Here is a 57,671-nt window from a genome sequence, read left to right as displayed (position 1 = left end):
AGGGCGCAATCGCTTCTGATGCTGGCCGATCGGTATGGATTGGCGTCGCTCGCCGATGGCGTATCAACGCCGCGCCAGCATGGACTTCTTGCGCAGCTTGGATGCAGCGTCGTGCAGGGCGACGCAATCGCGCCCCTGCTCGACGCCGACGCGACGACCTACTATCTGCGCAACCTGACCGCGATAGACATGCATCCGGTTGCGGTGCCGCGCTCGGCTGCCTGATAAACCGGGCAAGTGCCGATGCGGGTATCACCAGACGCAATCCCGTAATTGCTGTTGATGTCGCTCAAGCGAACGCAATCTGCTTTGCAGCAGCCGCGCCGGTAATGATTTGAACGCCGCCGCACCGCTTTACCGCCGCTCAGCAGCGTTCACAGCAAGATCGACACCCCGGAATGCCCCGGTGAGCAGTGCCAGTCGGGCCAACGACGCACAGAAGACAAGACAGACATTTCCTTGCTCAGCGGGCCGATAGCCTGCCTGCGCACGTGAATCGCCTTGACCTTTGCCCGCCCCTTCTGTTGAACCCAGCACTGACAACAGAAGGCTCATACGCGCATGGAAGACAATAACCGCAATCTGATCCTGGCCATGGTTCTGTCCATGCTGGTGGTTCTGGTCTGGTTCACCTTCTTCGCACCAGAGCCGCCCCCGCCCCCGCCAGAAACGGATGCCGTCACGCAGGCCCAGCCTGCCGCGCCATCTGCCACCGGTACGGATGCACAGGCCCCGGCAGGCGCGGTTCCCGCGACAACCAGCGCATCACAGGACCCGACGGCTTCTGCGCCGCGCATAAAAATTGCCAGCCCCTCCCTTTCAGGTTCGATCTCGCTGGCGGGTGGCCGTCTTGATGATCTTCTGCTGACGAAATATCACGAGACGCTGGCCGAAAACTCGCCCTATGTGCGCCTTCTTTCACCGACTGATACGAAATTCCTTGAAACGGTCGAAACCGGGACGCCAATCGCGTCGGGCGGTGACCTGGAAACGGTCGTCAAGAAGCCTTACTACGCCGTCTATGGCTGGACACCGGGTGCGGGCACGGATCCGGCTGCTGTCCCTGACGCCAGCACTGTCTGGCAGCTTGAATCCGGTGAAACGCTGACCCCGGACTCGCCCGTGACGCTCCGCTGGGACAACGGTCAGGGCCAGATCTTCCGCCGCATGTTCGCGCTGGATGACAACTATCTGTTCACTGTCACCCAATCTGTCGAAAACACCGCCGTCACCCCCTTCTCGGCCGCGCCCTACGGGATCATCGCACGCGTCGGCCAGCCCGACACGCAGAACTATTTCGTGCTGCACGAGGGCGCGGTCGCGATGACCGATGGCGAGCTGAACGAAATCAAATACAAGAACCTGACCAAGCTGGACCCGATCGCACGCGAGGGCCGCGCCGAGATCACCGACGTGGCTGAGAACGGCTGGATCGGTTTCACCGACAAGTACTGGATGACCACGCTCGCCCCCAAGCCAGGGCAGGCTTTCACCGCTGTTTCGAAATACACCGAAGGCGCCGACATCTATCAAACCGAGACGCGCTTCCCGGTGGTCAGTGTCGCCCCCGGCGCGACCGCATCAAGCGAATCCTACCTGTTCGCAGGTGCCAAGGAATGGGAAACCATTCGCAATTACGAAGAGAACCCCGGCATCCAGCGCTTTGTCGATTCCATCGACTGGGGTTGGTTCTACTTCCTGACCAAGCCGATTTTCCGCGTGCTGCACTGGCTGCACAGCTTCATCGGCAACATGGGCTGGTCGATCATCGCGCTGACTTTCATCCTGAAGCTGCTGGTCTTCCCGCTGGCGCGCAAATCCTATGTCTCGATGGCGCGGATGCGCGAATTGCAGCCCGAGATGGAGGCGATCAAGGAACGTACGGGCGAGGACCGGCAGAAATATCAGCAGGAAGTCATGGCGCTGTATAAGCGCGAGAAGGTGAACCCCGCCGCTGGCTGTCTGCCGATGCTGATCCAGATTCCGATCTTCTTCAGTCTCTACAAAGTGATCTTTGTCACGCTGGAACTGCGTCAGGCCCCTTGGCTCGGTTGGATTCGCGACCTGTCTGCGCCTGATCCGTCCTCGATCCTGAACCTGTTCGGGTTACTGCCCTATGCCGCTCCCGCCAAGGACAGCATCTTCGGCATCGTCTCGCTGTCTCTCATGGCGATTGTGCTGGGGATTTCGATGTGGATGCAGCAGAAGCTGAACCCCGCGCCCACGGACCCGACCCAGAAGATGATTTTTGCGTGGATGCCATGGGTGTTCATGTTCATGCTCGGCGGGTTCGCCTCGGGTCTGGTGCTGTACTGGATCACGAACAACATCATCACCATGGCGCAGCAATACACGATCATGTCGATGCACGGGCACCCGCCGAACCTGTTCGGCAATATCCGTGACAGCGTCAAACCGCGCAAAAGCAAGTGAGCGGGCTGCTTGAGCAGATCTGGCGCTATCCGCTGAAGTCGATCGGGCGCCAGCGCATCGACAGCGTGCGCCTGACCGAGGGAGAGCGGCTTCCGTGGGATCGTCATTGGGCGGTCCTGCACGAAGGCACGGAGACGCGGCTTGACGATTCAGGCCGTCTGCCGGGCTGGCTGCCGAAATCGGCCTTTCTGCGCGGTGTCGCAGGGCCATCGCTTCAGGCCGTCACCGGCGGGCTGGTGAATGGAAGTCTCATGCTCAGCCATCCCGTCGCCGGCGACATCACCGTCGATCCCGGAAACGAAGCCGAAGAGGCCGCGCTGATTGATTGGCTGATGCCGCTTTGGCCGGAAAACAAACCCGCCCCGGCAGGTCTGGTCAGCGGGCCGTCCGCGCTGACCGACAGCAAGAAGCCATATGTCTCGGTCAATTCCATGGACAGCCTGCACGAACTTGAAACGCAGGTCGGCCGACGCCTCGGGACAGAGCGCTGGCGCGGCAATCTCTGGGTCGAGGGCTTTTCGGCTTTCGAGGAACTCGACTGGATCGGTCGCACCCTCAGCATCGGGCAGTCCGTCCTGCGCGTGATCGAGCCGATCGGGCGTTGCGCCGCCACGTCGGTCGATACCGAGACGGGCGAACCGGATATCGACATGGTCCGTATCCTGACCGAGCGCTTCGGCCACAATGATTTCGGTGTCTATGCCGAGGTTCTGACCGGCGGACATATTGCCGAACTGAACGAGGTCATTCTGGGCGATGCGGGAGAGGTGGCTGAATGAAGGTCGCCTTCCCCGTCGCGCCAGAACCTGACCCCGGCACCGCCGAGGCCGCGCGACAGCTTTTCGCCGGCCCCGTCGATTTCGTTAAGGGCGTCGTGGCGATGGATGGCCTGCCACCTGCCGATCGACCGGAAGTCTGCTTCGCCGGCCGATCGAACGTTGGAAAATCAAGCCTGATCAATGCACTGACCGGCCGCAAAGGCATCGCGCGCGCATCGAACACGCCGGGCCGCACGCAAGAGATCAACTATTTCGCGCTTGGCGATCACGGCTATCTTGTGGATCTGCCCGGATATGGCTTTGCCAAGGCCCCGGTCGCCGTCGTGCAGAAGTGGCAGGCACTGCTGAAGAACTATCTTGCCGGTCGCCCGACGCTGCGCCGCGCGTTTTGCCTGATCGACGCGCGCCACGGCGTGAAGCCCGTCGATCATGAAATCATGAAATTGCTCGACAAATCGGCCGTGCCGTTTCAGGTCGTGTTGACCAAAGCCGACAAACTTGGCCCGAATGCATTGAAGCCGGTGATTGCGCAGGTCGAGGAAGAACTGCAAAAGCATCCCGCAGCGTTCCCGGAGCTGGTCGTTACCTCGTCTGAAAAGGCTCAGGGCATCGCGACGCTTCGCGCGATCATCGCAGGGCTAACCTGAGCGCATGCGTCCGGCACCGCGGGGCCGGATTATTGTTCCAGAACCTGGAGCACGCCCGGCACGACGCGCAGGCGCTGTCGCGCGCCGGGGCTGACGGGCGCGCGGTCTGAAACCTCGACATCGTAAACTTCATCGCCCTCGTGGATGCGCAGGATCAGCTTGCCGCGCCGCCCACGATCCTTGTCAAGCCGTGTAAGCGTCTGCTTGAGGTCGCCGAAATCAAGGCTGCTTACCACTTCCAGCACCAGTTCCGCGGGGCCGACATTGGCGATCGCAGCGTCCAGAGGCTGGACCGAACGTGCCAGCATCTTGATCTCGTCGCCCTGCGGTTCGACCTGCACCTGCATAACCACGTTGCTGCCGGGTTCCAGATGGTCACGGCAGGCTTCCAGAACGTCGGAAAACACCACTGCCTCATAAAGCCCCGTCGGGTCAGATGCCCCGATGAAGGCGAAACGGTTGCCCTTGGCCGATTTCTTTTCCTGCCGCGAGGAGACGGTGCCGGCGATATACGTGACCAGCGGCCCCGAGGCTGCGGCTGCGCGTATCTCGGCCAGGGTGCTGACTTCGATCCGGCGCAGGGCGGGCAGATAGTCGTCGATGGGGTGGCCGGAAAGGTAGAAGCCTATCGCCTGATGCTCCTGCCCCAGCTTTTCCATCGGCAGCCAGACCGGCGCCAGAACAGGACGCGGCGGCGGCAGATCCTCGCCCCCGCCGAACAGCGAGGACTGGTTCGACGCCGCCTGATCGTGACTCGCGCCCGAAAATGCGACCAGACCGTCGAGGCTTGCCATCACGCGGGATCGGCTGTCATCAAGCAGATCGAAGGCCCCGGCGCGCGCCATCATCTCCAACGCTCGCTTGCCCACGCGGCGCAGATCCACGCGCCGCGCGAAATCCACCAGATCCTTGAAGGGCTTGTCGCCGCGCGCGTTCACGATGGTCTGCATAGCGTCAACGCCCACGCCTTTCAGCGCACCCAGCGCATAATGGATGCGCCCCTCGCTGACAGTGAAGGTTGCGCCGGATCTGTTGACGCAGGGTGGCACGACCTCAATTTCCATCCGGTCGAGTTCGCGCTTATAGACTGAAAGCTTCTCGGTCAGGTGAATATCGCAATTCATCACGCCCGCCATGAATTCGACCGGATGGTTCGCTTTCAGCCACGCGGTCTGATAACTGACCACCGCGTAAGCCGCCGCGTGCGACTTGTTGAAGCCGTAATTGGCGAATTTTTCCAGCAGATCGAAGACTTCACCGGCCTTCTTGGCATCGACCCCGTTCGCGACCGATCCGTCAACGAATTTCGGCCGTTCCTTGGCCATTTCCTCGGCGATTTTCTTGCCCATCGCGCGGCGCAGCAGGTCAGCGCCGCCAAGGCTATAGCCCGCCATGACCTGCGCAATCTGCATCACCTGTTCCTGATAGACGATGATGCCCTGCGTTTCGGCCAGAATGTGGTCGATACTGGGGTGAATCGATTCCAGCTCTCGCTGTCCGTTCTTGACCTCGCAATAGGTCGGGATGTTTTCCATCGGACCGGGACGATAGAGCGCAACGAGCGCAACGATATCCTCGATGCATGTCGGCTTCATGCGCCTCAGCGCATCCATCATGCCCGAGCTTTCAACCTGAAAAACAGCGACTGTGCGCGCCGAGGCGAACAGGTCATAGCTCGGCTTGTCATCCAGAGGGATCGCGTTGATCTGGTTTTCCGCGCCTGCTGGCGGCTCGTAAAGCTGGCGACCGTCGGCCGCGACATGCAGGGGCCGACCGCCGCCATTAATCAGGTCGACAGCGTTTTGAATGACCGTCAGGGTCTTGAGGCCCAGAAAGTCGAATTTCACCAGACCGGCCTGTTCGACCCATTTCATATTGAATTGCGTCGCCGGCATGTCCGAAGCCGGATCACGGTAAAGCGGCACCAGCCGATCCAGCGGCCGATCACCAATCACCACACCTGCCGCGTGCGTCGAGGCGTTGCGATACAGCCCCTCGACCTTGGCGGCATAGTCGAGAAGACGCGCGACCACCTCCTCCTTGTCGCGGATCTCGCGCAGGCGGGGTTCGTCGGCGATGGCCTTGGTCACGCTTACAGGCTTCACGCCCTCGACGGGTATCATCTTCGACAACCGGTCGACCTGCCCGAAGGGAAGCTGCAATACCCTGCCGACATCCCGCACGGCGGCCTTCGACAGCAGCGCGCCGAAGGTGATGATCTGGCCAACTTTCTCGTGACCATATTTCTCCTGCACATAGCGGATCACCTCTTCGCGGCGATCCATGCAGAAGTCGATGTCGAAGTCGGGCATGCTGACCCGTTCAGGGTTCAGGAAGCGTTCGAACAGCAGCGAGTAACGCAGCGGGTCAAGATCGGTGATCGTCAGCGCATAGGCCACCAGCGAGCCCGCACCAGATCCCCTGCCCGGCCCCACCGGAATATCGTGGTCCTTGGCCCATTTGATGAAGTCCGCAACGATCAGGAAATAGCCGGGAAAGCCCATCTGTTCGATGATGCCCAGCTCAAAATCCAGACGCTTGTTGTAATCCTCGACGCTGACAGCATGGGGGATGACCTTCAGCCGCTCGGCAAGCCCGTGCTTCGCCTGACGGCGCAGTTCCTCGACCTCGTCATCGGCGAATCGCGGCAGGATCGGCTTGTGTCTTGATACCGCGAAGGCGCACCGCCGCGCGATTTCGACAGTATTCTCGACCGCTTCGGGCAGATCAGCGAACAGAACCGCCATTTCTTCCGCTGACTTGAAATCGTGGTTGGGCGTCAGGCGGCGGCGCGGCTGCGACTGATCGACATATGCACGCTCGGAAATGCAGATCAGCGCGTCATGCGCCTCGTACATTTCCGGCTTCGGGAAATAAACGTCGTTCGTCGCGACAAGCGGCAGTTCCAGCGCGTAGGCGAGGCGGATCATCTCGTCCTCGGTCGCGGCCTCTGCTTCCATCAGACGGCCCGATTCGTTCTTGTGGCGGGTCAGCTCCACATAAAGCCTGTCGCCGAACGCCTTTGAAAGCCCGCGCAGATGCGCCTCTGCCCCCGCCAGATCACCGGCGCGTATAAGCTTGCCCATCGGGCCTTCTGCAGCACCAGTCAGCAGGATCAGCCCGTCGGCACGGGCTGTAAGTTCATCCTCGGTGACATGGACCGGCTGGCCGTCCCTGCGCAGATACATGCAGCTCGACAAGGCCATGAGGTTCAGCCAGCCTGCCTGATTTTGCGCCAGTGCAACGACAGGCCCTTTATGGGTGCCAACCTCCAGCGTCAGTTGACAGCCGACGATGGGCTGCACGCCTTCATCCAGCGCTTTCACGCTGAATTCCAGCGCCGCGAACATGGCATTGCTGTCGGTCAGCGCCACCGCCGGCATGCCAGCATCCTTCGCGAGCCCAATCAGTTTCTTGACGGGAACAGCCCCTTCCAGCAGCGAATGCTCGGAATGGGTGCGAAGATGGATGAATCGTGGCTGATTTTCCGGCATGAGGCGGAAGCTATGCGCGCCTGACCGAAAGCGCAATTGCCGTGCGCGAAGTTATCTGTCTAAATCGCAGGCAAGAACAACAGGGACCAAGACTTGAGCGATAATGCCATTTTCCGCGCCGAAGGTCTGAGCAAGACCTATCCGGGCGTCAAGGCCAATGATGCCATTTCGTTCGAAGTTCGGTCGGGCGACATCCACGCACTTCTGGGCGAAAACGGGGCCGGCAAATCGACGCTGGTCAAGACGATTTACGGGTTGGTGCGCCCCGATGAAGGGCAGATGTGGCTGGACGGTCAGCCCTTCGCCCCCGCCGATCCCCATGCCGCACGTGCGGCGGGCGTGGGCATGGTCTTTCAGCATTTCAGCCTGTTCGACGCGATGACCGTGGCCGAAAATATCGCGCTTGGTCTGGACCATCCCCCGCCCCGGCGCGAACTGGCCAGCCGCATCGCAACCCTTTCGGAAGAATATGGCCTGCCGCTGAACCCCGCCCGCCGCATTGCCGATCTGTCTGCCGGCGAGCGGCAGCGGGTGGAAATCATCCGCGCCCTTCTGGGCAATCCGCGCCTGCTTATCATGGACGAACCGACCAGCGTGCTGACGCCGCAGGAAGCTGAAATCCTGTTCGCGACGCTGAAGAAGCTGGCCGCGAACGGCACCTCGATCCTGTATATCAGCCACAAGCTGGAAGAAATCCGCGCGAATTGCGACCGCGCGACGATCCTGCGCGGCGGACGCGTGATCGACAGCGCCGATCCGCGCGCGCATTCAGCACGGGAACTGGCCGCGATGATGGTCGGCGGGGAAATGCGCGAAATCGACCGATCGGGCCGCAGTCCCGGCGCGGAACTGCTCGCGGTCCGCGACCTGACCCTGGCCGCACAGTCGGTTGATGGCACATCGTTGAAATCCGTCTCGCTTCAGGTCCACACGGGCGAGGTGCTGGCCATCGGCGGCGTCGCGGGCAACGGGCAAGAGGAACTGCTGTCCGCGCTGTCGGGCGAAATCCCGTCGCCTGTTGGCACCGTCACGCTGGAAGGCGCGGATCTGTCGCGCATGGGTCCGACACAGCGCCGCCGCGCAGGCCTTCTGGCCGCGCCCGAGGACCGGCTGGGCCATGCCGCCGTCCCCGGCTTTTCGCTGACCGACAATGCACTGCTGACGGCCACGGTGCGGCAGGATTTGGCCCCCGGCGGGATGATCCGGCACGGTGCGGCGCGGGACTTCACGCAGAAGGTCATCGCCGAATTCGACGTGCGCACGCCGGGGCCGGACACGGCGGCGCGCGCCCTGTCGGGCGGCAACCTGCAAAAATTCGTCATCGGCCGCGAAGTCCTGCAGGCCCCCCGCGTGCTGGTCGTGAACCAGCCAACATGGGGGGTCGATGCGGGTGCCGCGGCCTCCATCCGTCAGGCGCTGCTGAACCTTGCGGCTGGCGGGGCGGGCGTCATCGTCATCAGTCAGGATCTGGACGAACTGCTGGAACTTGGCGACCGTTTCTGCGCACTGAACGGGGGGCAGCTTTCCGATCCGCGCCCGGTCGAGGGGCTGAGCCTTGACGAGATCGGCCTGATGCTGGGCGGCGCCCACGGGACGGAGGTCGCCCATGTGGACGCTTGAACCCCGCAGCGATGCGCCCCTGATCTGGCAAATCGCGACGCCGATCATGGCGGTCATCGCCACGATGCTGACCGGCGCGCTTCTGTTCGGCCTGATGGGCTATGACCCCGTTGCCGCCATCCGCACCATCTTCTGGGACCCGCTGTTCGGCGCATCTGCGGGTTATTCCCGCCCGCAACTGCTGGTGAAGGCCGGCCCGCTGATCCTGATCGCCTGCGGTCTGGCTGTAGGTTTCCGTGCCGGCATCTGGAACATCGGGGCCGAGGGGCAATACATCATGGGCGGCATCGCCGGTGCCGCCGTGGCCCTTGCCGCCTATCCGGCCGAGGGCTGGTGGATATTTCCCGCCATGGTCATCGCGGGCGCATTCGGCGGCTGGGTCTGGGGCATGATCCCTGCGATGCTGCGCAACTGGTTCGGGGCGTCAGAAATCCTCGTCTCGCTGATGCTGGTCTATGTGGCGCAGAAGATCGCCGCATGGATGGCTTTCGGGCCGATGCGCAACCCGGAAGGCTTCGGGATGCCCGGATCGCGCAACCTGTCGCAATACGCGTCGGCCTCGAACCCGGAAATGTTCCCCGGCACCGGCATCCATTGGGGCGTGATCGCCGCCGCATTCGCCGTTTTCGGCGTCTGGGTGCTGATGTCGCGCCATATCCGCGGGTTGCAGATCCGCGCCGCGGGCGAGGCCCCGCGTGCCGCCCGCTTCGCCGGTGTAAAGCCGTCCGCCCTTGTCGCGTTCTGCCTTGGCCTGTCGGGCGCATTGGCCGGCATGGCCGGGTTGTTCGAGGCCGCAGGCCCCGCAGGCCAGATCACCGACGGGTTCGGATCGGGCTATGGCTTTACCGCCATCATCGTCGCGTTTCTGGGCCGGTTGCACCCGGTTGGCATCGTGCTGGCCGGGCTGCTGATGGCGCTGACCTATATCGGCGGAGACATTGCGCAGCTGATGCTGCAAATGCCCGCCGCGACGGTGCAGGTCTTTCAGGGCATGCTGCTGTTCTATCTGCTGGGCTTCGATCTTCTGACCCGCTACCGCATCCGCAGAAGGGTCACGGCATGAGCGATGCGCCGCAAAAGCCGGAACTGCCCTCGCCCCTGCATTTTCTAGGCGAAGTTCTTTTTGGCGCAATGATGGGCCTTTTGCCGGCATTCCTGATTTTTCTGACCTTCAATGCCGGTTTCACCAATGCCATTGGTATCATGGCCATCATCCTTGTCTTTGGCGGGCTTTATCACTTCGCGGGCTGGGTCATCGTCATGGCACCACTCCACATTCTGCGGTGGAGCTGGCGTAAGCTGACAGGGCAACCGTCCCCCGCGCCCATACCGCCAGCACCCCCTGCCGCGCCCCGCCACTGGGTCGAGAGGGCTGGCTTTTGGTCCGGTTTCGCGCTGATCAATCTGCTGATGCTGCGGGCCGGCCTGAACATCTCCGAGGGGCTATCATGATCGACCTGACCACCCTGATCGTGATGATCCTGTCCGCAGCCACGCCGATTCTGTTCGCTGCTTTGGGAGAGCTGATCGCCGAACGCGCGGGCGTGCTGAACCTCGGCGTCGAGGGGATGATGATCGCGGGCGCGCTGGCGGGTTTTGCCGCAGCCCACGCTACGGGCAGCCCTGCCATAGGCTTCGCCGTCGCCGCCATCGCGGGCGCTGCACTGTCGATGATCTTCGGGGTGCTGACCCAGTATCTGCTGACCAATCAGGTCGCGACGGGGCTTGCGCTGACGCTGTTCGGCCTGGGGCTGACGGCGCTGTTCGGCAAGCCATATGAAGGGGTCAAGGCGCCCTCGATGGCGCAGGGGCCGCTGGGGCTGAACTGGATCATCTGGCTGGGGCTGCTGGCGGTGCCGCTGATCTGGTGGTTCCTGAACCGGTCGCGCCCCGGCCTGATCCTGCGCGGGATCGGCGAAAACCACCACGCCGCCCATGCGCTTGGCCACAAGGTCCGCCCCGTGCGTCTTGCGGCGATTGCCTTTGGCGGGGCCATGGCCGGGATCGGCGGGGCCTACATTTCCATCGCCACCGTCCTGCAATGGACCGAGGGCATGACCGCAGGCGCGGGCTGGATCGCGCTTGCGCTGGTGGTATTTTCGGGCTGGCGCGCTGTCGGCGTGCTGGCAGGCGCGTGGCTGTTCGGCGGGGTCACGGTCCTGCAGTTGCGGCTGCAGGCGGCGGGCGTCAACGTGCCGGTGCAACTGCTGGCGATGGCGCCCTATCTGGTGACAATCCTCGCGCTCGTCCTCATCTCGGCCCGGCGTGGTTCGGCATCGCCCGGATCACTGGGCCAGATCTTTCATACAACAAGCTGACATAAACAGGGAGAATATCCATGCAGCGCAGAACGTTCCTTATCACTACCGCGGCGGTCGCTGCGCTGACCGGCGTCCCGGCGCTGGCGCAGGATGGCGAGAAGCTGAAAGTCGGCTTCATCTATGTCGGCCCGGTTGGCGACGGCGGCTGGACCTATCAGCACGATCTGGGCCGCAAGGCGGTCGAGGCCGAATACGGCGACCGGATCGAAACCACGTTCATCGAAAGCGTTCCCGAAGGTGCGGACGCCGAACGGGCCATCACCCAGCTTGCGCTGGCAGGCAACAAGCTGATCTTCACCACCAGCTTCGGCTTCATGGATGCCACCATCAACGTCGCGCAGAAATTCCCGGATGTGAAATTCGAACACGCCACCGGCTACAAGCGCGCCGACAACGTGTCGACCTATGATGCGCGGTTCTATGAAGGCCGGGCCGTCATGGGCACCATCGCGGGGCGTATGACAAAATCGAACAAGATCGGCTATATCGGGTCCTTCCCGATCCCCGAGGTCATTCAGGGCATCAACTCGTCCTTCATCCACGCCAGGAAGGTGAACCCGGATGTAGAGATGAAGGTGGTCTGGGCGTATAGCTGGTTCGATCCCGCGAAAGAAGCTGACGCCGCCGCCGCCCTGATCGCTGAAGGTGTGGACGTGATCCTGCAGCACACCGATTCAACCGCCCCGCTTGCCAAAGCGCAGGAAGCAGGTGCCATCGGGTTCGGCCAGGCATCTGACATGGCTGCGTTCAAGCCCTCGCCCCGCGTGTCCGCGATCATCGACAACTGGGCGCCCTATTACATCAATCGGGTCGGTGCCGTTCTGGACGGCACATGGGAATCGCAGGGGGTCTGGCTGGGCATTGGCGACGGCGAAGTCGAAATCGGCGAGATCACCGAAGCTGTCCCCGCCGAAGTAAAGGCCGAGGCCGAAGCACTGAAGGAACAGATCGCTTCCGGGGCCTACCACCCCTTCACCGGCCCGCTGAAGAAGCAGGACGGCAGCGACTGGCTGGCCGAAGGCCAGACCGCCACGGATGAGGATTTGTCGCAGATGAACTTCTATGTCGAAGGCATCACGGCAGAAATTCCGAAGTAAACCTGCGATCAGGTCTGAAAGCCGGGGCCTGCATGGTCCCGGCTTTTCCATGCGCAGAGGTTCGTTCAGTCGGCCTTGGGCAGTTGCGATAACAGGTAAGCGCGCGGCAACGCCAACACGTCCAGCGGCGCATCGACTTCCAGCGCCTTGCGCAGGTAGACACCGTCGATCAGCGCGCCAAGCGTTTCAGCCACCGGCTTCGCGCGATCTGTCAGAAGGAGTCGCAATTCTGCCAGCAGGTTCGAACGCAGCCTGCGGTGATAGATACGCAGCAGACGCGCCGCACTTTCGTCCTGTTGTGCCAGCACATAGAAATTCAGCCACGCCGCGACCGTCGCCGCGTCGAAATGTTCCGGCCCCAGACTCGCATCCAGCAGCGCCAGCAGCCTGCCCCTTGGCCCGGTCGCGCCTGCCAGCGCCTCGCTGACGGCGACGCCGTAGCGGCGCAGAATCTCGCGCATGGCAGACAGAAACATCTGATCTTTCGACCCGAAATAGTGATGCGCCAGCGCGGGTGACATGCCTGCTTCGCGGGCAATATCCGCCACGGTGACATCAAGCGTGCCTGATCGCGCAATCGTTTGGATTGCGGCGTTGATCAAATCGGTCTTTCTGGTAGTCTGCCGGGCACGCTTACGCATCCGCGCACCTCGCGGTCGGTTTTGCGAACAGATAACCCTTATTGATTGACCCGTCAATCAATAATTTCCGAGGAGAGACCATGACCCGTATCGCCGCCCTGCTGCTGAGTGCCGCTTTCGCCCTGCCCGCATCCGCGCAGGAACCCGCCGCGTGCAAGGAGGTCAGCTTCTCTGATGTCGGTTGGACCGACATTACCGCGACGACCGCCGTCGCGACCACCATTCTGGATGCGCTTGGCTACGACACCGACATTCAGGTCATGTCGCTGCCGGTCACGTTCACGGCCATGTCGACCAACGATGTCGATGTTTTCCTTGGCCTTTGGATGCCGTCGATGAGTGCGGACGTAACGCCCTATACCGATGCTGGCACCATAGATATCGTGCGCACCAATCTTACCGGGGCGAAATACACGCTTGCCACCAACAAGGCAGGTGCGGATCTGGGCATCACCGATTTCGCGAAGATAGCCGAACACAAGGACGATCTGGACGGCAAGATCTATGGGATCGAGGCCGGGAATGACGGCAACCGCCTGCTGCTGGAGATGATCGCCGAGGATAAATTCGGCCTTGGCACATTCGAACTCGTCGAATCGTCCGAACAGGGGATGCTCGCACAGGTGAAGCGCGAGACCCGCGGCGAAAAGCCGGTCGTCTTTCTGGGCTGGGAGCCGCATCCGATGAACTCTGAATTCCAGATGACCTATCTGACCGGCGGCGACGATATTTTCGGACCCAACCTTGGCGGGGCAGAGGTTCAGACGACGACCCGCGCGGGCTTCGTCGCGGAATGCCCGAATATCGGGAAGTTCCTGCAGAACCTCGAATTCACGCTGTCGATGGAGAATGAGATCATGGGCGCGATCCTGAACGATCGCGCGCGCCCAGCCGATGCCGCGACAGACTGGCTGAAGGCCAACCCCGATGCCGCGACGGTGTGGCTTGACGGCGTCACCGCTCAGGACGGTCGCGACGCTGTCGAGGTGCTGACCGCCGCGCTTGAAGGCTGAGCGGGCCTTGGCACGCTTGACCACGCGGCTCGCGGACTGGTTCGCGGGCGAAAAAATCCCGGTCGGCGACACCGCCGACCGGGTTTTCGACTGGCTGACGGTAAATGCATCAGGCCTTTTCGATGCGATCGCGGCAGGCATGCAGGCGATGATCGACGCGATCCTGTGGGCCCTTATCACGCCCCCGCCGCTTGCGGTGATCGCCGTGTTCATGCTGATTGCGTTGCTTTTACAGCGGCACTGGCTGACGGTCATCGGCGTGATGCTGGGCTTTCTTTACATTCTCAATCAGGGCTACTGGGAAGAGACGATGCAGTCGCTGACCCTGGTGCTTGCATCCTGCCTCGTCTGCATGGCGATTGGCGTCCCGACGGGTATTGCGCTGGCGCACCGGCCGAGGCTTTATTCCTGGACGCGGCCGCTTCTGGATCTGATGCAGACCCTGCCGAGCTTTGTCTACCTGATCCCGGCGATCGTTTTCTTCGGCATCGGGCTGGTGCCCGGCCTGATCGCCACGGTGATCTTCGTGCTGCCTGCACCCATCCGCCTGACACAGCTTGGCATTTCTTCGACCCCGGTCGCGCTGCGCGAAGCCGCCACAGCATTCGGCGCGACCCCGCGTCAACTGCTGTGGAAGGTCGAACTGCCAAGCGCCCTGCCCCAGATCATGGCCGGACTGAACCAGACGATCATGCTGTCACTGTCGATGGTTGTCATTGCCGCGCTTGTCGGGGCGTCGGGCCTTGGCGTTCCGGTCGTCCGGGCACTTAACAGCGTCAATACCGGGCTTGGCTTCGAATCGGGCATGGTCATCGTCGTGGTTGCCGTCATGCTCGACCGGATGCTGCGCGTCAGGAGGAAATCGTGAACGCAATCGAATTCGACAACTGCTCGATTCTGTTCGGAAAGGACAGCAAGCACGCGCTTTCACTCGCGGATGAGGGGATGGAGCGCCCCGCCATCAAGGAGGCGACGGGCTGCGTGCTTGGCGCGCATAATGCGTCGCTAAGCGTGGCAGAGGGCGAAATTGTCGTGCTGATGGGGCTGTCGGGTTCTGGAAAATCGACCCTGCTTCGCGCGGTGAACGGGCTGAACGACGTGACACGCGGCGATGTGCGTGTGCGGATGGGTTCGCGCATGGTGTCGGTTCCTGATGCGGATCGCGCTTGCCTCAGGGCGCTTCGGCTGGGGCATGTCTCGATGGTGTTTCAGCAATTCGGCCTGCTGCCCTGGCGCAGCGTCGCCGAGAATATCGGCCTCGGGCTGGAACTTGCCGGCGCAACGCCCGCGTCGCGCCGCGCACGTGTGGACGCACAACTTGCCGCGGTCGGTCTGGACGGATGGGCCGACAGGCCCGTGGCCGAACTTTCCGGCGGCATGCAGCAGCGCGTCGGGCTGGCCCGCGCCTTCGCAACAGAAGCGCCGATACTGTTGATGGACGAACCTTTCAGCGCGCTCGACCCGCTGATCCGTTCCCGCTTGCAGGATGAATTGCTGGACCTTCAGCGAGAATCGCGGCGCACCATCCTTTTCGTCAGTCACGACCTTGACGAGGCATTCAAGCTGGGAAACCGGATCGCGCTGATGGATGGCGGGCGCATCGTCCAGACCGGCACAGCGCGCGAAATCCTCGCCCGTCCGGCGAATGATTACGTCGCCGATTTCGTGTCGCATCTGAACCCGCTGGACGTGCTGACGGCCTCTGATCTGGCCGAGGCCGGCAAGGCAGATGGGTCCCCGCTGCCGGCCGATATGCCGCTGAAACAGGTGCTTTCCGCGCTTGCCGACAACACCGCCTGTCCGGTTGCCGGTGGTGGCGTCATCACGCGCGACGCGGTGCTGCGACGGCTTGCTGCGGCCTGATCGTTGCCAAATGGCCACGATGGGCGAAAGTTCTGCCCGGCCCCTTGATCGGCGCACCCATGTGGCTAGGCTTCGGCCAATCGCAACTGCCACGGAGGAGGGCAATCATGATCCATGCTAAGCGCGCCCGCCTTGATGGCACTTCGGAACTTTTTCAGGCCCGACGCTGGCTGCTCTGCACCACCGCCTGATTTTTCCAGCCTTCAGCAGCACAAGCTGCGCTCCCTTTGATCCAGAATCATATCCCTGCCATGCGCCTGTGACGCATGTCGGGTCCGAGGTTTGCGATGAATATCCAGTTAAAGCCGGGGCGGGTCGTCCCGCAGGACCATATCGAATATCTGATTGCACGCTATGGGTGGGCGAAGGTGACTTACCTGCTCTTGACCTATGGTCTCAGGCGCAAACGGCTCGGCCTGCGGCGGCACAAGGCCGCAACGCTCTCGCCGCCGCCGTCAGATGCCTATCTGCGCCGTGATATCGGGTTGCCGCATGACCAGCCGGTCCCGCGGCATTATTGGGAATTGCGCTGAAGGGACGCGGCTGCTTTCAGCCGCGCCTCTCGCCATGTGATGTAACTGATCGCGGCGATCATCATGCCGCCGCCAAGAAGAACCATTGGATCAAAAGGCTCGTGGAACAGCACGACGCCAAGCAGGCTCGCCCAGATAAGCTGCACGAACGTGATCGGCTGCGTCACCGACATGGGCGCGACAGCGAAGGCGCGCGTCATCGTGTAATGGCCGGCTGTCGCGAAAACCGCGACCAGTGCAAGGCCCAGAACCTGCCCCCAGCTTGGCGGCACCCAGACGGATAGTGCGATCGGTGCCAACCCGGCCGACACGGTCAGCGCCATCATCGTGACCACGACCTCGGCTGACGCACGCTGTGCAAGCTTTCGCGCGACCAGATAGGACATCCCGAAAGCCACCGCCGCACCGACCTGCGCCAGATGCCCCATATCAAGCGCGCGCATGCCGGGGCGGATAACCACAAGCGCCCCGACAAGCGCGACAAGAATCGCAAGCCCGCGCCGCCATGACAGGCTTTCCCCCAGCAGGATCGCGGCGCCGAGCGTGGCGATTATAGGGTTCAGAAATCCGATTGCGGTCACCTCGGCGATCGGAATCCGGGTCATGGCGAAAAACCACAGGATCACCGCCACGACATGCAGCGCGCCGCGAAGCAGGAAGGACCAGCGCAGTTCGCGGGGAACGCCCTGTCGCGAGATGCGGATCAGAACCGGCGCGAGAAGCAGCAATCCGAACAGAAACCGGATAAAGGCAGATTGCGCGGCGGGAAGCCCCGCGCCGAAGTGCTTTACCAGCGCATTGACCGCAACGAAGCAAAGCCCCGTCACCAGCATCCAGCCGACGCCGGCCAGATCTTTGCGCTGTGCCTCGTCCACCCATCACTCCAGAATCAGTTTGGCAGCGATAGACCACATGATGAAAGCAATTGCCAGATCAAGTACTTGCCAGGCGCGGGGCCGCGCAAAGACCGGCGCCAGAAGTCGCGCGCCATAGCCAAGCGAAAAGAAGAACAGGAAGGACCCCGTCACCGCACCCGCCGCAAAAGATGCCTTGTCGGTGAAACCGGACGACACCGCGCCAAGCAGAACCACCGTATCCAGATAGACATGCGGGTTGGCCCATGTCAGCGCCGCGATCATCGCGAGCGTTGGCCAGAACGGCGCGGCCTGCCCGGCGGCGCGCAGCGCATCGCCGCCGGCAAACGCGGAACGTGCCGCGCGAAGCCCGTAATAGATCAGAAACGCCGCGCCGCCCCAGCGCATCGCCTCGGTAAACCAGGGCGCGACGCGGCCAAGCATCTCTGCCCCGAACACGCCAATCGTGACGAGAATCGCGTCCGAAAGGGCGCAGAAAAGGCAAATGGCAAAGACGTGGCTGCGCAGCAGGCCCTGACGCAGGACGAATGCGTTTTGGGCCCCGATTGCGACGATCAGCGACAGCCCCGTTCCTAGCCCGACAAGATATGTGTGCATCTCGATCCCCTTACTTCGAAGGCTTCATGCACCGGCGAGTGGCATTATTGAAATTCATTCTGATAATCTGTAATCAGTAATTCTAATGCTCGATTACCCCGCCCTTGCAGCATTGTCGGAAATCGCGCGACGCGGTTCCTTCGAGGCTGCGGCCCACGCCCTAGGGATTACGCAGTCGGCGGTTTCACAGCGCATCAAGCTGCTTGAGGCACGTATGGGTCAGGTTCTGCTTGATCGCGGCCCGCCAGTCGTAACGACCGAGGCAGGTCGCCGCCTTGTCGCGCATCACGATCAGGTCCGCTTGCTCGAGGCCGGTCTGGCCACCGACAAGCCCGATCCCTCGCAGCGCCCGTTCATCCGCATCGCGATCAATGCGGACAGCCTTGCAACCTGGGCAATTGCGGCGCTTCCGCAGGCGCCGGGGCTGCTCGATCTGGTCATTGACGATCAGGATCACGCGGGCAGATGGCTTCGCGCCGGTTTGGTGAGCGCCGCAATCACGGCAGAGCCGGGCCCGGTAGCCGGATGCGACAGTTACCCGCTCGGGTCGATGATCTATCTTGCGGTGGCAAGCCCCGGCTATATCGCGCGGCATTTTCCGGACGGCGCAACAGCGCAAGCGCTCGCGAATGCGCCGGCGCTTACGTTCAACAGCAAGGATGGTCTGCAGGATCGCTGGGTAAGGCAGGTGACGGGCAAGCGGATCGCGCTGCCAAGCCATATGATCCCGTCGTCCGAGGCATTTGCCCAGGCAACCCGGCTGGGCATGGGTTGGGGAATGAACCCGCAGGTGCTGATCGCGTCCGATCTGCGGGCCGGACGCCTTGCAGAACTGCTGCCGGACGCGCCCCTGCCGGTGCCGCTTTACTGGCAGGTGGCGCGGATCATGGCCCCGTCACTGGCGCCGCTGACCCGCGCAATCCGCCGGGCAGCGCGCGAGGCGCTGCAGACGTTGTGATTAAAGGTCGGCCGCAACCTGCTCGGACAGGTCGAAATTGCCGGTGACGGTCTGCACGTCATCGTCATCTTCCAATGTCTCGATCAGCTTCATCAGCTTCTGCGCAGTCTCCAGATCGTCAATCTCTGTCGGCGCCTGCGGCTTCCAGATCAGCTTCGTCGTTTCCGATTCGCCAAGCTCGGCCTCCAGCGCTGCGGCGACATCGTTCAGGTCGGTGTCGGCGCAATAGATCCAGTGGCCGTCTTCGTCCGATTCCACGTCATCGGCCCCGGCTTCGATTGCGGCCATCATCACCGTGTCCGCGTCGCCGACGCTTGCCGGGTACATGATCTCGCCCATCCGGTCGAACATGAAGGCGACGCTGCCGGTCTGACCCATATCGCCGCCCGACTTGGTGAAATAGCTGCGGACATTGGACGCGGTGCGGTTGCGGTTATCCGTCATCGCCTCGACCATGATCGCGATGCCGTTCGGGCCGTAGCCTTCGTAACGGATCTCGTCATAGTTTTCTGCATCGCCGCCAATGGCTTTCTTGATGGCGCGGTCAATCACGTCCTTGGGAACAGAGTTCGACTTCGCCTCTTTCACCGCAAGACGCAGACGCGGGTTCTTGTCGGGATCGGGGTCGCCCATCTTTGCTGCGACGGTGATTTCCTTCGCAAGCTTCGAAAACAGCTTCGAGCGGATCGCATCCTGCCGACCCTTGCGGTGCTGGATGTTCGCCCATTTGGAATGGCCAGCCATGGCGTGCTCCTTGGGTATTTGTAGATCGGTATCTGTAAGATTGGCTGTCTATAGGCACAGCCCGCAGGTCAGGCAAGCGTCAGACGCCGCAAAGCCATTCGCGAGCGGCATCAGCCCCGCCGACGGGCCACCTTAGTCGTTATCGTCATCCTGACGCAGCCGCGGGCGCTTGAACTGGTAGGTCTTGCCGTCCGACGTCGTCAGTGAAACCTCGGCATAGGGCTCGGTGACGACATTGCCAAGATAGCTTGGCCGATCAATCGTCACACGGTATTGCGCCGGAACCGGGCATCCGCTCAGATCACCGGCAAGGTTCTGCGATATCTCCTCGACCCGGCACTGCACGCCGTTCGAGAAGATGACCGTCAGCCGGTCATTCAGCAGGAATATCTCGTCCGGGACGGCCTGGGATGCAGGAATTGCGCAAGCCGAAAGGCTCGCCGTCGCGGCACATGCCGCCAAAAGTTGCTTGAGGGCCATTGTTTCCTCCCTAGAGAGGCCAGAAAATGGGGATAACCAGCGCCGCCGTCAACGCCATCAGCGCGTTCAGCGGCAAACCGACCCTGATAAAGTCGGAAAAGCGATAGCCGCCCGGTCCATAGACAAGCGTATTGGTCTGATAGCCGATCGGGGTCGCGAAACTGGCAGACGCGCCCATCATCACTGCGATGATAAGCGGTCGCGGATCGACGCCAAGCGAATGAGCAAGGCTGATCGCGACCGGCGTGACGATGACCGCCACGGCGTTATTGGTAACCGTTTCGGTCAACGCCATTGCCAGAAGATAGACCGCGAGCACCAGCCCCCAATGCGGCAAGTCGTTCAGAACGGGCGATATCCACGAAACCACCAACTCGACTGTCCCGGAATTGTCCAGGCCGGACCCGACCGCGAGCATGCCGAAGATCAGTGCCAGCAAACGCCCGTCAACGAAGCTGAGCGCCTCGTCGGCGTCGATACAGCGCGTGCCCAGAACGATGGCAACACCGATGAAGGCCAGAAGCAAGATCGGGGCGACGTCGAAGGCAGAAAGCACGACGACGCCAGCCAGCACGGCCACAACGATGGGCGCATGCTTGCGACGAAAGGCGCGGTCAGACGGCGCCGTGACCTCGACCATCTCCATATCGGCGGCGAGGCGCTGGATATCGGCGGGCGCACCTTCCAGAAGCAGCGTGTCGCCGACGCGCACGACCAGATCGTCAAGCTGGCGTCCGATATTCTGGTTGCGGCGATGCGCCGCCAGCACATAGACACCATAGCGCCGCCGCAGCCGCATGGACCCGAGCGAGCGCCCGACCATATGGCAGCCCGGGGTAATCAGCACCTCGACCGTGTTTGTCTGGACAGAGCTGAGCTTGTCCACCATCCGCAGGTCCTTGTTACCCTGAAGGCCCAGAACCTCGGACATGGGGGTGCGCAGCACGACCCGGTCGCCGGCCTCCAGCGACACGGCGCTCAGGTCGCGCCGAAGCGAGGCATCGCCGCGCAGCACGTCGATGACCCTCGCATTCTCGCGCGTGAAGATATCGACTTCGTCCAGCTTCTTGCCGATCAGGGTGCTGTCCTCGGGGATCGCGACCTCGGTGAAGAACTTCATCTTCGAGCGTGATGAGGACATCAGCGCGGACATGGAATCGCGCACCGGCAGCAGCTTGGGCGCGACGAAAAGCAGGTAGATCAGCCCGACAACCGCCATGGCGAGGCCGACGGGCGTAATCTCGAAAATACCGAAGGCGGGCTCGCCTGAAGCACGCGCAACGCCGTCAACAAGCAGGTTGGTCGATGTCCCAATCATCGTCACTGTCCCGCCGAGGATCGACAGGTAGGACAGCGGCATCAGCAGCTTCGAGGGCGGCTGGTCCAGCTCTCGGGCAAGCTGCATGAAGATCGGCATCATCACGACGACAAGCGGCGTGTTGTTCACGAAGGCCGACATGGCCAGAACTGTGGCCGAAAGCCCGGCGAGCGTCGCAAAGGGGCGCTGCTTGGCGTGTCGCGCTGCGTGCTGCCCGATCCAGTCAAGCGCGCCGGTCCGCACCAGACCGCCCACGATGATGAACATGAAGGCGATGGTCCAGGGGGCCGGATTCGCCAGCACTTTCGTGACTTCGTCGATGGGCATGATGCCAAGCACCAGCAACACCGCTGCACCAAGGATTGCAGTGACCTCAGGGGGATAAGTTTCGCGGACGAACAGGGTCAGCATCCCGGCGATGATGAACATCGTGGTGATTGCCGAGGCGGTTCCGGTCAGTTCGATACCGAACATTCATTCCTCAAGCTGGCTGCCGGCGAGGACCGGCCGATCCGGGGCATCTTTGGCTGATCCGCGCAGCCTGCGCAAGGGCAGGCTATAGCTCAGGCGGGCTCGGCCGGCAGCGCAGGCGCAAGCCTGCCACCCTGACGGATCGGCCATATGGCGCGCGCGAGGCCGGTCTGGTCGTCGGTTTCGACCAGAACCCCCGAAAGCGTTGCATCGCCCTGCGCCGGGGTGAAGCGCTCGCGGCTCATGCCGGTGACGAAGCGGCGCATCGGCTCGGCCTTTTCCATACCGATGATGCTGTCATAATCCCCGCACATTCCGGCGTCCGTCAGATAGCCCGTGCCGCGCGGCAGAATCTGCGCATCGCCGGTCGGCACATGGGTGTGCGTCCCGACGACGATGCTGGCCTTTCCATCGCAAAAATGCCCTGCGCCCATCTTCTCTGATGTTGCCTCGGCATGGAAATCTATCAGCGCTGCCTGTACACGCGCCATTGCGCCCAGCGGATGCGCCCGCAATGTCGCATCGAGCGCTGAAAACGGATCGTCATAGGCCCGCTTCATGAACACATTGCCAAGCACCTGCGCGACAAGAACCTTGCGCCCGCGCGTCGCCTCGAACACGCCAGCGCCGCGACCCGGTGCATCCTTGGCGAAGTTGATGGGGCGCAGCACACGCGGCTCTTTCTCGATAAAACCCAGCATGTCGCGCTGATCGAATGCGTGATCGCCAAGCGTAACCACATCGGCACCGGCATCCAGAAGAAGCTGCGCATGTCCCCCCGTCAGGCCCATCCCGCCGGATGCATTTTCGCCGTTCACGACGCAGAAGTCGGCACGCAGCGCTGCCTTCAGGTCGCCCAGATGCGCAGCAATTGCCGCGCGCCCTGACCGGCCCATAACGTCGCCCAAAAACAGTATGCGCATCCAGATCTCCTTGAGGTGAGGCTGTTTAGCGTCCGCAACCCGCAAAAGTCCATCGCCGACGCAAAACTGCGCACGGCCAAACCGGCGGCGATAAAACAGTTCTTAAGGTTTTCGACCTAAGGATTGCGCAGATCAGCAACGAGGACGGCGATGACCGAATCAACCCGATTGAGTGACAGCGATCGCGTCAGGGCGCTTAGCATGGCGCAGGCGATCATCGAATTCACACCGGACGGCAAGATCGTCGATGCGAATGACAATTTCCTTCATCTTATGGGGTACCGACGCGACGAAATCGTCGGACGGCACCATCGGATCTTCCTCAGGCCCGAGGTTGCGAACAGCCCGGACTATCCGGATTTCTGGCGCAACCTCAGTGCCGGCGCGTCCTTCACGGGCGAATTCGAACGCATCGCGCGGTCAGGCAAGACACTTTGGATAAACGGTTGCTACGCGCCGCTGATCGACCATGAAGGCAGGGTTGTGCGTGTGTTGAAAATGGCGACCGACATCACCGAGCAGAAAGCAGCGGTGGCCAGCCTGATCGAAGGTCTGGGCGAACTTTCGAAAGGCAAACTGCATTTCCGTATGACTGCGGATGTGCCGCCGGAATTTCGCGATGTACGCGAAAGCCTGAACCGCACGATCGAGAACTTCGCGGCAATGGTCGAGGAAATCCGTCTGAACGCCGCGATGATCCGTCAGGAAGCCTCGCAGATCGCGAAAGGGGCCGAGGATCTGGCGCGCCGCGGCGAAAGCCAGGCCGCGTCGCTGGAACAGACGGCCGCGGCGGTCGAGCAGATATCGGGCAATACCGCGATGACCAGTGGTGCCGCGCAGGATGCGAATGGCGCCGCAAAAGAAGCCGAGCAAGTCGTGAAGCAAGGCAACGAGGTGGTTTCAAACGCAGTTGCGGCGATCGAGCGTATCGAGCAGCACACGAAAAGCATGGGTGAATTTACCCGCGTGATCGAGAATTTTGCGTTTCAGACCAATCTTCTGTCGATCAACGCAGCGGTCGAGGCAGCGCGTGCGGGAGAGGTCGGCCGAGGCTTCGCGGTCGTCGCGCAAGAAGTGCGCAACCTCGCGCAGCAATCGGGAAAAGCCTCACAAAGTATTGCCGAACTGATCGGAAAAAGCGAGGCAGAGGTCCAGTCTGGCGCAGCGCTGGTTCGGCAGACCGGGAATTCGCTGACCAATATTCAGACCGCAGTTCGTGGCGTTGTCGACAATATCGCGGGCATCGCCCACGCCACGGCCGAGCAGGCAACCGGCGTGCAGGAGGTTTCATCTGCGCTGTCGCATCTCGACAGCGTCAACCAGGCCAATCTGTCAATGTCCGAGAGCTATGCCGCTGCGGCAAGCTCGCTCGCATCGCAGGTGAATAACCTGACCCAGCTTCTCGACAGGTTCGAAACCACGGCGGCAGGCAATCACAGACCAGGCGAAGGCCGCGAGGTGGCATAACGTGATCGCCGCGCAGCCATCACCGGCATGCTGAACGCGCGCCTTCAGCTTTGCCTGAGCGGCCAGACGCGACGCCGGTTGCCGCGTCTTTTCGAAGCTCACTGGCCCGAGCGTGGCCCGTTGCTCTGTAAAATCGTCACAATCCGCGCTTATATCGGCAGGGCCGCAGGGAGACCGATATGAACGACGACGCACAGGACTGGCTCGAGGCAGAGCTGCAGGATTCGCTCGACGAAGACTATGAGCTGGAGCTTGAGGACGCAGTCCTCAGTCGCGAGATCAAGCAGATCTATCGCGACACGCATCCCGATCAGCTTGATCGCAAGCGCTATTTCCAGGAACTGCTTCGCCTCCAGTCAGAACTTATCAAGCTTCAGGACTGGGTCAGCCACTACAAGGAAAAGGTCGTGGTGATCTTCGAGGGGCGCGACAGTGCGGGCAAGGGCGGCGCGATCAAGCGGATCACACAGCGCCTGAACCCGCGCGTGGCGCGCGTCGTCGCCCTGCCCGCCCCATCCGACCGCGAAAAGACGCAATGGTATTTCCAGCGATATGTGCCTCATCTTCCTGCCGGCGGTGAAATCGTGCTGTTCGACCGCAGCTGGTATAATCGTGCCGGCGTCGAACGGGTGATGGGCTTCGCATCCGAAAATCAGGTGCAGCAGTTCTTTGACGACGTTCCCGAATTTGAAAGAATGCTGGTCCGCTCGGGCATCAGGCTGGTGAAATACTGGTTCTCGATCACGGATGAGGAACAGCAGATGCGCTTTCTCATGCGCATTCACGACCCGATGAAGCAATGGAAGCTGTCGCCGATGGACCTGCAGGCCCGCGTCCGCTGGGAAGCCTATACCAAGGCAAAGGAAGAGATGTTCGAGCGCACCAATATCCCCGAAGCGCCGTGGTATATCGTTCCCGGCAATGACAAGCGCCGCGCCAGGCTGAACTGTATCGATCACCTGCTGTCGCTGATGCCCTATACGGAGGTCCCGCACGAGGATATTGCCCTGCCAGACCGCGTCTTTAACCCGGATTACGAACGCGATGTCCTGCCGCGTGACCTCTATGTGCCGCAAAAATACTGACCCCGGAAGCGGCGTCGCAGCGCGCGCTGCCGCGGAAGGCGAGAATCGGCGCGCGGATGACCGCTGCTTGTTGTTATTCCGGCCAGCTTCTTTATGATTGCGCGATGTTTCGGAATCTCATGTCTCGGCTCTTCAGTCAGGAAGCACCTGCCACGCCTCTGCGCGGTCAGGATGCCGAAGTTGCCTTGGCGGCTTTGCTGGTGCGCATCGCGCGCGCGGATGATCGCTATACCGCGCAGGAAGAACGGCGCATCGACAGCATTCTTGCACGCCGCAGGGGACTTGATGCGAACGAGGCTGCCGAGCGCCGCGCCGCTGCTGAGATGATCGAGGCTGAGGCCCCGGATACCGTCCGCTTCACCAGACTGATCAAGGACCGGATCGCGCTGGAAGATCGGAGCGATGTCCTTGCTGCCCTGTGGGAGGTCGTCTATGCGGACGGCAAGCGCTCTGCTGACGAAGAATCGCTCGTGCGTCTGGTTGCTGGCCTACTTGGCATCAATGACCGCGATTCGGGACTGATCCGGCAGCGTGTCATGTCCGAACTGGGCGTCGGCGAAGCCTGAACGCGCAAACCATCGGCGACCCCAGCCGCGCGAATGTTCAGCCCGCAACGCTCATCAGATCGCTTCGCCGGCGAACGCAATTCCGCACAGCGACCTAATCGCGAAAGCGGGCCGTGATACGGTCGATATCGGCAATCTGTGCCTCGGTCAGAAACCGCGTTGGCAATATCTGAAAGCTGTAATCCGAGACAAAGAACAGAAAGCTGTGCCGGTCCGAAAGGATCTTGTTATAGTCCGTCCATTGCACATCGCTTTGCGCATTCGGCGCGACCACCTTATAGCGTTTCTCGTTCCAGCTTACCTGCGCGGGCAGTCCGACCAGCTTGTCCTGACGAAAGCGGCGACGAATGACCAGCGGCGTCAGAACGAATGACATCAGCAGCAGAACGCCGACCATCAGCAGACCGTAGATCGCTGCGGCATGAAGCAGCCCATTCAACAGCCTCGCGCCCCGCGCACCGTCGAGATAATCGGACACGCCGAAGACAGCGATAGCGAACAGCCAGACGAGCAGAAGCCGGATAAGGGTTTTGCCACGACGATAGCCGCTTAACGCACGCAGGCGATGCGCGAGCCGGAAATCGCGCGGTGTCAGTTCGATGACGGCGCTTCGGACCAGATCGGTGGGTTGCATGCTGAATACCGTAAACTGCGCGACTGGCTATCCCCGGTCTATACAAGCATTTCGTGCCTTCCGCCACGCATCAGGTGAACCGCGCCCTGACGCACCTCCATCTCCTCCAGCCGGGTGTCGGGCCAGCCAAGAACGACAAGGCGGATCATCCGAAGGGTAATCCCGTGACAGACGATCGCCGTCGGTCCTGCCAGTGCCGACAGGGCCTCCGTTACGCGGCCACGCAGGTCCGACAGACGCTCTCCTCCCGGTGCGCGATCATACCAGCCCAGCCAGCTTTCCGCGAAAAGCGCGGGATAACAGGCCTCCAGCTCTGCACGGGTCCGGCCTTCGAATTCGCCGACAGAAATCTCGCGAAAGCGCTCATCGGTTGCGAAGCGTCGCCCGGCAAAGACAATTTCGGCCGTCGCGACCGCGCGGCCCAGCGGGCTGGCGCACAGCGCCGGTGGCGCCGCCGACGCCAGAACGGGGGCCATGATGTCTGCCTGCTTCGCCGCTTGCACCCTGCCCAAAGCCGTCAGCGGGCTGTCACGATGACCCTGCATGCGACCAACTGCATTCCATTCGGTCTGGCCATGTCGCATCAGGTACAGATCGGGCCAGTCGCGCATCTGTCACAGCCACATGCTGGTAAAGATCCAGTAAAGCGCCGCCGAGAGGACCGCAGCCGCAGGAACGGTAATCAGCCATGCGGCCAGAATCGTGGTGAAATGGGATCTGCGCACGACCTTGCGGCGGCGGCGCTGTTCGGCTGTGGAATCGGTATCGATGCGCCGCTCACCCAGCATGCGCTCGTGATACCATTCGCGGAAGAAGCCGACGCCAAAGATGCCGCCGATAGCGATATGGGTCGAACTGACCGGCAGCCCCAGCCATGATGCGATAATCACCGTAAATGCTGCCGAAAGCGCGACACAGTAGGCACGCATGGCATTCAGGCGGGTGATCTCGTTGCCGACGATGTTGATCAGCTTCGGGCCGAACAGTAGCAGCCCCACAGACAGGCCGACGCCGCCGATCAGCATCACCCAAAGCGGGATCTGCACCTTGTCGCCGGATGCACCGTCCTGCACGGCATGGACGATTGCGGCCAGCGGCCCCACGGCATTCGCGACGTCGTTTGCACCATGCGCAAAGGACAGTAGCGCCGCCGAAAGGACCAGCGGAATGGCAAAAAGCTCTTTCAGCGACTTCTTGCGATTTTCCAGCCCCACGCTTTGACGCGCGATCACGGGGCGCATGATGAAGGTCGTGACGATGCCGATCACGAGGCCAAGCAGAAGCGCGGGCCCAAGGCCGATCTTGACCAGCTTGCTGAACCCCTTCAGCGCCAGATAGGCCGCAAAGGTGCCGGCCATGATGCCGATCAGCACCGGCACCCACCGCCGGGCCGACGCCATCATATCGGGTGTGTAGATGATCTTCGTCTTGATGAAGGCCAGAAATGCCGCCGCAATCACGCCGCCCATCAGGGGCGAGATGACCCAGCTTGCCACAATCGCCCCCATGGTCGGCCAGTTCACCGCCGCAAAACCTGCGGCAGCAATGCCCGCGCCCATCACCCCGCCAACGATGGAATGCGTGGTCGAGACCGGCGCGCCGATCCATGTCGCAAGGTTGATCCACAGCGCGCCTGCCAGCAGCGCTGAAAACATCGCCCAGATGAACACGCCGGGCTGCGCCACGCTTTCGGGTGCGATGATCCCGCGCGACACGGTCGAGACGACATCGCCACCCGCCAGCAACGCACCCGCGGTTTCGCAGATGGCCGCGACGACGAGGGCCGAACCGATGGTCATGGCGCGTGCGCCCACCGCCGGACCCATATTGTTCGCGACATCGTTGGCGCCGATATTCAGTGCCATATAGGCGCCGACGACGGCCGCCGCGATCACGATTGCCGTCGTTGCACCGATCCCCGTGAAGGACGCCACGATCAGCCCGACCAGCACCATGAAGGCCAGCCCGATGCCCGGCGCGACAAGCGGACGCGAGACATAGGCCACCGCCTGTTCCAGCGTCGATATCCGCTCCAGGTCCTTATTGAGCGTTTTCCAGGATTTAAGGTCAGAATCGGCCATGTCGCCCCCGTCGATTTGCGACATTGCGGTATCAGTTATGTGACGGTTGAACAATCGCGACACTCGCGCCCCATCACGTCATCGTTTGCGCCGCCCACTTGTCTATCGCAGTCCAGCCCGCCACCCTTGCCGAAGGAAATCGAAAGGAAGGAAGGGCGTGCAGATGTCGGAACAGGCGAAGCGAAGCGGGCCGGACAGGCGAGAGTTGATTGCGGCAGGCGCGGCGGGCGCTGCCTGTCTCGTCCTGCCTGCATCTGGCAAAGCGCAGACGCCGCATCCGAACCCGATGCCCGAAGAACTGCGCAGGATCATCGAACGCAACCCGGCCCTGCCGGTTCTGGGCAATCCCGACGGCGACGTCACCCTTACCGAGTTCTTCGACTATAATTGCCCGTTCTGCCGCAGCAATATGACAGACGTGCAGCGACTGATCGGCGAAGACCCTAAGCTGAGGGTGGTCTTTCGCGAATGGCCGGTCTTCGGGGACGGGTCGTTTTTTGCAGCGAAGGCGTCGCTCGCATCGCTGAAGCAGGGCAAATACTGGCAGCTGCACAGTGCCCTTATGTCGATGAAGGGCCGCGCCGAAGAGGCGACGGTGATGCGCGCGGCGCGACAGGCCGGCCTGGATATACCGAAACTGAAAACCGATATGGAGAAGCGCGAGATCCTCGATCAGATTTACGAGACGATGGATCTGGCCGATACCATGATGCTGACCGGCACCCCCACCTTTATCGCGGGGCATGAGGCCGCGTTCGGCAAGCTGGGCCTCTCTGACCTGAAGAAGCTGGTCGCGCAGGCGCGCAAAGACCTGCTTTGATGCCGCATCGGCATTGACGCATCCGCCCTTCCTGACCAATCTGTCGTCGAAAAAGGGAGGACATCATGACCAAACACTTCGCAATGGCGGCGGCGCTGCTTTTCTCGACCGCGCTGGCAGCGCCCGCAGCCGAAATCAAGCTGGGCTATGCACTGGCAGAGGACAGCCATTACGGTGCCGGCGCAAAAGCATTTGACGAGGCGCTGAAGGCGGAACTCGGCGACGCATTCACGGTCAAGCATTTCCCGTCATCGGGCCTCGGCGGCGAACGCGAGGTGATCGAGGGGCTTCAGATCGGCACGGTCGACGCGACCATCGCCTCGTCCGGGACATTGTCGAATTTTGTCCCCGAAGTCGGCGTGTTCGATGTGCCCTTCCTGTTTCGCGACCTCGCCCATGCGCGCGCTGTGCTCGACGGGCCGATCGGCGACGAGATGCTGGTCAAGTTCGACGATGTCGGCACCCACGCGCTCGCCTGGGGAGAGCAGGGTTTCCGCCATATCACCAATAATCGTGGCCCGGTCGCCAAGCCCGAGGATCTGGCCGGTCTGAAGATCCGCACGATGGAGAACCCGGTCCACCTGAAGGCATTCACCGCGCTTGGCGCGGCACCGACCCCGATGGCATGGCCGGAAGTGATCCCGGCGCTGGAACAGGGTGCGATCGACGGGCAGGAAAATCCGCTGTCGGTCATTGTCTCGGCCAAGCTGGACGAGGTTCAGAAATATGCCTCGCTTGACGGGCATGTCTACTCGCCCGCGATTGTGATGGTATCAAAGAAACTGTGGGACAGCCTTGATGACACGCAAAAGGCCGCGTTCGAAAAGGCTGGCGATGCAGCCGTTGCCGCGATGCGCGGCTATGTCGATACGGTCGAGGCCGAAGGCGTTGCCGCCCTGAAAGAGCGCGGGATGGAGGTGAACGAGCTGACGCCCGAAGACAAGAAGGCGTTTCAGGACAAGCTGGCCGACGTCTATGTCGAATATCAGGCGCAGTTCGGCAAGGAACTGATGGACAGCATCATTGCCACGCAGTGAGCATTGATGAAAGCGATGCGGGGGGCAGTCGTCCCCCGCCCCTGGCAGAGCGCATCTTCCTGGGCCTGAACGCCGCGCTGATCGTCGCGGCGCTGATCGTGATGGCCGTGGTCGTGGGCTGGAATGTGACCCTGCGCTTCGCAACCGACCGCTCGCTTCCCTGGGCCGATGAGGTGGCGCGTTACACGATGATATGGCTGGTCTTTCTGGGTGCAGGGCTTGCCCTTCGCGAGGGTGCGCATGTCGCGCTTTCCAGCCTGCAAGGTGCGCTGCCCGCGCGCGCGGCATTCATCGTGCGGGCGATCGTACTGGTGCTGCTGCTGGTCTTCTTCGCCGTGATGATACGCATTGGCTGGGACTATATGATGCGGGCACAGTTCCAGCTTTCTGCTGCCCTGCGAATGAAGATGTCGTGGGTCTATGCGGCGATGCCGGTTGGATTTGCGCTGATGGGAATCCACCTGTTGCTGATCGCCCGGCGCTATCTGCGTCACGGTTTCGACCCTGCAACACCCGAGGCGCATCAATGATCGCGCTGATGGTCGGCGCGTTCCTCGTGTTTCTGGCCATCGGGGTGCCGGTCGCCTTCGCGCTTGGGCTTGCGGCATTCACCGCGCTGAGCCTGACCGGCGCATATCCCCTGATCGTCATCCCGAAAGAGATGTTTTCGGGGCTCGACAGCTTTCCGCTTCTGGCTGTCCCGTTCTTCATACTGGCTGCCGAGATCATGTCGGCGGGCGCAATTTCCATGTCATTGCTTCGCTTCGCGACGCAGTTCGTCGGCCATCTGCGCGGCGGGCTGGGATATGCGAACGTCATCAGCCAGACCCTGTTCGCTGGCATTTCGGGGTCTGCGCTTGCGGATGCGGCGGGTCCGGGCGCAATGATGACGCGGATGATGGAAAAGGGCGGATATGACCGCGCCTATGCCGGGGCGCTGACGATTTCCAGTGCCGTTGTCGGGCCGATCATCCCGCCGTCGATCACCATGATCATCTATGCGCTGCAGGATCAGAACGTTTCGGTCGGCTCGCTTTTCATGGCAGGGATTTTGCCGGGGTTGCTGATCTCGGGCGCAATGGCCACCGTCAACGGAATCATGAGCCGGAGGCGCAACTATCTGAGCGCAGCGCCGAGGCCGGATCGCGCCACAATGCTGCGCAACACCATCCACGCTATCCCGTCACTTCTGCTGATCGCGCTGATCGTCGGCGGCATCCGCAGCGGTTTCACGACCCCGACCGAGGCATCCGTCATGGCGGTGTTCTATGCGCTGCTGGTCAGCACGCTTGTCTATCGCAGCATGGGCTTGCGTGACCTGTGGGGCGCAGCGCGGCGGGCGGCGATCATGTCGGTTTCGGTTCTTCTGATCCTCGCATCGGCGCGCGCCTTCGCATGGGTGCTGATTATCGAGGGCGTGCCGCAACAGCTTGCTGACTGGGTAATCGCGCAGAACCTGCCGCCGGTTGCGTTTCTTCTGGCGGTAAACGTGCTTTTGCTGATCTTCGGCATGTTCATGGACCCGCTTCCCGGCGTCATGATCCTCGTTCCCATCCTGGCACCGATCGCCTTTGCGCTTGGTATCGCGCCGAACCACTTCGCGATGATCGTGATTGTGAACCTGACCTTCGGGTTGCTGACACCACCTGTCGGCGGGCTGATTTTCGTCATCGCGGCGGCCACGAACCAAAGGCCCGGCGCACTGATCCGGGAATTGCCGCCATTCTTTCTGGCGGCGCTGCTGGTGCTTCTGGCGCTGACCTTCCTGCCTGCGCTCTCGACCTGGCTGCCCGCGCTCAGCGGTTATGGCGGCAATCACGGGGCGGGCGGCTGAGACGGGATCAGATTTCGGGCTGATCCCCGGTCGTGGCAACGGCGCGGGCCTCTGCGGCGGGGATGGCTGTCATCGCGGCACGGCGTGGCAGGAAGATCGCCAGCACCCCCATCAGCGGCATCCACGCGCAAAGCCGATAGACGAACTCCACCCCGTTCTGGTCGGCGAGGACGCCCAGCACCGCCGCAGCGATTCCCCCCATCCCGAAGGCGAAGCCAAAGAAGATGCCCGCGATCAGACCCACCCGACCCGGCACAAGCTCCTGCGCGAACACGACGATGGCAGGAAAGGCCGAGGCAATGACGATCCCGATGATGATGGTCAGAATGCCGGTCGCGACAAGCCCGACATGCGGCAGAAGCAGCGTGAATGGCAGCGCCCCCAGAACCGAGATCCAGATCACCGTCAGCGGTCTGAACCGGTCGCCAAGCGGACCGCCAAGCACCACGCCGACCGCCATGGCCGCAAGAAACAGGAACAGCATGAGCTGGGATTGCTGCTGGGTGAGCCCGAACTTCTCGATCAGGAAGAAGGTGTAATAGCTGGTGATCGAGGCGGTGTAGATATTCTTCGAGAATGTCAGAAGCGCCAGAACCACAATCGCCATGCGCACCCGCTCCGGCGACAGTCCGTGGCGCGTCACAGCGATTTTACGGCCCGCCGAGGCGCGCATATAGCTGCTGTACCAAACGCCTACGCGGCTGAGGATAATGATCCCGAGGGCCGCAAGCAGCGTGAACCACAATATCGACCCGCGCCCCTGCGGCACCACGATGAAGGCCGCAAGCAGCGGACCAAGTGCGGTCCCGGCATTCCCGCCCACCTGGAAGAAGCTTTGCGCCGTGCCGTAGCGCCCGCCCGATGCCATGCGCGCGACCCGGCTCGCTTCGGGGTGGAACACGGCAGACCCGACCCCGATCATCATCGCGCCCGCCACCAGCACCGCGTAATCCTGCGCCAGCGCCAGCGCCACCAGCCCGCACAAGGACGAGGCCATGCCAACCGGCAGCGACATGGGCATCGGTCGGCGATCCGTAAATGCCCCGACAGCCGGCTGCAGAAGCGACGCCGTTCCCTGAAAGGCAAAGGTCAAAAGTCCGATCTGCCAGAATTGCAGCGCGAACTCTGCCTTCAGAAGCGGATAGATCGCGGCCAGAAGCGACTGCATCACATCGTTCAGCATGTGACAAAGGCTTACGCCGGCAAGGACGAACCATGTCGTGCGTTCGGAACGTTCGGCGGCATGAGCGGCGATTTGTGGCATGGTCTATCCCCCGGGGCATATCCATCTGCCTGCACGGCGGGCACGTCAATAGATGTAATCACATGAAAAAGCCGGCGCCGCCCCTTGGCAACGCCGGCCCGAGCCGAAGCCCTTCCGTCGCGGAAATCAGTTGAACGCGTCGATCAGTTCGACCACCGCCAGAACCTTCCGGGTATTGCTGTCCACCCGATAGGCGCGATCGCCATCACGGTAATAGCGCCAGTCGTCGCGCCGCTCCAGCCCGTAGCGGTCGAGGTCGCGGATGATGGTATAGTCGCCGACCCGGAATACGTCGCCGGTGCGATAGTGATCGCGGTCGCGGTCGTGATCGCGAACATGGTCGCGGTCACCATCACGGTCGCGCTCGTGATTGTACTTCTTGGCCTGACCCGGCGGGACGCATGCCGGGTCCTTCTTCGCCAGTCCCGGCGGGCAGCCCTTGGCATAATTCACGCGCTTGCCGTCGCCGTGCCGCCCGCTGTCGCCAGCGCTTTTATGGTGCTTGTTGCCTTTGCCATTGCCGTTACCCTTGCCCGGATCAGCCAATGCCGGCGTGAAGGCGAGCGAGGCAAGAACCGCCGTCATCGTTAAAATTGAACCAGTATTCATCTTCCCCTCCGACGGGTTCGTGTGCGTTTCGATTGCCAGATAACGCCATTGACCCGAATTCCGAAACATAACGTTCAGTTGAATTGCAATCGCAATACCGCGCACGCGCCACTTCTCTAAGTTGACTGAAACACTCGGTTATGATCTAACAGCCAAAATTTACCGCGCCCGGATTGTGACAGCATGCGCCTGTCCGGGCAGCACAAAATGTAAGGGACCCCGATGCGCCTGAAGATTGCCATGACCATGACGACAGTAGTTTTTGCGGGCGCAGCCTTTGCCGCGACCGAGGAGCAGGGTCTTGAAAGTGTGAAAGCCTTTACGCTTGAACATAACGACGCGCTGATCGTCGAGGCCGAGAAGATGCAGACGGCCGCCGAGGACTATGCCGCGCTGATCGACGCGAATGGTGGCGATTACGTAGCCGCATGGGCGGCAGAGCCGCAAAAGCTGGCCGAATCGGTTCAGGCACTGCGCGCGCAGTGGCTTGCAGCCTCGAATCAGTATGAGACGATCGAAGGCATCGTTGCGGGTATCCCCTCGACCGCGAAATACGATCTGATCCTCGATGCGGGCAATCCCGGCACCGAGGCAGAGGGCGTCGCCGAATTCGACCTGACCCTGCCCGACGGCACCGTTCTGGAAAAGCCAGGCAGCCTGTTTCACACCATCACCGAGCCGCTTTTCTGGGGAACCGACAAGGACCACGTGAAGGTCGAGGCGGACCTGAACGGCAATGGCAGCGCCGATCCGGGCGAGGTTCTGTTCGATGCCAATCTGGCCCTCGGTGCGGCGCAGGGCATGGTGAAGTGGGCAAAGGCGCTGCGCGACGACATGGCTGCTTGGGAACCGAACCGCGACGATGCATTTACCGCAGTTGTGACGATGACGCCGACGGTCGGCGACTATTTCGGCGAGTGGAAGGAATCGCAATTTCTCGGCGGGGACGAGGCGGCTTTCGTCGCGCAAAGCCGGCTGATCGACGTGCTGGGCATCATGGGTGGCTGCCAACTGATGTATAGCGCTGCCGTTTCGCCGGTCGTCGCAACCAGCGATGCCGCGCTCGATTCCGCCGTCACGAACGATTTTGACGAATTGATCGCGCTTGTCTCTGAAACCCGCGAGCGTGAAGCCGCGGGCGAGACGTTCTCTGCCGAGGAGGCGGACGCACTTGGCAGCGAGGCGCAGGATATTGCCGAACGCATCGTTTCGCAGGTCCTGCAAGCCGCCGCGAAGAACGGGGTCGAAATCAAGGGCTGACATGCCATGACGGGACCAGCCGCAAGCCATCCCTCAGAAATCGGAACTCCCGCTGTGAACCCGGCCCGCGCGGCGGCGTCCACCGTCGCGCGTCCGCGTGGCGGGACGCCCCGCTCTGGCCTGCAAAGCGTTGCATTCGCGGTGCTGTTCGTGTCGGGGCTGGGGCTTTGGATTCTGGGTCAGCAGGACCTTGTCCTGTGGCTGCATTTGCTGACCGGGCTGGGGCTTCTCGTGTGGCTGGTGCCGTGGATCTGGGGACATGTGCCAAGCGCGCTGCGCAACAGCCAGCGCGCGGCATTCACGAATATCTCCTGGCTGCTGCTGGCAAGCTGGGTGGCCTTGCTGCTCAGCGGAACCGCGATGGCTGTGCCAGCGGTCATGTGGCTTGTCGGAATAGTCTGGTTTCCGGATCGCAGCGTAAGCCAGACCCTGTCGCTGATCCATTTCTGGTCGTCCTGGCTGGCAATCGGCGGGCTGATCCTGCACCTGAGTCTGCGGCACTGGTCGCGTGAGCGGCGATGAAGCTGAAATCCCAACTTCGCTACCATGCGCGCGCGCTTGTCGTCGGGGCCATTCTGGCGGCGACTCTGGTCCTTTCGCTGATCTGGATGACACCGGCCGCGCGCCCCGTCGGCGTCGCGATGAAGGATATACCTTTCTACCGCCTGCCCTTTGGTCCGGATGACGCCGGGACAGAACGGCCGTTCTGGCCCTCGCGTCTGCAAAGCCATTCCGGCCAGTTCAGCGACCCGGACCGGCTTCCATCGGCAGCCGAATGCGGCAACTGTCATCAGCGCGAGTTTCAGGAATGGGCCGGCTCGCTTCACGCGATCGCCGATCGCGACCTGATTTACGAGGCGACTGTCGAGGCCAATGAGAACGCCGACAAGCGACATCCCGAACGCGCGCGCTTCTGCGAAGGATGCCACGCCCCCGCCGAAATGCTGAGCGGTCGGGTCAATCGCTTCGTTTCTGTCGGGCCTTCCGATGCCCTGACCGAAGGCGTCGCCTGCATAACCTGCCACACGGCCACACATGCCGATGGCGAAGCGGGGAACGGTGCCATCACCCTCGCCTATGGTCGTGCCGAGGCTGAACGCGATGCCCCGCAGGGCGCTGCGCTTCTGGCCGACCCGCGCGCCCACCTGAACGCGTTCGCCGCGCCGGAGACGACTGCTCTGCTGAAAAGCGCGCAGCTTTGCGGGTCTTGCCATGTCGAGATCTACGACATGTCGAATTCTCGTGCCGAGGTCGCGCAGCCTGTCCAGACCACGTTTCTTGAATGGCAATCAAGCTGGTATGCCCGTCAGGGCATCACCTGTCAGGATTGCCACATGGCGTCGGACCCGGCCGCGCAGGTCATGGCCATCCGCGCGGGAAACACAGCCAAGCCCGAACGCTATTCGCATCGCTTCGTGGGCGGCAACCACCTGCTGACCGATACCGGGCTGGGCGATGCGCTGTCCGTTTTGCGGGGCGGGATGCTGCCGGGCATGGATGCCGCAACGACAAAGGCGACGCTGGACGTGCAGTCGCGGCAGACGACCGCGCTTCTGCGCAGCGCCGCCGGGTTGGAACTGCGCGCCTCCAATCGCGATGCCGACGGCCTGCATCTGGACATAGCGGTTCAGAACCTGGGGGCCGGACACAACCTGCCCACGGGGGTGAACGACCAGAAGCACATCTGGCTGGAGGTCGTCCTGACCGATCCCACCGGGGCCGAGGTCTTCAGGTCTGGCGGCGCTGCCGAACGGCTGGGGGTCGAGGACCCCGCGGCCGTCACCTGGATTGAGCATTTCCTTGACAGCAAGGGGCGTCGCCTTTCCGATCACCTGACCTTTTCGACCGCCAAGGTGGTCTGGATGCGCAAACCGATACCGCCGCGCGGCGAGGACGTCGTGCGCTATGACGTCGCGCTGCCCGACGGGACGGCTGGCCCGCTGCATCTGTCGGTCAAGCTGTTTTACAGGATTGCGCTGCCGGAACTGATCTTCACCAATCTTCGCCGCGACATGGCGTTGCCTTCATTCACCATGGCCGAGCTCTCGGTCGATCTGCCGGATAGCTCGCCGTGAGAATACTGCCCCTTCTGATCAGCCTCATTTTCTTTGCCATGCCGCTTCGCGCCGAAACACCTTGGGGTGCAGCAGATGCGATCAGGTCAGAGGCAGGGCGCATCGAACGGCTGCTTTATCGCGGGCAAAGCGCTGCCCGCGACGCCGAAATCAAGGACCGGCTGCAGCAGATTGCGACCAGCTGGGAACAGGCCGCGCCGCAATTCGGGGCGGAACGTGATGCGGTCGATAGCGCTTTGGCGGATTACGATGCTTCGGTGCGTGCGGACGATCAGGCAGCCGCGGCGAAATCGCGCCAGCTTCTTTGGGCCGCGCTGATGGCGGCGGCGCGCGTTCAGGCGCTGGCGGCGATAGATGCAAGCGATGCGCAGGCTGCTTCTGACTGGCTGACGGTGCGCGATTACGCGCGCGCCTCTGGCGACACGGCTGCAGCGCTGGCGGTTCAAGCGCTCGGGGATGGCACGCTGGATGCCGCAGCCACGCATGAGACAGTGGAAGGAGAGCTTCTGACCGTTGCCGCGTCCGAATTGCGCCTTGCGATCAGCCGCGCCAAGGAAGATGCAGCCGCCGATCACCCGACGCAATATGCGGGCGATCTGGGTCGGATCGAAGGCCTTGCCGGCTATCTTGGCAGCAACCTGACAGACCATCTGGGCGATCAGGGGAACGCGCAGCTTGAACAGGCGCTTGCCCGCGCAGAGACAGACCCCGCAGCGCTCAGCGATATTTCGACACTTATCGCGGGTTACAGTCCGGTCAGGCTTTCGCCCGAGGAGAAACTGCGCCGCGCCCGGCTTCTGCGCCGCTTCACCGCGCTTGTCTGGGAGGAGTACGGCAACGGGGTCCGCAACGGAGAGATCACGCAGCCGCTGGAATATTACGAGGCGCGCCTGTTCCGCGACCGTGCGGCAATCATCCTCGGCGATCTTGTCCCGCAAATGCAGGATACCGCGCAGGGCGAAAGGCTGGGTGCGCTTCTGGCCGAGATGAAAGCGAAAATGGACGCCCGTGAAGACGGGGTCGAGCCGCTGGTCGCCGAGGCACTTGCGATCATCGAAGCAAGCTTCGGCGAGGCCGTCGTTCAGGGCGGCTATGAGGCAGCGGTCGATGCGCTGCCCGCCACGCTCGATGAATTGCAGCTCATGGCGCAGGCCGGGGACTGGTCAGGGGCCGAACTGAAGCGGCTGGAAGCCTATAGCTGGTTCGACCCTGACATCGAACAAAGGCTGGTGCCGCGCGCACCAGCCATGACCCTGCGCATCGAAGCCCGCTTCTGGGAGGGCACTGCGGCGCGGCCGGGTCTTGGGAAGCTGATCGAGGATCAGCTGCCCGTGGCCGAGGAGGTCGCAGGCATCAAGGAAGATGTGCTGGCGGCACGCGCGAAGATCGAAACGCCCGTCTCGCCCATCGGCGCGGCGCTGCAGTCAGCCGGTATCGTCTTCCGCGAGGGGCTGGAGGCGGTTCTTATCATCGCAGCACTGCTTGCCGCGCTGCGCGCCGAAGGGCTGCAACCGTCGCGCTTCCGTGCGCCCATCGCCGCAGGGCTTGTCGCGGCACTTCTGTTCAGCTTCGCCCTATGGGCCGCCGCAAGATGGCTTTTCTCGCTCTCGACCCTTGCACGAGAGGCGATTGAGGGCGGCACCGCGCTTCTGGCAGCAGCAGTCCTGACATGGATGGTGCTTGGGCTGAATGCGGGCGGCGGACATGTCGCGAATTTCCGCGCCAAGCTTGCCGGTATCGCGAACCCGTGGACGGTCGGCTCTCTGGCCTTTCTTGTGGTGTTCCGCGAAGGTTTCGAGACCGTGCTGTTCTACGAGGCAATGCTGGTCGATGCCTCGGCTGGTTCGGTCCTGATCGGTCTTGTCGGGGGTGGTGCAGCCGCACTTGTGGCGGGCTGGCTGATCCTTGCATCTGGGCGGAAGCTGCCGTTGCGGTTGTTCTTCCGCATCACATCGGTTCTGCTGTCAATTCTGGCGGTGGTGCTGGTCGGCGCAGGTATCCGCGGTTTGCAGACGGCCGCCCTGATCAGCGCGACGCCCGTCGCATGGTTTCCCGATCGCGACTGGCTGCAATTGTGGTTCGGTCTGTTCCCGGTGGCAGAGCCGCTTGCGGCGCAGGCGCTGACATTGGCAATCCTGGCACTGCCGTGGCTATGGCGTCAGCTTCCGCGCCGCAGCCGTGTCGGGCGGGCGTCCTGACCGCCGGCAAGCGGCAACATGCCGGGCGCGTCGGCATGGCTTCGCCGGTCGGGATTGAATCCAGATGTATACAATCTTGCAGAAGCTGCTAGGCTGAAAGCTCTGGGTCAATCTTGACGGAGACTAACCGTGGCAGAGACACGCGACGCTGAGACGATGCTGTTGTCAGCAGAACAGGCCGAAGCTTTCGCCGCAGGGCTTTTTGCCGCCCACGGCGTGCCCGCAGGTGACGCACGGCTTGCGGCGTCCTGCCTCGTCCGGGCCGATCTTCGCGGGGTGGATACCCACGGCATTGTCAGGATGCCCGGCTATCTCGAACGTATCTCGCGGGGGCTGGTTAACCCCGCCCCATCGCTTGAATTCGACGCAATCGGGCCGTCCATGCTGCGCCTCGACGGGCAGAACGGGCTTGGCTTCGTCATTGCCAGCCGCGCCATTGCCGAAGGCATCCTCGTCGCAGAGCAGCAGGGCCTCGCGATGATCGGCGTTCGCAACTCCACCCATTTCGGCATGGCAGCCGCTTATCTGTTGCAGGCGATTGAGGCGGGCTATCTCGCCCTCGTCTTCACCAACGCCTCGCCTGCCCTGCCCCCCTGGGGCGGAACCGAGGAGGTTTTCGGCACCAGCCCTTTCGCCGTTGCCGCGCCCAATCCCGGCGGCATTCCGTTCGTGCTGGACATGGCCCCGACCATCGTCGCGCGCGGCAAAATCCGGAAGGCGGCACGCGAAGGCAAAGCGATACCGCCAGGCTGGGCACTCGATGCAGACGGGGCACCGACAACCGACCCCGACGCCGCGCTGCAGGGCGGCACGCTTCTGCCCATCGGCGGGCCGAAGGGGGCGGGCCTGTCGATCTGGCTGGATATCATGTGCGGGGTCCTGACCGGTGCGAATTTCGCAGGCGGTGTCGGCGACCAATACAAGAATTTCGATCGCCCGCAGGGGGTCGGTCATCTGATTACCGTGATCCGCCCGGATATCTGCCTTGGATCGCGCGATCTGTTCGGCGCGCGGATGCAGGAACTGGTCGAGACGGTGAAGAATAACCGCAAGGCCGATGGCGTGTCCGAGATCTTCATGCCCGGCGAGATCGAGGCGCGGACCGAGGCCGCGCGGCGGAAAACCGGCATTCCGTATCGTGTGGCGGACCTGGCACTCTTGGCCGGAATCGCGCGGCTGCATGACGTGGCGGTTCCCGACGGACTCTAGCCGGGCCTGTCATTTCGGGCCGATTCCGGCTAAGGCTTTGCCGATGGATCGTGCGCGCGTCTTCGATAGGAAGGATGGACGCGCCGCTCCTGCCCAGAAAGGCGGCCTTGATGAGCGACACCCTGACACCACCCGGCACCGCGCCAAACCCCTCGCCTGACAGTGCGCCGCATCGCCTCGTGATCGTGGGCGGCGGTTTCGGCGGTCTGGGACTGGCGAAATCGTTGCAGGCCAAGGGGCTTGAGATCACCATCATCGACCAGCGAAACCACCACCTGTTCCAGCCGTTGCTGTATCAGGTGGCAACGACGATCCTGCCGACCTCGGATGTGGCATGGCCGATCCGCAATCTGTTCAAGTCGCGCAAGGATGTGACGACACTTCTTGACGAGGTCACAGGGGTCGATACCGAAGCGAAGCGGGTTCTGCTGAAGGAGGGTGCGCCGGTCGGCTATGACACGCTCGTCCTCGCGACCGGGGCGCGGCATTCCTATTTCGGGCATGACGAATGGGAGCCCTTCGCGCCGGGCCTGAAATCGCTGGAGGACGCGACCACGATCCGCCGGCGCGTCCTGTCCGCCTTCGAAGAAGCCGAGCTGACCAGTGATGCTGACGAACGCGATGCCCTTTTAAGCTTCGTGATCGTCGGGGCAGGTGCGACAGGGGTCGAGCTTGCCGGGATCATCGCGGAACTCGCGCAGCGCATCCTGCCGCCGGAATTCCGCAATATCGACACGCGAAAGGCCCGCGTGATCCTGATCGAGGCCGGCCCGCGCGTTCTTCCCGCCTTCCCGAAGGAACTGTCCGACTATGCCGAGACAGCGCTGAAGCGGCTTGGCGTGACGGTGATGACGGACCACGCCGTGACCGCGATGTCGGATGCGGGCGTTACGGTATCAGGTCAGGAAATTCCCACGCGGACGGCGATCTGGGCGGCGGGTGTCACAGCCTCGCCCGCTGCGGGCTGGCTGGGCGCCGAGGCCGACCGCGCAGGCCGCGTCAAGGTGAACCCGGATCTGACAGTGCCCGGTCACCCGGATATATTCGTGATCGGCGACACTGCGGCAGTCGAGCGAGAGGATGGCAGCCCGGTGCCCGGCCTTGCCCCGGCAGCAAAGCAGCAGGGTCAGTTCGTCGCCAAGGTTCTGAAGGCGCGGCTTGCCGGGCAGAAACAAGACGACAAGTTCGTTTATCGCCATCAGGGCAGCCTTGCCACGATAGGGAAGCGTTCGGCGGTGGCGGATTTCGGCCGCATCCGCCTGAAGGGCGCGCTCGCCTGGTGGCTGTGGGGGATCGCGCATATCTATTTCCTGATCGGCACGCGCAGCCGAATCGCCGTCGCGCTGAACTGGCTGTGGTCCTTTATCTCGGGTCGCAACAGCGCGCGGCTTATCACCCAACGCGACATCCATTCCGACAAGCGTTAGCCGCCGCTGCCGCCGATCTCTGCGAAGCCGGGTCCGGCAAGCATCTGTTTCCATTTTCTTTTGCAGCGCGCGGGCCGTTTCATCGGCCCGCGACGGCGAAGATTGTCTCAGCCCATCCGCCCGCAGATATAGTTATTGAATATAATCATTATGCATGATAGCAAAATAGCAGGAGGAGACCCATGCCGAAGCCGGACGAATCGCCTGATTCTGGGACCGAAAAGAAAGGTATCACGGATAGCGTGCTTTTCTCTCTGATCGGTTACAGGCTGAAGCGTGTCTATATGCAGATCCAGCCGCTGGCCCAAAGGGTGCTGGCGGAAAACGATCTGCGTGTGGTCAGCTTCTCATGCCTGTCCATCATCACGGACAATCCGGGGATCGTGCAATCGGAACTGGCGGATGCCTTGCAGATGGAACGCTCTAACCTGGTCGTCATCATTGACGAGCTGGAAGAGCGCGGCCTCATCACGCGCAAGAAAATTCCGACAGACCGCCGGCGCTATGCGCTGACGGCGACCCTGCGCGGACGACACCTGCGCGATCGCGCAGCGGCAAAGGTCCGGACAGCCGAGGATGAGGTTCTGGGCTGGCTGGACGAAGACGACCGCGACCGCCTGCTGACGATCTTGGGAAGGCTCGAACGGCGGACGGCGCGCTAGAACTGGCAGACCACGCGCGACGGCCAAAGGACCGATCGCGACCACCACGGGAGGAATTCATGAATACGCGCTTCACCGCGACACTGTTTGCATGTTCCATCGCAGCATCGCTTGCCACGACCGCAGGGGCCGAAACAATCCGGGCCACCAGCGCTTTCGGCCCAAACCATGCCATTGCGAAGGACGTCTATCCGACAATCTTCCAGAAGCTGGAGGAAATGACCGATGGCCGCTGGACGGGTCAGGACACACCGTCCGGGCTTGTCGCCCCCAATGAAATGTCGACCGGCCTGCGCGACGGCGTGACCGATTTCGGCCCGCTTCTGATGCCCTATTTCATCGCCGAATATCCCGAAAGCGCGCTGGTTTCCGAACTGTCGATGCTGGGGTCAAGCGCGCAGGTCGTATCGTCTGCGGTGACGGAATACATCGTCACCTGCGAACCCTGTCAGGCCGAATTCAGCCGTAACGGACAGGTCTATCTGGGCTCCGACACGACCCCGCTTTATCAGCTTCTCAGCACGAAAGAAGTGCGGACGGTGGATGACATGAAGGGGCTGAAAGTGCGAAGCGGCTCGCCGTTTTACGCCGCATTCATCGAAAGCCTCGGCGGTGTCGCGGTGCAGATGCAATCGAGCGAGCTTTTCGAAAGCCTCAGCCAGGGCGTCATCGACGCGACGTTCAGCTCTCCGCATGAAATCATCGCCAACCGTCTGGGCGACGTGGTGAAATTCGCGACCGAGATCGACGAGGGCGTGTTCAACGGGGCAGCCGTTGCGACCGCCAGCAAGCTGCTTTGGGACCGGATGGACCCCGAGGATCGCCACGCACTCGCCGCCGCTTCGCAATATGGGCTGGCGGCAGGACTGGCCGGCTTTGATGCGCAGATCAAGGAAGTTCGCGACCAGAACCTCGTGCAGTTCGTCGAACCCGATGCAGCGCTGATCGAGGCGCGCGACGCGTTCAACGAACAGCGCCTTGCCGGGGCGGCCGCGATCCTGGAAGAGCGTGGCGTCACCGATGCCCAGACCAAGATCGACCGCTACACCGCGCTGATCGAAAAATGGGAAGGCCTTGTCAAAGCCGAGATGCCCGCCGAAGAACTCGGCGCGCTGCGCGACAAGGAAATCTGGGCGAATGTCGATTTCGCCACCTACGGACAATAGGACCGACCGCGCGCGCCGGATCGCGGCGCGCGCAGCTTGCCGCAACCCGTAAATGCAGGAGGATCGGATGCTGAAACCGATTGAAACCGCAATTGCGCGGTTCAGCATGGTGATCGGTGGTGCCGTGCTGATACTGATGATGCTTCAGGTGGTCGTCGACGTGTTCATGCGCGCCTTTCTGGGCGCCGGCTTTCCCGCCACGCCCGATCTCGTCGGCAAGTATTACATGGTCGCGGTCAGCCTGTTTCCGCTGGCCCTGACAGAGCTGAAGCGCCGCCATATCGAGGCCACGATTTTCACCCAGCGTCTGACAGGCCGCAGTCGCCAATGCGTCATCCTGTTCGGTTTCCTGATCTTTGCCGCCGTGCTGGCTGTGCTGCTCTACGGCTCCACCCTGGAAGCGATCAGCAAGACCCAGCGCGGCGCGTATATCGAGGCGGGAACGATCCGCTTCGTGACCTGGCCCAGCTTCTGGATACTCCCCTTCTCATTCGCGCTGGCGCTTATCGTCATCCTGATCCGCATCTACGAGGTCGTGAGCGAACAGTTCGACGATGACGAGCATGACGTGATGGAACAGGTCGATGCCATAAGGGAGGACGCGTGATGGAACCGATGACCATCGGCATTCTGGCGCTTGTCGCGCTGCTTGGCCTGATCGCATTGCGCGTGCCGATTGCGGCGGCGCTGATCGGCGTGTCCTTCCTTGGCATCTGGATGATCGCGGGTATCCGCCCCGCGCTGTCGATGCTGTCGACGATACCCTATACGACATCGGCAAGCTGGACGCTTTCGTCCATCCCGATGTTCCTTCTGATGGGCTATATCGCCTATCATTCAGGCCTGACGCGCGGGCTGTTCGAGGCCGCGCGCGTCTGGTGGGGATGGATGCCGGGCGGGCTTGCAATCGCCTCGCTGGCCGGGGCGTCAGGCTTTGCGGCAGTGTCGGGATCATCGGTCGCCTGTTCGGCTGCAATTGGCCGGATCGCGGTGCCGGAAATGGCGCGTCAGGGCTATAACCTGTCAATCGCGACCGGCTCGGTCGCGGCGGGCGGCACCATCGGCGCATTGATACCGCCGTCGATCATACTGATCCTTTACGGCATTCAGGCCGAGACGTCGATCAACCAGCTTTTCCTGGGCGGCCTGTTCGTCGGGCTTGCGTCGCTGCTGTTCTATGTCGCGGCGGTGCTGATCGTCTGGTGGCGTAATCCCGAAAGCCTGCCCCGCTCCACTGCGCACAGCATGGGCGACCGCTGGCGCAAGACGGCCGAGATCTGGCCCGTGCTGCTGCTGATCGTGGCGGTGTTCGGCGGGCTGTTCACCGGCTTCTTCACCGCGACCGAGGCAGGCGCGTTCGGCAGTTTCGTTGCCATCCTGATCGGGCTCGCGCGCCGCTCGCTCAGCTGGGAGGGGTTCAAGGAAAGCCTTGTCGATACGCTTCTGTCAGGCGGTGCGCTGTTTATCATCGCGATAGGCGCAAACCTGTTCACGCGGCTTGTCGCGATGTCGGGCCTGTCCATGCAGATGGGTCTGTTCGTGGAAGGGCTTGGGCTCGGAACCTTCGCGCTGCTGCTGGCCATCGTGGTGATCTATCTGATCCTCGGGATGTTTCTGGAACCGATCGGGGCGCTGTTGCTGACCCTGCCGCTGTTTCTGCCGATCCTGGCCCAGCACGGCATCGACAAGCTGTGGTTCGGCCTTTTGGTCGCCAAGCTGCTGGAGATCGGAATGATAACGCCGCCGGTCGGGTTGAACGTGTTCGTCATACACTCTGTCGCGCGTGACTATGTGCGCCTTGAACAGGTCTTTGCCGGGATCATCCCCTTCATCCTGGCCGATCTTGCCCTTGTCGCCTGCATGCTGGCGATCCGTGGCCTCATCTGAAGAAGGAAAAGCTATGCAGATTTCTGACCAAACGGCGCTTGTCACCGGCGCAGGAAGTGGCCTGGGCGAAGCGACCGCCCGCAGGCTTGCGGCCAATGGCGCGCGCGTCGCAGTCATGGACCTGAAGCAGGACGCCGCCGACCGGGTCGCGGCAGAGATCGGCGGCCTTGCCGTGGCGGCCGATGTCTCGGATGCGAACGCGGTCGAGGCTGCGTTCAACCGCGTCGTCGATACCCTGGGCACCCCGCGCATCCTTGTGAACTGCGCCGGGATCGCAACGGCCGGGCGCATTGTCCCGAAAGAGGGAAAGCCCGATTTCGAAACCTTTGCCCGAACGCTGAAGATCAATCTCTATGGCAGCTTCGTCACCCTCAGTATCGCGGCGCAAGCGATGGCTGCGCTGGAGCCGCTTGACGCGGATGGCGCAAGGGGTGTGATCGTCAACACCGCGTCGGTCGCGTTTCAGGACGGCCAGATCGGGCAGGCTGCCTATGCCGCATCGAAAGGCGGGATCGCCTCGATGACGCTGCCCGCAGCGCGCGAACTGTCGCGTTTCGGCATCCGTGTCGTCACCATCGCGCCGGGCGTCTTCGAAACCGCGATGAGCGCCGGGCTGCCAGAGCCGGTGCGCACATCGCTGGAGGCGGGCATCCCCTTCCCGTCGCGCATGGGCCGCCCCGAGGAATACGCGATGCTGGTTCAAAGCATCGTCGAAAACCCACTGCTGAATGGCGAGGTCATCCGCATCGACAGCGCTGTCCGTCTGGCCCCGAAATGATCGCGCCTGCGCAGGAGAATACGATGTCCGATCACAGCAAATACCTGACGACCGAGGTGGACGGTGCGGTCGCGACCGTCACGCTGACCCGTCCCGACAAGCGCAATGCCATGAGCGACGGGCTGATCGCGGCGATCGAGAATGCCTATTCGACCATGCCGAAAGAGGTGCGCGTCGTCATTCTGACCGGCGCGGGCGGGCATTACTGCTCGGGCCTCGATCTTTCCGAACATGTGGACCGCAGCGCCGAGGAAGGCGTCTATCATTCGCGTAACTGGCATCGGGTGATGGATCTGATCCAGTTCGGCGGGCTGGTCACGGTATCTGCGATGCAGGGTGCAGTGATCGGCGGCGGGCTTGAACTGGCCAGCTCGACCCATGTGCGCATCGCCGAGCCGTCGGTCATCTTCCAGCTTCCCGAGGGGCGTCGCGGCATTTTCGTGGGCGGCGGCGCCTCGGTTCGGGTTGGCCGCATTCTTGGTCCCGACCGCATGGTCGAAATGATGCTGACCGGGCGCAAATACGATGCCGAAGAAGGGCTGCGCCTTGGCCTTGCCCATTACAGCGTCGGCGATGGAGAGGCACTGCCGCTGGCGCGCAAGCTGGCCGAGCAGATCGCCGGAAACGCGCCGATGTCCAACTATTTCATGGTTCAGGCATTGTCGCGGGTCAATGACATGTCCCGCGCTGACGGCCTGTTCACCGAAAGCCTGTGCGCGGCTCTGGTTCAGACCACCCCTGACGCCGAGGAAGGGTTGCGCGCATTCCTTGAAAAGCGCGCCCCGATATTTCGCTGATCCAAAGCAACGCGAGGAGGAGGAGGAGGAGATGACGGACATTCCGCCGCTGACCAGCGACAATGTCGAGGAACGCGCAGCCTGGGCGCGCGCCCATACCGTGACCAGATGGATCGCCCACGACACGCTGCGAGAGGATCGCGACGATGGCACGATCCTGTTACGCGCCGCGCAGAAAATGGGCGAGGTCGCGCCGAATACTGGCCATTGGCTGCACCACTGGGCCAGGACGGAACCAGAACGTATCGCGCTGTCAGAACGCGCCGGCCCCGCTGCCGATGACGGCCCGTGGCGTGATATCAGCTACGCTGATCTGCTGGCCCATGTCCGGTCGGTCGCCTCGGCGCTGCTCGAACGCGGCCTTGGATCGGACGACACGATTGCAATCCTGTCAGGCAACAGTGCGGACCACCAGATACTGTCGCTTGCCGCGCAATATGTCGGCATCCCCGTCGTGCCGCTTGCGGAACAATATGCGCTTATCAAAGAGGCCCATGGCCGCCTGATCTTCGTGCTGAACAAGGTGCATCCGAAGCTTGCCTTCGTCGACGATGCCGGCCGTTACGCATCCGCTCTCGATCTGCCGGAACTGGCCGGGATCGAGGTGCTGGCGTCTGCAACCGAAGGCGCGCCGCGCGATGTGACGCCCTTCCGCTCGCTGCTCACCACGCCAGATCACCCCGATCTCGACCCGATTCATGCCGAGGTCGGCCCCGATACGCTGGCGAAGATCCTGTTCACGTCCGGCTCATCAAGCGAGCCGAAGGGTGTGCTTACCACGCAGGGAATGATGTGCGCCAATCAGGCGCAGATGTCGGCCGTGATGCCCTATCTTTCGGATCACCCGCCGCGCGTTACGGATTGGTTGCCCTGGAACCATGTGTTTGGCGGCAGTCACAACGTCAACATGATGCTTGCCCATGGCGGCACACTGACGATCGATCAGGGCAAACCCACCGCGAAGGGCTTTCCGACCACGCTGGCCAACCGGCGGGAACGTCCGGGCACCCTGGGTTTCAACGTGCCGGTCGGTTTTGCGATGCTGACCGAGGCAGCCGATCAGGACCCCGACACCCGCGCGCGCCTGTTTGAGGAGTTGGACCTGATCTTCTATGCAGGCGCTTCGCTGCCTCAGGAAGTCTGGCTCAGGCTTGAACGCTTCAGCATCGAGGCGCGGGGCGGGCTGCCGATGATGGCATCAAGCTGGGGCCTGACCGAAACCGCCCCCGCATGCGTGATGGTGCATGAACCCATCGGACGCTCTGGCGTGATTGGCGTGCCGCTGCCTGGTGTCGAGGTCAAGCTGATCCCCGATGACGAGATGCGATGCGAAATCCGCGTCAAGGGACCGAACGTCTTCACAGGGTATCTGGACGATCCCGAAAAGACCGCCGCCGCGTTCGACGATGAAGGCTTTTTCATCACCGGCGACGCAGTTCGTTTCGTTGACGCTGGCGACGCCTCTCGCGGGCTGGTCTTCGACGGGCGCGTGTCCGAGGACTTCAAGCTGAATACCGGCACCTGGGTGCAGGCCGGAACGCTGCGCATGGCGGTTCTGGACCGCTTGCGCGGGCTGGCGCAGGACGTGGTGATCTGCGGCCACGACCGGGGCGAAGTCGGGCTGTTCATCTTTCCCGCCCCCCAACAGGTTCGCGCCGAACACGCGACGCGCGGCGCGCTGAGCGACCCGCAGCTAGCCGCGCGGATCGAAACCGAATTGCGGCAGATGAATGCCGGGATCACCGGTTCGGCCAAACGCATCACGCGGGCAATCGTCCTGGCCGATCCGCCATCACTTGCCGATCAGGAGGTGACCGACAAGGGCTCGCTGAACATTCGCAAGATCCTGACCCGGCGCGCCGAGTTGCTGGAGCGGCTTTACGACAACGAAGACCCCGCGCTTATCCGCGTCTGAGGAGGCCATGATGACCAAGATTGATTTCGACAAAATTCGCGCCATCGACATCCATACCCATGCCGAAGAACCCTGCGGCTGCCATGCCGATGACGGCTATGACGAATTGCAGACGACCATGGCGAAATATTTCGGCGCGCCGTGGTCTCATCCGCCCACGATTGATGAAACCGCCGCGCATTATCGCGAGATGAACATTGCCGCCGTGATCTTCCCGGTCGATGCCGAACGTGAGACAGGCTATCGCCGATACAATAATTACGAAGTCGCGGATGCTTGCGCGAAACACGACGACATTCTGATACCCTTCGCGTCGATCGACCCGGCGAAAGGTCGTCTTGGCGCGCGCGAAGCACGTGATCTGGTCGAAAATCACGGCGTCCAGGGGTTCAAGTTCCACCCGACAATGCAGGGCTTCTATCCCAACGACCGCAGCGCCTATGTGCTTTACGAAGCCATAGCCGAAACCGGCAAGCCCGCCCTGTTTCATACCGGACAGACCGGTGTTGGCTCGGGGATGCCGGGCGGAAACGGGATGCGGCTGAAATATTCGAACCCGATCTATATGGACGATCTTGCCGTCGATTTTCCCGACATGCCCATCATCCTCGCCCATCCGTCCTTTCCCTGGCAGGAGGAGGCCCTGGCCGTCGCCCAGCACAAGCCCAACGTTTATATCGACCTGTCGGGCTGGTCGCCGAAATACTTCCCGAAAATCCTTGTCCAGTACGCGAATACCATCCTGAAGAAAAAGATGCTGTTCGGCAGCGACTGGCCGATGATCGCGCCGGAAAAATGGCTTGACGCGTTCGACAAGGCAGAATTCCGCGACGAGGTCCGCCCGCTCATTCTCAAGCAAAATGCGATGCGCCTGCTTGGCATCGCCAATTGACCCCGCAGTCCCAATTCCGCGGCACCCTGCCCTGCCGCACATTCGGAGGAACTTCGATGAAATCGGTTTTCTGCTTCAGCGCGGCTTCGCTTCTTGCCGCACCGGCTTTCGCCCTTTCATGCGACGGGCTCACGCCCGATGCGCTTGGTCTTGAGGGCATCACATTTACCGAGGTCGCAAGCGTGCCCGCCGGCGATGACAGCACGGTCGCCCAATGCCGCATTCGTGGCCGCATGGCCGAACGCACGGGCAGTGACGGTCGCGAATATGCGCTGTCCTTCGAACTCGCATTGCCGCAAGACTGGAACGGAGATTTCGTGCATCAGTTCAACGGCGGCAATGACGGCGTCGTCAAACCGGCGACAGGCGCACTGGAATCGGGCACCGGGGATCAGTCCCCGCTGGCACGCGGCTTTGCGGTCATCAGCAGCGATGCTGGCCATGACGGTTCCCTGTTTCAGGATCGCGGCCTTGCCGGCGGCTCTGCATTCGGCGCGGATTTCGAAGCACGGCAAATGTATGGGTACAAGGCCGTCGCCAGCTTGCAGCCCGTCGCAGAAACCATCGTCGAAGGCTTCTACGAAAAGCCCATCTCTCACAGCTATGGGATCGGCTGCTCGAATGGCGGACGCCACGCCATGGTCGCCGCCGCCCGAATGCCGGACGCATTCGACGGGCTGCTGATCGGTGCACCGGGCTTTCACCTGCCGCGCGCAGCGTTGCAGCACGCGCTGGATGCACAAAGCTTCGCAGAAGTTGACACAGACATTCGCAAGGCATTCTCGCCCGAGGATCTCCGGCTGGTCGCCGACAGCATCCTGCAAAGCTGCGACGACCTTGACGGGCTTTCCGACGGTGTCGTCAACGATACCGCCGCCTGCCAGCAGGCATTCGACATCACACAGTTGCAATGCACCGATGGCCAGAACTCTGCCTGTCTGTCGCCCGCGCAGATCACCGCGCTTCAGACGATCCATGCCGGCCCCAAAGACGCCGACGGCAAACAGCTTTACAGCGACTGGTCCTGGGACCCGGGTATTGCGGGCGCGGATTGGCGCTTCTGGAAGCTGGAGAGCACCGTTCCACCCTGGGACAATATGCCGATCATCGCCGTCATGGGTGCGTCATCGCTGGCACAGGTCTTTACCACCCCACCGACCGAGGTCGGCGGCACCCCGGCTGAATTGCTGCAATTCCTGCTCGATTTCGACATCGCGACGCAGGCGGCACAGATCGACGCTACAGACGACGACTTCCCGGAATCTGCGATGCAGGTGATGGCCCCGCCCGGCTCGGACAATCCCGATCTGGCGTCGTTTCGTGACGCGGGCGGCAAGATGATGATCTATCATGGCGTGGCCGACCCGGTCTTTTCGGTGAACGATACCGCGAACTGGTTCGCAAAGCTGAACGCGAACAATGGTGGCGAGGCAGAGTTCGCGCGCTTTTATCCGGTTCCCGGGATGAACCACTGTCACGGCGGCCCCGGCGCGGATGCGTTCGATCTTTTGACGCCTCTGGTCGAGTGGGTCGAAAACGGCACCGAACCTGCAGTCGCCACCGCGACCATACGCCCGGACAACGAAGATGCGCCCGAGGCGCTGCGCGGGGCCACGCGCCCGCTTTGCCCGGCACCGCAGGTCGCGCGCTATGGCAGTGGGGACGAGGCCTCCGCAGCCAGTTTCCAATGCGAGTGAGCCGGTCATGATTCCGTTTCAGGCCCCCGTCGACGACATTTTTCACAGCCTGCGCAGTTTTGCGGGCGATCTGCCGGACTGGGACGCCGAGCTGTCCGAGGAGATCGTCCGCCACTTCGCCAGTCTGGCCGAAGGCGTGCTTGCGCCGCTTAATGCAACCGGCGACCGGCAAGGATGCCGGCTGGAAAACGGCCGCGTGCGGATGCCTGACGGTTTCGGGACCGGATATGCGGAACTGGCCGCCGGTGGCTGGCAGGGGCTGACTGCACCCGATGCGCTAGGGGGTCAGGCGCTGGATCACCTGACGGCAGCGGCGGTGTCGGAAATCTTTTCCGGCGCGAACCACGCGCTGCAGATGGTGACGGGGCTTGTGCCCGGTGCGATCTCGACCCTGCTGGCGCATGGCACAAGGGATCAGCAGGAACGGTTCATCCCGCGCCTGACCTCTGGCGAGTGGCTTTCGACCATGTGCCTGACGGAAGCGGGCGCGGGGTCCGATCTGGGGCGCATCCGCACACGGGCGGAAGACACCGGCCACGGCTGGACGATCGAGGGGCAGAAGATCTTCATTTCCGGCGGCGATCAGGACATGTCACAGGGCATCCTTCACCTCGTCCTTGCGCGCACCGGCGCTGCCGACAGCGGCGTGAAGGGTCTGTCGCTGTTTCTTTGCCCGTCCGAGGCTGAGGGCGTCCGCAACAAGGTCAGCGTCACCCGGATCGAGGAGAAGATGGGTCTTCACGCCTCGCCCACCTGCCAGATGGAGTTCGACGGGGCTGCGGCCGAACTGATCGGGACGGAAGGCGGCGGGTTGGCCGCCATGTTCACGATGATGAACCACGCCCGCATCGACGTTGCGCTGCAGGGCGTGGCCCATGCCGCGCGCGCATATGCCATTGCACGCGCCTATGCGGCTGAGCGCCGGCAGGGCCGCGCCCCCGATGGCAGCGCGGCCGTTCTGTCGGACCACCCCGACATCCAGCGGATGTTGGGTGAGCAGGCCGATCTGGTGCATACGGCACGCGCCATGTGCCATATTGCGCTGGCAGAAATCGAACGCGGCGAGAGGCCCGAACTGATCGAACTGCTGACCTCGCTTTCCAAGATCCACGCGACCAATGCCGGAATTCGCGCGGCAGATCTGGGCATCCAGATCCTTGGCGGTTACGGCTATCTGGAAGAATACGGCATGTCGCAGATCTGGCGCGACGCCCGCATCACCTCGATCTACGAAGGCACGAACGGCATCCACGCGCTGACCATCGCGACGCGCGGCCTTCGCCTTGGCCACGGCGCGGCAATCGACCAGTTCGCCGAACTGCTGGCGCGGCTGGCGCCCAATGACGACGGCCTTGCGCAAGCCGCGAATTCGTGGCGGGTCCGTGCACATGCGCTGGCTGAGTGCAGCGACGTGCGTGCCGAGGCGCATGACTTCGCCCTGGATACGGCGGCGGTTCTGTCAAAGGCTATCCGGTCCCGGATGCGCGCGGTCGGTGGCTGACAGCGGCGCTCACGGCCCTGCGTCATTCTCGTAGATCGCGAGCGCCGGGGCGAGATCCAGCTTCCCGATCCGCTCCAGAAACGCGCTTCTGCCCAGATTGCGCCCTGACAGTCGCAGCTCCTGCAGGATCAGCGCGGTCAGCGCATGTATTCGCGCGGCCTCCAGATCCGCGCCGTTCGCCAGCGCCCAGTTCAGGCTGGGCGGGGCGGGGCCGACGAAAGCGCGCGCATCCCCGCGCCGCAATTGCAGCGGCGCTTTTGGATCGTCTCGCGGCAAGGCCTGCCAGCCAGAAACCTCAGACGCGCTTCGCGCCTGATCCTCCTCTGCCGCGCTAAGCCGGCCGCGCAGATCGCCGAGCAAACTGCCCAGATCGACGAAGCCTTCCTGACCGGCAATGACGCGGCGCCCATAGCTGCCGCCCTCGGCGTTGAATGCGCTGATCGCCGCACCGGCGGCCTGCGCCGCCGATTGCGGCGCAGGCAGGATCAGCGCGATACTCTCGCCGCTGATCCCCTGCGTCTCGATTTGGTCAAGCATGCCAAGATAGGCCCGGATGTCGCCGACCTGCGAGTCCGAGACATCAAAATGTGGCATCTGAAGCGTTCTGCCATCCGCCGCGATACCCTCTCGGATCGCTTTGCCAAGCGCGGCTGCGTCATAGGCCACGCCCCCGGCTGGTGGGTTGGAGAGCACCGACCAGCGGATCGCGGGCGCGCGGCCTGCACCGCCCTCGGTGCCGCCCTGCCCGTCACTGCCGTGGCAACCCGCGCAGGGCATCCGGCCTTCCATCCTGGGTAACGCGCGGCCGGCGACGATTGGAACCAGCCCCGCGCCGTCGTGAAAAATGGCGCGACCCTGCGCGGCATCGCCTGTCGCGCCTGTCTCCGCCACGGCACCGCCACCCGTTGCGGCCAGCAGAACCGCGAATGCAAGCCGCACCGGGAAACGTCAGTCCGCCGCGCGGGCCAGCGCGATCAACGCATCAGGATCGGCATCCCCGGTGACGCGCGTGAACTCTCCGCTGGCCATGTCGCCGACGAAATAAACATTCTCATGCGTCTCGATCGGGCCTGCGTCGATTCCGAAGGCGGACAGCAGCGCGGGGGTATCAGTCTCGCTTGCGCGCAGCCAGTCCCATCGGTCGCTTGCATCCATGTCACGCGCCGCCGCAGCCAGCGCATCAGGCGTGTCGCGGACAGGATCAACCGTGATCGAAAGGATTTTCAGCGGGGATTCGCCCGCCTCGGCAAGCTCCTCGTCAACAATGCTGAGCGTCGCCTGCGTCATCAGGCAGACCTCGGTGCAATTCGTGTAAAGGAAAGACACCAGCACGGGCCCGCCGTCGGCATAGCGGCTGACAATCCCGCCGCTATCCCCGTTCTGGTCAGTGACCGAGATATCCGGCAATTTGATCGCCTCGGTCGCATTGCCGATCTTCATCGGCGCGGGTTCTTCATGCGGCCCGTCATGGCCGAATGCGGGAAGCGTGAAATGCCCCGTCAGGGCTGCGGCAACAAGCAAATGCGAAGTCTTCATCAAAATCACTCCATCACAAATGGATCGAAGTTCCTGCCATCGCTCTCGACAATTATTGCCAGCGGCGGCGTCGGAAGCTTCAGCGCCGGGACAGTAAACCCATCTCCATCTGTTTTAAAGGTCACACGGTTGCGCCAGTTGCCGGAAAGCGAGGTAATCAGCAAATGTCCCCGCGCCTCGGCAACGGGACGGCCCGCGCCGTCGGTCAGGCGCAGCCGCAGACCCGAGGCGTCAGCCTCGACCGCTGCAACGCGGCCCGGCAGCGCTTCGGGCGGCGTGACCGGCACGTCCATCGGGACCGGCGCGCAGAACGATGCCTGGCCAATGCCGGCACTGACAACAAGTTCATAGCGGGCGGCCATAGGCACGCGCGCGATGGTCGCGAAGCGGCCGGTCGTCTCCTCTCGAAGACCGCGATCAAGCGCGCGAACGATGCGCGGTGTTCCGCCCCGAAGTGGAATCGATTCCATCGGCGGCTTCCCGCTTGTGCCGTGCCCGAGGTTCAGAACAAAGCCGGTATAGCGCGCGGCGCTGACGACCAGCATCTGGTCTTCTGGCTGCAGCGGGGCCAACAGCGCGGTGTCCTGTCCCGGCGCGGGTCCGTCATTTCCAAGGGCGAAATGCCCGATGACGGCTTCCTCTCCGGGTTTTATCATGCGCAGGTCCATGACACCGGACAGGGCACCGTCCGCCGTGCGCAATACCGCAGCACCTTCAAGAAAGCCGATCTCGGCAATGACCGAGGCGCTGCCGACCACCTGGACCACCCGGCCAAGCGACAGGTCGATGACCGACATCTCGACCCCGTCGCCATAGGCAAAGGCATAGCGTCCCTCGGGCGAGATGGCGAGGTCAGCATGTTGACGCCCAAGCGGGATATGTATGGCCTTGTCGGGCGCATCGGCCCAGATGATCGACAGTCCCGCCCCGCTTAGCCATGCAAGCGCGGTGCCGTGATCGGGGCCGCCGGGATCGCTTGCCAAAAGCGCGATCGCGCGGGCATCGGCCGCTTCGTGACGGATCAGGACGTTCCCCGAAGGCCCAAGCAGGGCCACCTGATCCGCCGCTAGAACTGCCAGCCTGTCGCCCGCGCCGGCGATCCGGCGCGCGCCAATGGGCAACCGCAGAAGTGGCGCATTGTCGCGGACCGCCAGAAGATCGCCCCCACCATCCACCACCCATGCGCCACCCTCGGGGTGCGGCACCATTTGGGCCGGCTGGTACAGGCCATCAGCAAGAACTGCGATCTCTGACATCGGTGCCAGCGCGACGACCTGACCGGCATCCGGCAGGCTGAGAATGAAACGGCCGGCGACATCATCCGCGATCATCGCCGCCGGACGCTCGTCAAAGCGATGCGCTGCGATCAGGTTCGCTGTGCCGATGCTGCGCTCGGGGTCGAGGATGGTCAGGGATGCGTCCTCGCTCAGCATCCCGATCAGAAGCCCGTTCAGATCGACAGAGCCTGCCGAGCCGGTTCCCGTTGCGCGATAGGCGGCAGCGGTTTCGGTGCAGGGCAGATCGGACAGGGCTGCCGGCCTGATCCACGCCATCGGCGCTATCTCGCGCGACAGCGCCCCCGTCAGGGATTGCAACGTTACCTCGACGCGGAAGGGTTGCCCCGGCGTGACCTTGGCAATCGGGCTGCCGTCAGGTGCCGCAAACCGTAGGTGAGCCTCAAGCGGCGCGCGCCGTGCCTGATCGTTTTGCTGCGATTGCCGATCCTGCGCCCCCGCTGTGCCGCCGCAACATATCGCAACGGCGACCAGCAGTGAACGCGTGGTCAGCCAGCCGCCGGGCATGTCGTTTCCCCGATCGCGGCACCTTCGGGCAGCATCTGTAGCAGTCCCCATGTCCCGCCGCTTGCCAAAGTCGTGGGTCCATCGCTCCACAGATACGAAACCGGCTGCCCTTCGGCATCGAAAGCGCGCGGCGTCAGCCAGGCGGAAACCGCCTTGCCCGGCGCTAGCAAGGCGCTGTTCGGAAAGCCGAAGCCCGGAAACAGATCATCATAGCCCAGCCCGTTCATCACGAAGGCGCGCTGCCGCGCACGCCCGCCCGGATGGACCACGCGGATCACCACCTGTTCCCCCTGACATGCCTGAAGCGTCAGCGGCATCCGGCCGCCATCGCCGGGGCGGCTGAAGAAGTCGTTGGGGAATATCCACGCATTCAGGCTGTGATGACGCTCTGGCGAGGTTGCGCCTGCTGGCCCTTGCGCACCCATTTCGCGCAAGCGCGGCACATATCCCGCCGAACGGTAGTTGACGCCCTGCTCTCCACGATCATAGCTGTCATCGCAGACCGAGCAGTCGGGAACGGGCTGGCCGTGCTGGAAGGCGATGGGTCCGCTATCCTTGCGCCGCCACACGATCCGGGAATTGACATCGCGCAGGTTCAAACCATCCTGATAATACAGCACAAATTCTCGCAACCTGATCGGGACGTCACCCAGCCCCCCTTCGGT

General features: G+C 62.8%; 54 protein-coding genes (2 of these 54 cut by a window edge). 37 read left to right on the top strand and 17 right to left on the bottom strand.

The features are described from left to right. From FQV27_RS19265 to yihA, 4 genes are all read left to right on the top strand, one after another. Positions 1-225, top strand: the final stretch of a protein-coding gene (locus FQV27_RS19265) for an EAL domain-containing protein (RefSeq protein ID WP_147097262.1). It extends 603 nt beyond the left edge of the window; only the last 225 of its 828 coding nucleotides appear in the window; the start codon falls outside the window, past its left edge; the stop codon is at positions 223-225. Positions 226-561: 336 nt separating this feature from the next. Further along, a complete protein-coding gene (gene yidC, locus FQV27_RS07665) occupies positions 562-2,433 on the top strand; it encodes a membrane protein insertase YidC (protein WP_147097261.1) in 1,872 nt (623 codons plus the stop codon). After that, entirely contained in the window at positions 2,430-3,212 is a 783-nt protein-coding gene (locus FQV27_RS07660; RefSeq protein ID WP_147097260.1) for an MOSC domain-containing protein, read from the top strand. Before yidC ends, FQV27_RS07660 begins: the two co-directional genes overlap by 4 nt. Next, complete coding sequence (gene yihA, locus FQV27_RS07655) at positions 3,209-3,859, top strand: ribosome biogenesis GTP-binding protein YihA/YsxC (protein ID WP_147097259.1); 651 nt, start codon at positions 3,209-3,211, stop codon at positions 3,857-3,859. The genes FQV27_RS07660 and yihA overlap by 4 nt, the downstream gene beginning before the upstream one ends. Before the next feature lie 29 nt (positions 3,860-3,888). Here yihA and dnaE read toward each other — a convergent pair whose 3' ends face one another. Then, on the bottom strand, positions 3,889-7,353 hold the full coding sequence (gene dnaE / locus FQV27_RS07650; protein WP_147097258.1) for a DNA polymerase III subunit alpha: 3,465 nt from the start codon (positions 7,351-7,353) through the stop codon (positions 3,889-3,891). A gap of 93 nt (positions 7,354-7,446) precedes the next feature. Here dnaE and FQV27_RS07645 point away from each other — a divergent pair, with 93 nt between their 5' ends. Genes FQV27_RS07645 through FQV27_RS07625 form a run of 5 tightly spaced genes read left to right on the top strand, consistent with a single transcriptional unit; the run spans position 7,447 to position 12,391 of the window. Further along, entirely contained in the window at positions 7,447-8,973 is a 1,527-nt protein-coding gene (locus tag FQV27_RS07645; RefSeq protein ID WP_246133031.1) for an ABC transporter ATP-binding protein, read from the top strand. Continuing rightward, positions 8,960-10,036, top strand: coding sequence for an ABC transporter permease (locus FQV27_RS07640; RefSeq protein ID WP_147097257.1), 1,077 nt, complete (start codon positions 8,960-8,962; stop codon positions 10,034-10,036). Before FQV27_RS07645 ends, FQV27_RS07640 begins: the two co-directional genes overlap by 14 nt. Continuing rightward, on the top strand, positions 10,033-10,425 hold the full coding sequence (locus FQV27_RS07635; protein WP_147097256.1) for a hypothetical protein: 393 nt from the start codon (positions 10,033-10,035) through the stop codon (positions 10,423-10,425). The genes FQV27_RS07640 and FQV27_RS07635 overlap by 4 nt, the downstream gene beginning before the upstream one ends. Next, positions 10,422-11,291: an ABC transporter permease gene (locus tag FQV27_RS07630; RefSeq protein WP_186827251.1), complete on the top strand. Its 870-nt coding sequence runs from the start codon at positions 10,422-10,424 to the stop codon at positions 11,289-11,291. Before FQV27_RS07635 ends, FQV27_RS07630 begins: the two co-directional genes overlap by 4 nt. Before the next feature lie 20 nt (positions 11,292-11,311). Next, complete coding sequence (locus tag FQV27_RS07625; protein WP_147097255.1) at positions 11,312-12,391, top strand: BMP family ABC transporter substrate-binding protein; 1,080 nt, start codon at positions 11,312-11,314, stop codon at positions 12,389-12,391. A gap of 65 nt (positions 12,392-12,456) precedes the next feature. On the opposite strand, the gene betI is transcribed toward FQV27_RS07625, so the two are convergent. Continuing rightward, positions 12,457-13,032: a transcriptional regulator BetI gene (betI, locus tag FQV27_RS07620; RefSeq protein WP_147097254.1), complete on the bottom strand. Its 576-nt coding sequence runs from the start codon at positions 13,030-13,032 to the stop codon at positions 12,457-12,459. 80 nt (positions 13,033-13,112) lie between these two features. Between betI and choX the strand changes: the two genes are divergently transcribed. The 4 genes from choX to FQV27_RS07600 all read left to right on the top strand — a co-directional run bounded on the left by choX (position 13,113) and on the right by FQV27_RS07600 (position 16,441). Beyond that, on the top strand, positions 13,113-14,045 hold the full coding sequence (gene choX, locus FQV27_RS07615) for a choline ABC transporter substrate-binding protein (RefSeq protein WP_147097253.1): 933 nt from the start codon (positions 13,113-13,115) through the stop codon (positions 14,043-14,045). Between the two features lie 7 nt (positions 14,046-14,052). Then, entirely contained in the window at positions 14,053-14,913 is an 861-nt protein-coding gene (gene choW, locus FQV27_RS07610; protein WP_246133030.1) for a choline ABC transporter permease subunit, read from the top strand. Then, a complete protein-coding gene (locus tag FQV27_RS07605; protein WP_186827250.1) occupies positions 14,910-15,908 on the top strand; it encodes a quaternary amine ABC transporter ATP-binding protein in 999 nt (332 codons plus the stop codon). The genes choW and FQV27_RS07605 overlap by 4 nt, the downstream gene beginning before the upstream one ends. A gap of 287 nt (positions 15,909-16,195) precedes the next feature. Beyond that, a complete protein-coding gene (locus FQV27_RS07600; RefSeq protein WP_147097252.1) occupies positions 16,196-16,441 on the top strand; it encodes a hypothetical protein in 246 nt (81 codons plus the stop codon). Here the strand turns inward: FQV27_RS07600 and FQV27_RS07595 are convergent. Then, entirely contained in the window at positions 16,423-17,316 is an 894-nt protein-coding gene (locus tag FQV27_RS07595) for a DMT family transporter (protein WP_342779878.1), read from the bottom strand. The two genes, FQV27_RS07600 and FQV27_RS07595, sit on opposite strands and share 19 nt — an antisense overlap. Positions 17,317-17,319: 3 nt before the next feature. Further along, positions 17,320-17,913, bottom strand: a complete 594-nt coding sequence (locus FQV27_RS07590; protein WP_147097251.1) for a LysE/ArgO family amino acid transporter — start codon at positions 17,911-17,913, stop codon at positions 17,320-17,322. 85 nt (positions 17,914-17,998) lie between these two features. Here FQV27_RS07590 and FQV27_RS07585 point away from each other — a divergent pair, with 85 nt between their 5' ends. Next, positions 17,999-18,871 (top strand): LysR family transcriptional regulator ArgP, encoded by an 873-nt coding sequence (locus FQV27_RS07585; RefSeq protein WP_147097250.1) that lies wholly within the window; start codon positions 17,999-18,001, stop codon positions 18,869-18,871. Here the strand turns inward: FQV27_RS07585 and FQV27_RS07580 are convergent, their stop codons facing one another. The 4 genes from FQV27_RS07580 to FQV27_RS07565 form a co-directional block, all read right to left on the bottom strand. Next, positions 18,872-19,615, bottom strand: a complete 744-nt coding sequence (locus FQV27_RS07580; protein ID WP_147097249.1) for a YebC/PmpR family DNA-binding transcriptional regulator — start codon at positions 19,613-19,615, stop codon at positions 18,872-18,874. 132 nt (positions 19,616-19,747) lie between these two features. Next, complete coding sequence (locus FQV27_RS07575) at positions 19,748-20,095, bottom strand: hypothetical protein (protein ID WP_147097248.1); 348 nt, start codon at positions 20,093-20,095, stop codon at positions 19,748-19,750. A gap of 10 nt (positions 20,096-20,105) precedes the next feature. Beyond that, complete coding sequence (locus tag FQV27_RS07570; protein WP_147097247.1) at positions 20,106-21,887, bottom strand: SLC13 family permease; 1,782 nt, start codon at positions 21,885-21,887, stop codon at positions 20,106-20,108. 89 nt (positions 21,888-21,976) lie between these two features. Further along, positions 21,977-22,807, bottom strand: coding sequence for a TIGR00282 family metallophosphoesterase (locus FQV27_RS07565; RefSeq protein ID WP_147097246.1), 831 nt, complete (start codon positions 22,805-22,807; stop codon positions 21,977-21,979). Between the two features lie 150 nt (positions 22,808-22,957). On the opposite strand from FQV27_RS07565, the gene FQV27_RS07560 reads away from it, so the two are divergent. The 3 genes from FQV27_RS07560 to FQV27_RS07550 all read left to right on the top strand — a co-directional run bounded on the left by FQV27_RS07560 (position 22,958) and on the right by FQV27_RS07550 (position 25,925). Then, positions 22,958-24,274, top strand: a complete 1,317-nt coding sequence (locus FQV27_RS07560) for a methyl-accepting chemotaxis protein (RefSeq protein WP_147097245.1) — start codon at positions 22,958-22,960, stop codon at positions 24,272-24,274. Between the two features lie 179 nt (positions 24,275-24,453). Beyond that, positions 24,454-25,359 carry a polyphosphate kinase 2 gene (gene ppk2, locus FQV27_RS07555; RefSeq protein WP_147097244.1) on the top strand — a complete coding sequence of 302 codons (906 nt, stop codon included), beginning with the start codon at positions 24,454-24,456 and terminating at the stop codon, positions 25,357-25,359. Positions 25,360-25,463: 104 nt separating this feature from the next. After that, complete coding sequence (locus tag FQV27_RS07550; protein WP_147097243.1) at positions 25,464-25,925, top strand: tellurite resistance TerB family protein; 462 nt, start codon at positions 25,464-25,466, stop codon at positions 25,923-25,925. Positions 25,926-26,019: 94 nt separating this feature from the next. On the opposite strand, the gene FQV27_RS07545 is transcribed toward FQV27_RS07550, so the two are convergent. From FQV27_RS07545 to FQV27_RS07535, 3 genes are read right to left on the bottom strand one after another with little or no spacing between them, the layout of a single operon-like run. Next, positions 26,020-26,559, bottom strand: coding sequence for a YcxB family protein (locus FQV27_RS07545; protein ID WP_147097242.1), 540 nt, complete (start codon positions 26,557-26,559; stop codon positions 26,020-26,022). A 38-nt stretch (positions 26,560-26,597) separates the two neighbouring features. Next, complete coding sequence (locus FQV27_RS07540; RefSeq protein WP_147097241.1) at positions 26,598-27,170, bottom strand: histidine phosphatase family protein; 573 nt, start codon at positions 27,168-27,170, stop codon at positions 26,598-26,600. 3 nt (positions 27,171-27,173) lie between these two features. Next, positions 27,174-28,640: an inorganic phosphate transporter gene (locus FQV27_RS07535; RefSeq protein ID WP_147097240.1), complete on the bottom strand. Its 1,467-nt coding sequence runs from the start codon at positions 28,638-28,640 to the stop codon at positions 27,174-27,176. A gap of 163 nt (positions 28,641-28,803) precedes the next feature. Here FQV27_RS07535 and FQV27_RS07530 point away from each other — a divergent pair, with 163 nt between their 5' ends. The 4 genes from FQV27_RS07530 (at position 28,804) to FQV27_RS07515 (ending at position 32,331) form a co-directional block, all read left to right on the top strand. Next, positions 28,804-29,460 carry a DsbA family protein gene (locus FQV27_RS07530; RefSeq protein WP_147097239.1) on the top strand — a complete coding sequence of 219 codons (657 nt, stop codon included), beginning with the start codon at positions 28,804-28,806 and terminating at the stop codon, positions 29,458-29,460. 65 nt (positions 29,461-29,525) lie between these two features. Then, complete coding sequence (locus FQV27_RS07525) at positions 29,526-30,497, top strand: TRAP transporter substrate-binding protein (protein WP_186827249.1); 972 nt, start codon at positions 29,526-29,528, stop codon at positions 30,495-30,497. Then, positions 30,494-31,027, top strand: coding sequence for a TRAP transporter small permease (locus FQV27_RS07520; RefSeq protein ID WP_246133029.1), 534 nt, complete (start codon positions 30,494-30,496; stop codon positions 31,025-31,027). The genes FQV27_RS07525 and FQV27_RS07520 overlap by 4 nt, the downstream gene beginning before the upstream one ends. Next, positions 31,024-32,331: a TRAP transporter large permease gene (locus FQV27_RS07515; protein ID WP_147097238.1), complete on the top strand. Its 1,308-nt coding sequence runs from the start codon at positions 31,024-31,026 to the stop codon at positions 32,329-32,331. The genes FQV27_RS07520 and FQV27_RS07515 overlap by 4 nt, the downstream gene beginning before the upstream one ends. Positions 32,332-32,338: 7 nt before the next feature. On the opposite strand, the gene FQV27_RS07510 is transcribed toward FQV27_RS07515, so the two are convergent. Both FQV27_RS07510 and FQV27_RS07505 read right to left on the bottom strand, forming a co-directional pair. After that, positions 32,339-33,595 (bottom strand): MFS transporter, encoded by a 1,257-nt coding sequence (locus FQV27_RS07510; protein ID WP_147097237.1) that lies wholly within the window; start codon positions 33,593-33,595, stop codon positions 32,339-32,341. Between the two features lie 126 nt (positions 33,596-33,721). Continuing rightward, a complete protein-coding gene (locus FQV27_RS07505; protein ID WP_147097236.1) occupies positions 33,722-34,204 on the bottom strand; it encodes a hypothetical protein in 483 nt (160 codons plus the stop codon). 222 nt (positions 34,205-34,426) lie between these two features. Here FQV27_RS07505 and FQV27_RS07500 point away from each other — a divergent pair, with 222 nt between their 5' ends. From FQV27_RS07500 to FQV27_RS07425, 16 genes are all read left to right on the top strand, one after another. Continuing rightward, complete coding sequence (locus tag FQV27_RS07500) at positions 34,427-35,464, top strand: imelysin family protein (RefSeq protein ID WP_147097235.1); 1,038 nt, start codon at positions 34,427-34,429, stop codon at positions 35,462-35,464. 6 nt (positions 35,465-35,470) lie between these two features. Continuing rightward, positions 35,471-35,986 carry a DUF4405 domain-containing protein gene (locus FQV27_RS07495; protein WP_147097234.1) on the top strand — a complete coding sequence of 172 codons (516 nt, stop codon included), beginning with the start codon at positions 35,471-35,473 and terminating at the stop codon, positions 35,984-35,986. Further along, positions 35,983-37,539 carry a multiheme c-type cytochrome gene (locus FQV27_RS07490; protein ID WP_147097233.1) on the top strand — a complete coding sequence of 519 codons (1,557 nt, stop codon included), beginning with the start codon at positions 35,983-35,985 and terminating at the stop codon, positions 37,537-37,539. Before FQV27_RS07495 ends, FQV27_RS07490 begins: the two co-directional genes overlap by 4 nt. Continuing rightward, positions 37,536-39,737, top strand: a complete 2,202-nt coding sequence (locus FQV27_RS07485) for an FTR1 family iron permease (protein WP_147097232.1) — start codon at positions 37,536-37,538, stop codon at positions 39,735-39,737. The genes FQV27_RS07490 and FQV27_RS07485 overlap by 4 nt, the downstream gene beginning before the upstream one ends. A 129-nt stretch (positions 39,738-39,866) precedes the next feature. Next, positions 39,867-40,946: an Ldh family oxidoreductase gene (locus FQV27_RS07480; protein ID WP_222611674.1), complete on the top strand. Its 1,080-nt coding sequence runs from the start codon at positions 39,867-39,869 to the stop codon at positions 40,944-40,946. 110 nt (positions 40,947-41,056) lie between these two features. Further along, positions 41,057-42,373, top strand: coding sequence for an NAD(P)/FAD-dependent oxidoreductase (locus tag FQV27_RS07475; protein ID WP_147097231.1), 1,317 nt, complete (start codon positions 41,057-41,059; stop codon positions 42,371-42,373). 182 nt (positions 42,374-42,555) lie between these two features. Continuing rightward, a complete protein-coding gene (locus tag FQV27_RS07470) occupies positions 42,556-43,035 on the top strand; it encodes a MarR family winged helix-turn-helix transcriptional regulator (RefSeq protein WP_147097230.1) in 480 nt (159 codons plus the stop codon). 59 nt (positions 43,036-43,094) lie between these two features. Continuing rightward, entirely contained in the window at positions 43,095-44,201 is a 1,107-nt protein-coding gene (locus tag FQV27_RS07465; protein WP_147097229.1) for a C4-dicarboxylate TRAP transporter substrate-binding protein, read from the top strand. A gap of 67 nt (positions 44,202-44,268) precedes the next feature. Then, entirely contained in the window at positions 44,269-44,808 is a 540-nt protein-coding gene (locus FQV27_RS07460; protein ID WP_147097228.1) for a TRAP transporter small permease, read from the top strand. Next, positions 44,808-46,088, top strand: coding sequence for a TRAP transporter large permease (locus FQV27_RS07455; RefSeq protein WP_147097227.1), 1,281 nt, complete (start codon positions 44,808-44,810; stop codon positions 46,086-46,088). Before FQV27_RS07460 ends, FQV27_RS07455 begins: the two co-directional genes overlap by 1 nt. Positions 46,089-46,101: 13 nt before the next feature. Beyond that, complete coding sequence (locus FQV27_RS07450; RefSeq protein WP_147097226.1) at positions 46,102-46,866, top strand: SDR family NAD(P)-dependent oxidoreductase; 765 nt, start codon at positions 46,102-46,104, stop codon at positions 46,864-46,866. 23 nt (positions 46,867-46,889) lie between these two features. Beyond that, on the top strand, positions 46,890-47,663 hold the full coding sequence (locus FQV27_RS07445) for a crotonase/enoyl-CoA hydratase family protein (protein WP_147097225.1): 774 nt from the start codon (positions 46,890-46,892) through the stop codon (positions 47,661-47,663). A 31-nt stretch (positions 47,664-47,694) separates the two neighbouring features. Beyond that, positions 47,695-49,578, top strand: a complete 1,884-nt coding sequence (locus FQV27_RS07440) for a feruloyl-CoA synthase (protein ID WP_147097224.1) — start codon at positions 47,695-47,697, stop codon at positions 49,576-49,578. A 10-nt stretch (positions 49,579-49,588) separates the two neighbouring features. Further along, entirely contained in the window at positions 49,589-50,470 is an 882-nt protein-coding gene (locus FQV27_RS07435) for an amidohydrolase family protein (protein ID WP_147097223.1), read from the top strand. A gap of 56 nt (positions 50,471-50,526) precedes the next feature. Continuing rightward, positions 50,527-52,167, top strand: coding sequence for a tannase/feruloyl esterase family alpha/beta hydrolase (locus FQV27_RS07430; protein WP_147097222.1), 1,641 nt, complete (start codon positions 50,527-50,529; stop codon positions 52,165-52,167). Between the two features lie 7 nt (positions 52,168-52,174). Beyond that, positions 52,175-53,668 (top strand): acyl-CoA dehydrogenase family protein, encoded by a 1,494-nt coding sequence (locus tag FQV27_RS07425; RefSeq protein WP_147097221.1) that lies wholly within the window; start codon positions 52,175-52,177, stop codon positions 53,666-53,668. 9 nt (positions 53,669-53,677) lie between these two features. Here FQV27_RS07425 and FQV27_RS07420 read toward each other — a convergent pair whose 3' ends face one another. The 4 genes in view from FQV27_RS07420 to FQV27_RS07405 are tightly spaced (at most 9 nt apart) and all read right to left on the bottom strand, a layout consistent with a single transcriptional unit that may run on beyond the window. Further along, positions 53,678-54,607: a c-type cytochrome gene (locus FQV27_RS07420; RefSeq protein ID WP_147097220.1), complete on the bottom strand. Its 930-nt coding sequence runs from the start codon at positions 54,605-54,607 to the stop codon at positions 53,678-53,680. Between the two features lie 9 nt (positions 54,608-54,616). After that, positions 54,617-55,204, bottom strand: coding sequence for an SCO family protein (locus FQV27_RS07415; RefSeq protein ID WP_147097219.1), 588 nt, complete (start codon positions 55,202-55,204; stop codon positions 54,617-54,619). A 5-nt stretch (positions 55,205-55,209) separates the two neighbouring features. Next, the gene (locus FQV27_RS07410) at positions 55,210-57,006 is read right to left on the bottom strand and encodes a hypothetical protein (protein ID WP_147097218.1); all 1,797 of its coding nucleotides are present in this window, start codon (positions 57,004-57,006) and stop codon (positions 55,210-55,212) included. Beyond that, a protein-coding gene (locus FQV27_RS07405) for a hypothetical protein (protein ID WP_147097217.1) crosses the window boundary here: on the bottom strand, positions 56,988-57,671 show its final stretch. The gene runs 6,948 nt beyond the window's last position; the window shows 684 of its 7,632 coding nt (coding positions 6,949-7,632); its start codon lies beyond the right edge, outside the window; the stop codon is at positions 56,988-56,990. Before FQV27_RS07405 ends, FQV27_RS07410 begins: the two co-directional genes overlap by 19 nt.

It is taken from the genome of Paracoccus aurantiacus, assembly GCF_007993065.1.
Classification (GTDB): Bacteria; Pseudomonadota; Alphaproteobacteria; order Rhodobacterales; family Rhodobacteraceae; genus Paracoccus; species Paracoccus aurantiacus.
Note: the sequence above shows the minus strand (reverse complement) of the source record. Positions and strands in the feature narration are given on the sequence as shown.

Excerpts from the sequence above, each read along its gene's own strand:
- yidC (WP_147097261.1), top strand. The coding sequence starts at position 562 with ATGGAAGACAATAACCGCAATCTGATCCTGGCCATGGTTCTGTCCATG.
- FQV27_RS07530 (WP_147097239.1), top strand. The coding sequence starts at position 28,804 with ATGTCGGAACAGGCGAAGCGAAGCGGGCCGGACAGGCGAGAGTTGATT.
- FQV27_RS07515 (WP_147097238.1), top strand. The coding sequence starts at position 31,024 with ATGATCGCGCTGATGGTCGGCGCGTTCCTCGTGTTTCTGGCCATCGGG.
- FQV27_RS07495 (WP_147097234.1), top strand. The coding sequence starts at position 35,471 with ATGACGGGACCAGCCGCAAGCCATCCCTCAGAAATCGGAACTCCCGCT.
- betI (WP_147097254.1), bottom strand. The coding sequence starts at position 13,032 with ATGCGTAAGCGTGCCCGGCAGACTACCAGAAAGACCGATTTGATCAAC.
- FQV27_RS07590 (WP_147097251.1), bottom strand. The coding sequence starts at position 17,913 with ATGCACACATATCTTGTCGGGCTAGGAACGGGGCTGTCGCTGATCGTC.
- FQV27_RS07435 (WP_147097223.1), top strand. The coding sequence starts at position 49,589 with ATGACCAAGATTGATTTCGACAAAATTCGCGCCATCGACATCCATACC.
- FQV27_RS07450 (WP_147097226.1), top strand. The coding sequence starts at position 46,102 with ATGCAGATTTCTGACCAAACGGCGCTTGTCACCGGCGCAGGAAGTGGC.
- FQV27_RS07430 (WP_147097222.1), top strand. The coding sequence starts at position 50,527 with ATGAAATCGGTTTTCTGCTTCAGCGCGGCTTCGCTTCTTGCCGCACCG.
- FQV27_RS07570 (WP_147097247.1), bottom strand. The coding sequence starts at position 21,887 with ATGTTCGGTATCGAACTGACCGGAACCGCCTCGGCAATCACCACGATG.
- FQV27_RS07475 (WP_147097231.1), top strand. The coding sequence starts at position 41,057 with ATGAGCGACACCCTGACACCACCCGGCACCGCGCCAAACCCCTCGCCT.
- ppk2 (WP_147097244.1), top strand. The coding sequence starts at position 24,454 with ATGAACGACGACGCACAGGACTGGCTCGAGGCAGAGCTGCAGGATTCG.
- FQV27_RS07440 (WP_147097224.1), top strand. The coding sequence starts at position 47,695 with ATGACGGACATTCCGCCGCTGACCAGCGACAATGTCGAGGAACGCGCA.
- FQV27_RS07560 (WP_147097245.1), top strand. The coding sequence starts at position 22,958 with ATGACCGAATCAACCCGATTGAGTGACAGCGATCGCGTCAGGGCGCTT.
- choX (WP_147097253.1), top strand. The coding sequence starts at position 13,113 with ATGACCCGTATCGCCGCCCTGCTGCTGAGTGCCGCTTTCGCCCTGCCC.
- FQV27_RS07410 (WP_147097218.1), bottom strand. The coding sequence starts at position 57,006 with ATGCCCGGCGGCTGGCTGACCACGCGTTCACTGCTGGTCGCCGTTGCG.
- FQV27_RS07510 (WP_147097237.1), bottom strand. The coding sequence starts at position 33,595 with ATGCCACAAATCGCCGCTCATGCCGCCGAACGTTCCGAACGCACGACA.
- FQV27_RS07585 (WP_147097250.1), top strand. The coding sequence starts at position 17,999 with ATGCTCGATTACCCCGCCCTTGCAGCATTGTCGGAAATCGCGCGACGC.
- FQV27_RS07535 (WP_147097240.1), bottom strand. The coding sequence starts at position 28,640 with ATGGCCGATTCTGACCTTAAATCCTGGAAAACGCTCAATAAGGACCTG.
- FQV27_RS07630 (WP_186827251.1), top strand. The coding sequence starts at position 10,422 with ATGATCGACCTGACCACCCTGATCGTGATGATCCTGTCCGCAGCCACG.
- FQV27_RS07550 (WP_147097243.1), top strand. The coding sequence starts at position 25,464 with ATGTTTCGGAATCTCATGTCTCGGCTCTTCAGTCAGGAAGCACCTGCC.
- FQV27_RS07445 (WP_147097225.1), top strand. The coding sequence starts at position 46,890 with ATGTCCGATCACAGCAAATACCTGACGACCGAGGTGGACGGTGCGGTC.
- FQV27_RS07540 (WP_147097241.1), bottom strand. The coding sequence starts at position 27,170 with ATGCGCGACTGGCCCGATCTGTACCTGATGCGACATGGCCAGACCGAA.
- FQV27_RS07465 (WP_147097229.1), top strand. The coding sequence starts at position 43,095 with ATGAATACGCGCTTCACCGCGACACTGTTTGCATGTTCCATCGCAGCA.
- FQV27_RS07415 (WP_147097219.1), bottom strand. The coding sequence starts at position 55,204 with ATGAAGACTTCGCATTTGCTTGTTGCCGCAGCCCTGACGGGGCATTTC.
- FQV27_RS07625 (WP_147097255.1), top strand. The coding sequence starts at position 11,312 with ATGCAGCGCAGAACGTTCCTTATCACTACCGCGGCGGTCGCTGCGCTG.
- FQV27_RS07505 (WP_147097236.1), bottom strand. The coding sequence starts at position 34,204 with ATGAATACTGGTTCAATTTTAACGATGACGGCGGTTCTTGCCTCGCTC.
- FQV27_RS07525 (WP_186827249.1), top strand. The coding sequence starts at position 29,526 with ATGACCAAACACTTCGCAATGGCGGCGGCGCTGCTTTTCTCGACCGCG.
- FQV27_RS07600 (WP_147097252.1), top strand. The coding sequence starts at position 16,196 with ATGAATATCCAGTTAAAGCCGGGGCGGGTCGTCCCGCAGGACCATATC.
- FQV27_RS07545 (WP_147097242.1), bottom strand. The coding sequence starts at position 26,559 with ATGCAACCCACCGATCTGGTCCGAAGCGCCGTCATCGAACTGACACCG.
- FQV27_RS07580 (WP_147097249.1), bottom strand. The coding sequence starts at position 19,615 with ATGGCTGGCCATTCCAAATGGGCGAACATCCAGCACCGCAAGGGTCGG.
- FQV27_RS07470 (WP_147097230.1), top strand. The coding sequence starts at position 42,556 with ATGCCGAAGCCGGACGAATCGCCTGATTCTGGGACCGAAAAGAAAGGT.
- yihA (WP_147097259.1), top strand. The coding sequence starts at position 3,209 with ATGAAGGTCGCCTTCCCCGTCGCGCCAGAACCTGACCCCGGCACCGCC.
- FQV27_RS07565 (WP_147097246.1), bottom strand. The coding sequence starts at position 22,807 with ATGCGCATACTGTTTTTGGGCGACGTTATGGGCCGGTCAGGGCGCGCG.
- dnaE (WP_147097258.1), bottom strand. The coding sequence starts at position 7,353 with ATGCCGGAAAATCAGCCACGATTCATCCATCTTCGCACCCATTCCGAG.
- FQV27_RS07490 (WP_147097233.1), top strand. The coding sequence starts at position 35,983 with ATGAAGCTGAAATCCCAACTTCGCTACCATGCGCGCGCGCTTGTCGTC.
- FQV27_RS07640 (WP_147097257.1), top strand. The coding sequence starts at position 8,960 with ATGTGGACGCTTGAACCCCGCAGCGATGCGCCCCTGATCTGGCAAATC.
- FQV27_RS07635 (WP_147097256.1), top strand. The coding sequence starts at position 10,033 with ATGAGCGATGCGCCGCAAAAGCCGGAACTGCCCTCGCCCCTGCATTTT.
- FQV27_RS07500 (WP_147097235.1), top strand. The coding sequence starts at position 34,427 with ATGCGCCTGAAGATTGCCATGACCATGACGACAGTAGTTTTTGCGGGC.
- FQV27_RS07455 (WP_147097227.1), top strand. The coding sequence starts at position 44,808 with ATGGAACCGATGACCATCGGCATTCTGGCGCTTGTCGCGCTGCTTGGC.
- FQV27_RS07425 (WP_147097221.1), top strand. The coding sequence starts at position 52,175 with ATGATTCCGTTTCAGGCCCCCGTCGACGACATTTTTCACAGCCTGCGC.
- FQV27_RS07575 (WP_147097248.1), bottom strand. The coding sequence starts at position 20,095 with ATGGCCCTCAAGCAACTTTTGGCGGCATGTGCCGCGACGGCGAGCCTT.
- FQV27_RS07460 (WP_147097228.1), top strand. The coding sequence starts at position 44,269 with ATGCTGAAACCGATTGAAACCGCAATTGCGCGGTTCAGCATGGTGATC.